The sequence below is a fragment of the Arthrobacter sp. efr-133-TYG-118 genome (assembly GCF_030209755.1).
Taxonomy (GTDB): domain Bacteria; phylum Actinomycetota; class Actinomycetes; order Actinomycetales; family Micrococcaceae; genus Arthrobacter.
The window spans coordinates 1-55,796 of record NZ_JARVRH010000012.1; the positions used below are offsets into that span (position 1 = coordinate 1).

A 55,796-nucleotide genomic window follows, 5' to 3' on the forward strand; every position below is an offset into this window, starting at 1 on the left:
TGGCCAGGAAGTCCTGGTCGTTTTCCGCCGCGGTGCGGGCCAGGGCGTGTTCCATTTCCGCGGCCTTCTCCGGGCCGCACAGCGGACGCACCTTCGTCACGGCCATCGTGATGATCCCGGCCGAAGCGGATCCGATCATCCCGGAGGCCAGCGCCGCGGCGGTTTCCCCGTGCCGGGCAGGGACCGTTTGCCCGCTGAGGCCGCGGCCCGGCAGCAGCTCGCTCGCCATGGCGAGCCGGCGCCTGGCGTCGGCGGCACTGATGCGCAGCAAGGACCGCAGATGCTCGGCCGTGGACCGGAACTCCCCGCCCCGCGCGCTCCCCTGCACCGCGCCGGAGCCTGTGTCCGCACCTGACTCACTCCCCGCGTCGGCGGCCCAGCCGGTGGTCCAGCCCGGCGGGCTCGCGGGTTCATCGTTCCGGGCCGTGTCCAGCCCGGCTGCGGCGAGCAGCTGGAGATAATCCAGGGTCCGGGAAAGTTCCTCCACCCCGGACGCGAACGCGACAACCTCCTGGAAACCCGGCCGCCCGAGGTCGTCGGCCGCCTTGTCGGCCAGCGACCTCAGCGCCGCCACGGCCCCGTCCAACACGGCCTGCCGGCCGCCCCGATCCCCCGGCTCCACCAACGCCAGCCCGCCCGGAACCCCGGCAAGATGCGGAACACGGGCATGACGGGACACTCCGGAAAGCCCGCGGGACGCAAAGCCCTGCCGGGTGTCGAAGTATCCGATCGCTTCCATGGAAACACTCTGCCAGGAGGCTCTGACATTTAACCGACCTCAGACCGGCGGTCCGGCGTTCGACTTCAGGTTCTTCATCACCAACGTCGAATTGAGGCGCTCGACAGCGGGAAGTGCCGAGAGTTGGTCGTCGTAGAAGCGTTGGTAGGCCGGGAGATCGGCGGCGATCACGCGGAGGAGGTAGTCCGGGGAACCGAAGAGCCGCTGGGCCTCGACGATGTTCGGAATGGCCGCCACGCGATCTTCGAACTCCGACATCGTGGCGCGGTCAGCCTGCCGCAGGGTCACAAAGACTATCGCCTCGAATCCCAAGCCAATCGCACCCGGATCGATGTCTGCCCTGTACCCCCGAATGACACCGGAAGCCTCGAGGTCCCGCAGCCTGCGATGGCAAGGAGCCACGGTCAACCCCACCTTGGCTGCGAGAGCGGTGGCAGTCATTCGACCATCCTCTTTGAGGTGGCGCAAAATAGTTCTATCTATTCCATCAATCACGCAAATATCTTACCGAAAGAGCGGCAAGCCTGGCTAAAAATGCGAACACTTATGGGCAGATTTTCCATAAAGTTCATAGTGTAACCACCAGCCAGGAGCCACCATGAATCCCCAGCTTTTCATCGCGTTCGTCATTGTCGCCGTCACCTTGGCGTGCACCCCGGGCGTCGATTGGGCGTATTCGATTGCCGCTGGCCTGCGGCAGCGCAGCTTCCTCCCCGCCGTGGTCGGCCTGTGCAGCGGCTATGTACTGCACACGGCCCTTCTAGTGGCCGGACTCGCGGCCCTCTTGACAGGAGTTCCGGGGCTTCTTGGCTGGCTGACGATCGCGGGCGCAGCCTACTTGCTCTGGCTCGGCGTGAGCACCATACGCTCGTGGCGAGGCGCAAGCTTCAGTGCGGATGACGCCGTCGGGCAGTCCCGAAACCAGTTGCGCACCTTCCTGCAAGGCATGGGCACAAGCGGCATCAACCCCAAGGGCCTGCTGTTCTTCCTGGCGCTTGTTCCGCAATTCGTGAGCCCCGAGGCGTCTTTGCCGGTACCGGTGCAATCAGGCGTGCTGGGTCTCACGTTCGTCTTGTTCGCGGGCATCATTTACACGGCAGTGGCGCTGACCTCGCGAAAGCTGCTGCAGTCCCGGCCTTCCGCCGCACGCGTAGTGACCCTTGCGAGCGGCATCATCATGGTGGGGCTCGGGGCTGTTCTGTTGGGCGAACAGTTGCTTCCGCTGCTCCGGTGACGCGGCCGTCGGGTGAGATCGCTCTGGTGTTCTTCGGCGAGGCGGCCTATCGTCGGCTTCATGTCCGATGACTTTTCAGCTCTCGTGGAGGCCTTCAAGAAGGTCGGTGTATCGAGGGCGTACGGCCCTCCCATGCAGATCGGCGGAGAAGAACTGATCCCGGTCGCCCTGGTGTCCTTTGGATTCGGAGGAGGCAGCGATGGAGGCAATGCGGCCGGCGGTGGTGGGGGCGGTTTCGTGCTCCCTGTCGGGGTCTATGGCCGCAACGCCAGCGGTCGCGTGACATTCCAGCCGAACACCGTGGTTGTCCTGGCGATGCTGCTCCCACTGGTCGGCGCCGTGATGGTCTCCATTCGGGGAATGGTTCGCGCGCTTCGGGCCTAGCCGCCCGGCTCGCCGAAGTCCTTGTTCCACATCCGGCGCACCTCGGCGTCCTTACGGATCCCATCGACGGCCTCAAGCTCAGTCCCCTCCGGTTTGCCGCGCGGAACCCGCTTAGCAACAAGAAGCCGCGGGTTGGCCCGCCGCCTGACCTCAAGCATCGACAGCGCCCGGTCCGTGACCGCGTCGTTGCGCAAGGCAAGGTTGGTCTTCTTCCTCCGGAGTACTTCCACGAGAGCGGCCTGTGCCGCCTCCCGCTCCCCCAACACCCTGAGCGACTGGGCTCGTATCAGCAGCAGTGCCGCCGAGAGGTCATCCGTGTTGCGCAGCCCCTCAGTCCAGGCGACGACGTCGGCGTGCCGCTCAAGCGCCGCCGCCGCGGTGCAGCGGGCCAAGGCGGAGGGCAACGACGGCGGCAAGCTGGCCAGGATGTCCAGGGCATCCGGCGTCTGGCCCGTCTCCCGGAAGCAATGCGAAAGGGCAAGGTACACGGATTCCTCGCTGAAGAGGACGGGAACGTCAATCCGCTCCGCCACCTCGACCCGCGTGACCACCCTGCGAAGGTAGCTTGAGGAGAACTGGCTGGCGGCGTCGTCGATCCGTATGGACAGGCCCCGTTGCAGCAGTTCCGACGCCCGGAGATATCCGCCGTGTTTGTACACAAGCAGCCCGGCGATCACGTAGCACAGGCCCGCCCAGCCGGGGTAGGTGCGTGCCAAGGTGATGAGGCGGTCCGGGTCCGTGCTGGTGAAGACGGCGTCGTACACCGATTTGGCGGTCTTGCCGGCCAGCCGTTTGAGTCTGGGAGCATCCCCGGCGACGTCGATCCGGCCAGCGGTTTTTCCTTTCAGGACGCCCCAAAACGCACCGCTCAAGCCCTCAGCCAGTCCACCCACCGATGTGCGGACATGTCCGTTCCGGAATGGCGTGATGTCCCTGGTGTCCCCGAAAATCGCTCCGCGGACTCCGGGAACCGATGGCTCACTCACGGTTGCCTTGGCATCGCAGGACAAAGCGTCGCAGAATTGGGCATCACAGAACCATGCTAGCTCCGCTTGTCCCAGCCTTTCCCCTCTATTTCCGGGGTTTTCGGGAGTAAGATATCCACGTCGGCAGGGTTCCGACTCCTTGCCGCGATACGGCCCTCCATTTGAAGGGCCGATGGAATCGTGATCGGGAGGAGCTATGACTACTGCTTCACACCCCGCGCAGCACCACCACGTGATGGGGCTGACGCTGCACAACACAGCACTGGTTTTGGGCTGGGTTTTCCTGGCTGTTGGCGTCTTGGGATTTATCCCGGGCATCACCAGCAATTACGGCGCCATGACCTTCGCAGGACATGACTCGGGCGCCATGCTTCTTGGAGTTTTCCAAGTATCCGTCCTGCATAACATTGTCCACCTGCTATTCGGCGCCGCAGGCCTGTACTTCGCGAGGACTGGAAGGATGGCGCGCGGTTACCTCATCGGTGGCGGCGCAATCTACCTCGTCTTGTGGATCTACGGTCTCATCACTTTGTCGAACATGAGCGCTGACTTCGTGCCCATGAACGCCGCGGACGACTGGCTGCACCTTGTTCTCGGTGTTGTCATGGTTGCCCTTGGCGTGTGGCTCGGACGCGACGCAAGGGAGGAGTCGAAGGGCCGCGCCATGTAGCGCACCCTGACTCTGCAGAACTCTGCAGTTGCACGACGGCGGCCGTCCCTTTCGGGGCGGTCGTCGCCTTTGCGTCCTGGATGCCTAGCCGTTCCGGGGCGCCTAGCCGAGAAGCCTGCGTTCGTAGGCGAACGCCACCAGCTGAAGCCTGGTGCGCAGCCCGAGTTTGCTGAGCACACTGCGCAGGTGGGATTTCACTGTGGCCTCGGAGACAAACAGGCTTTGCGCCATCTCGGCATTCCCCAAGCCTTTGGCCGCCAGGAGGAACACATCCCGCTCGCGTGGAGACAGCTCGTCCATCACGGCGAGGTCCGGCCCGGCGACCGGCACCGTCCTCGCCGCATGCTGGAAGAGTTCGTGAACCGAACCGGGCGCGATCACCGAGTACCCCGAATATACGGTCCGGATGGCGGCCAAAAGGAATTCCGGCTCGGCGCTCTTGAGGAGGTAGCCGCTGGCGCCCGCCTGCACGGCTTCAACCACGGCCTGGTCCCTGTTGAAGGTGGTCAGGGCAATAATCTTTGGCTTGTCCACTCCCGCCGCATCGGCTTCCTCCGTGATGCGACGTGTGGCCTCGACTCCGTCCAGCACGGGCATTCGAAGGTCCATCAGCATGACGTCCGGCCGCTGCTTGGCCGCGAGCGCCACGGCTTGTTCGCCGTCGTCGGCCTCCCAGGCCATGTCCATGTCGGCTTGGCTCTGCACCAGCATGCGGATGCCGGAGCGGAACAATGGTTGGTCGTCCACCAAGGCAACCGTGATGGGTGTTTCAGCCACGTCCGACGCTTTCCCGCTCAGTTCCCGACAACGACGAGGCACCCTCGAGGGCCAGCGCCGGCTCCCGTTCCGGTTCCGTGCCGGACATCCCGTCCTCCTGTTCCGCTGCGCTTTCCGTTCGGTCTTCCGGAAGGAGGGACGCCGGGCGAGAGCCATAAGGGATGAAGACCGTCACACGGAACTGCTCGCCGTCCGGCCCGGAACTGAGCCAGCCGCCGGCAAGGTGCGCACGCTCGCGCATTCCGGGGATGCCGCGGCCCACGCGCCCGGCGGCACCGCCGTCGTCCGTCCCCCCAATCGAAACGGACGCCGGCAATTCCGAAGCAACGTGCATGGTCAGCCCTGGGCCGCTCCAGTCGAAGTGAAGGCGCACGGCCGTGCCGCGTCCGCCGTGCTTGAGAGCGTTTGTGAGGCACTCCTGCACAATCCGGAATACTGCGAGTTGCTGGCCCGCGCCAAGCTCGACCGGGGTTCCGGTTTCGCTCTGCTGGACCTTGAGGCTCCCCTGGCGCATCCGCTCGACAAGGGGCCCGACGTCGGTGAGTCGGGGCTGCGGGGCCACCAGACCGTCGTCGCGCACTCCCTCAATGACCCGCTGGGCGTCCACCAATGCGTGGCGGGCCGATACCGCGATGTTCTCCAAGGCGTCGAGCACTGCCTTGGGTTGGTCCTGGCTGAGATAACGGGTGCCGTCGGCTTGCGCGGCGATCACTGCAAGCGAGTGTGCCAAGACATCGTGGAGGTCGCGGGCGATCCGCGTGCGCTCCTGCTCCACGACCAGCTCAACCTCGGTTTCCTTGAGGTTCGCCTGGACAAGGACCTTGGACTGGAATAGCTTGCCTCGGTCCTCATAGAGAGCCAAGGCGATGCCGACGGCCGCACAGCCGGCGGCGATCAAAATCAGGGTGGAAAAGAGCTGCGCGCCGTAGTAGTTGAAATTGAAGCGGTCACCGAAGGGCATCCGCGGGAACCAACCAACGCCCCAGCCGTATCGCCATGACACGATCAAAACAGTCATGCCGGCAGCGAATGCAAGATTGGCTGCTCCAGCAATGACTCGTTGCCTGCCGGATCCGGTCCACAGTATGAATGCCAGCGCAATGAATGAACCGATGTAAATTGCCCAATAATCGTCCCAAGGCGGAGGGATGACATGGGTCAATTGCCCGAGCAAAAGGGTGGCCGTAAACCCGAGTGACGCATAAGGCCTCCACGCCGCGACTCCAATGGCCAAGGTCATTAGGACTATCATCCAGGTTCCGGGCCAATAGCTGAGCCACCACGTCCCGATCCTTCCAGCCTCGCCCACGCACCACAGCGCGAAGAAAATGACGGCCGCCACGGGGGCGCCCCATTGCCGTGCAACTTTCAGTGTCTGTTCCATGTCAGCCACCCTATCCACGGCCAAGGACGCGGCGACGCCGATTCTGCCCTCCAGCGTCCGATCTCCACCCGGAAGCCAGTGGATTCATCCTTGGAGCCAACGCGGGAGGTGAGCGAGCGTTTGTCGGAAGGGCGTTAAAGGTGAGCGAGCGTCGGCCCAAATGCCACCAGAGGTGAGCGAGCGTTTGTCGGCCCCAACGCCCGCTCACATATCCGGCCCAAATCCCCAACGCTCCATCACATATCCCGCTTACGGCCAATGAGTACAGCGCTCGATGTCATGTCACTTCGGCGTTCACGCGCCCAATCTATGCGGCTCAAAGATGTTACGTGCGAAACAATGGGCCGAGCTCGTCTGTCCGGGGCGGGTTGGCGCCCTGCCGGGAGCAGGTGATCGCTGCGGCGCGGTTGGCGTAGGCGGCTAGGGAGTGTAGTTGGTCCTGGGACAGGTTCTGCAGTCGTTCTCTGCCCTCCGCCCCGAGCGCTTGAAGTTGCGCGAGCCCGGAGATGAGCCCTGCCATGAACGAGTCGCCCGCGCCCACGGTATCGGCGACGACGATGGCTTCGGCCGCCATTTCCACCCGCGCGTTGCCGGACAGGACCACCGGTCCAGAGGGGCCGCGGGTCAGGGCAACGACCGCCGGGCCAAGTGCCAGCCAAGACTCGAGGGTTTCGTCCGGCGTCCGGTCCGGGTACAGCCAACGGAGGTCTTCATCGCTGGCTTTGACGATGTCGCTGGCAGCCACGAAAACTTCCGATTGCTGCCGGGCCACGGCCGCATCGAAGCCGATCCCTGGCCGGCAGTTGGGGTCGAAACTGATAGTGGCGTGATCCCGGGCGGATTCCACGAGTGCCAAGGTCGCGAGATCGCCCGGAGGGAGCACGGTAGCGATCGAACCTGTGTGGACGTGGGTTGAACCCTCGACCGTGGCGAGGGCGGCGAGGAATGCCCCGTTGATGTCCCAAGTGATGGAGAAAATGTACTCGGCGCCACCATCGGGCCCCAGGGTGGCGAGGGCCGTCGACGTCGGAGTGGCCCCGCCGTTGATGACGCGCACACCGTTGGACTGCAAGTGCTCGTCGATCATGAGCCCGTAATGGTCATCGGAGTAGTGCGTCACGAGGTTCGTCCTCAGGTCCAGCCGGGCGGCCCCGACGGCTACGTTGAGCGGACTTCCACCCGCATGGGCCCGGCTGTCGCCCCTCCCGCGAGGATCGCTAATGACATCGACGAGGGATTCGCCGATGACAGTCACCGTGGTTTCATCTGCCATGTTTGTCAGCGGCCCGGGTAGACAACGGCCTTGAGCTGTCCGGGCTGCTTACCGGGCTTGAGTGCTTCTTCTGCCTCGGCCAGGGCGAACCGGCCCGTGACCAAGACATCAAGGTCCACCTTGCCGTCGGCGATCAGCTGGATGGCCAAGGGCCACGTGTTGGTGTAGCGGAACACGCCGGAGAGCCAGATCTCGCGGTTCTGGATGTACGAGACGGGGAGTTCGACGTCGTCGGCCCCGAGCCCCACAAGGATCACCCTGCCCGCCGGTCCCACGGCTTTTATCCCTGAACGGACCGCCTGCGGTGCGCCGGAAGCGTCAATGAAGGCATCGACGTCGAGCCCTTCCACGCTGTCCGTCTTGGCGTTGAGCGCATGCGTCGCGCCGTGTTCCAGGGCGAAGGCCAGGCGGTCTACGGCGATGTCCGTGATGTAGATGTCGGTGGCACCGAAGGCCCGGGCGGCCTGGGCGGCGATGATGCCGATGGGGCCCGCACCGGCGATCAGGACCCGGCTGCCGGGCTTGATGTCGGCGCGTTCGCAGGCCCAGAGGCCGACGGAGAGGGGTTCGATGAGGGCTGCTGCCTCGTCGCTGACGTTATCGGGGATGTCGTAGGCGAAGTCGGCCTGGATGGTGACGTATTCGGCGAAGGCTCCGTCGATCGGCGGGGTGGCGTAGAACTCGATGTCCGGGCATAGGTTGTACCGACCGGCTTTGCACTGCTTGCACTTGCGGCACGGCCGCTGGGGCTCGACGGCGACGCGGTTGCCTATGCGGGCAGGGTCCACGGCGCTTCCGACGGCGGCGATCCGACCGGAAAGTTCGTGGCCCAGGACCAGGGGGTGGTCCACCACGTAGTCGCCGATCCGGCCGTGCTCGTAGTAGTGGACGTCGCTGCCGCAGACGCCGACGGCGGCGACCTGGACCAGGACCTGGTCGGGTTCGAGCTCCGGGACCGAAAGGGTTTCCATGGTCATCTCGCCCTGGCGCTTCAGGACGGAGGCGCGCATGGTGGCCGGCAGTTCGGGCTGTACGAGTGCGTGGGGCTGCGCGGGCGTGTGGGAGTGTGCGGTTGGTGTTGTCATCGGAGTAATCCTTGGGAAATCGAAGAGGGAGGGCGGTCTATTTGACGGCGCCGTTACTTGACGGCGCCGAGGGAAAGACCCTGGACGAGTTTGTCCTGGGCGGCGAAGCCGGCGAAGAGCACGGGCAGGGAGATCACGACGGCGGCCGCGCAGACTTTCGCGAGGAACAGGCCTTGGCTGGAGACGAAGCCGGTGAGGAAGACGGGGGCGGTGCCGGCGACGACGCCGGTGAGGACCCGGGCCAGGAGCAGTTCGTTCCAGCTGAAGATGAAGCAGATCAGTGCGGTGGCGGCAATGCCGGGCATCGCCACGGGGGCGATGATCTTCCGGAGGGTCAGCAGGAGGCCTGCGCCGTCGATCTGTGCCGCTTCGAGCATTTCCACCGGGACTTCAGCAAGGAAGGAGCGCATCATCCAGACCGCGATGGGCATGTTCATGGAGGTGTACATCAGGATCAGGAACCAAATGTTGTCCAGCGCGCCGACGGTCTTGGCGAACAGGTATAGCGGCAGGATCGCGGCGACAACCGGCATCATCTTGGTGGAGAGGAAGAAGAACATGACGTCGGTCCACTTCTTCACCGGCCTGATGGACAGCGCGTACGCGGCCGGGATGGCCAAGACGAGGACGAGCACGGTGGAAAAGATCGACGCCGTGGCCGAGTTGATCATCGGCGGCCACGGGCTCACGCCGGAGGTCGCCCCGAAGAATTCCTGGTAGGCGTCCAGGGTGAGGTTCGCCGCGATGGACGGCGGGTTGGTGGCCGCGTCCGTTTCCGAGTGGAAGGACGTCAGGATCATCCACAGAACAGGGGATGCGAACAGCAGCGCCAGCAGCCAGGCGGCGAGTCCGGCTGCGGTGTTGTTCCGGGTGGGGTCCATGCGGGACTTGGCCCCGCCGAACTTTCCGAACCGCCGGCGGGATCCGCCGTCGAAAGCTGTGCGGTTGGCTGTTGTGTTGCGGCGCGCGGAAGGGGTGAGGGTGCTCATCGTGCTGCCTCCTTCTTGAAGAGCGAAAAGACGGTGCGGAGGGCGAAGGTGGCCACGATGATGGTGCCGATGACCACCACGACCCCGGCGGCGGACGCCAGGCCGTACTCGTTGGCGAAGTAGAAGGTCTGGTAGATGGCGTAGGGCAGGTTGGCGGTTCCCAGGCCTCCGGAGGTGAGGGTAAAGACGGCGTCGAAGTTCTGCACGATGTAGATCGCGCCCAGGAGTCCGCCCAGTTCCATATATTGGCGCAGGTGCGGGAGCGTGAGGTGGCGGAAGATGTCCCAGCTGCTGGCCCCGTCCATCTGGGCCGCTTCCACGGTGTCCATGGGCCGGGACTGCAGGCCGGCGAGGAGGATGAGCATCATGAACGGGGTCCACTGCCAGACCAATGACAGGACGACGGCGGCCAGTGGTGCCTGGGAGAGCAGGTCCGGCTGGGGTGGGGTGTTGCTTCCGAAGAGTGACCAGATCCAGGTCAGGGTTCCGTTGATCAGCCCGTACGTGGGGTTGAGCAGGGCATGCTTCCAGATGAGGGCCGCAGCCACGGGGACCACCAGGAAGGGTGCGATGAGCAGGGTCCGGGCCAGGCCGCGGCCGATGAACTTCTTGTCCAGCAACAGCGCGAGGCCGAGTCCGATCAGGAGGCTCGCCAGGACCACCGAAACGGTGAGGATGATGGTGGTGAAAATCGCCTGGCGCAGGTCCGGGTCGGTGAGGACCTGGACGTAGTTAGTGAATCCGGCGAATCCGGTCTGGTCGGGGCGGAGGCTGTTCCAGTTCAGGAACGAAATGATCAGGGTCACCACGAACGGGAGCTGGGTGACGATGATCAGGAAGATCAGGGCTGGCAGCAGCGGCGCACGCCGGGCCCAGGCCAGGGCGCGTTCACGCGTTCTGGCATTCGCGGAAGGTTTGGGGGCGCTGTGCCCGGAACGGGAGATGCGCGCTGTTGCGGTAGTCATGAGGGTCTCCTGCGGTTCCGTGGCCAGCACTTGGCGGGCCACGGAACCGGTTGGTAGGTTTGGTGCTTCTTGTACTGGTTACTTCTTGTACTTGTCGCCGATTTTTTGTGCGGCGTCCTGGCCCTTGGCCAGCGCGTCGGAAACGGAGCCCTGGCCGGCGATGGCGGAACTGACACCCTGTGAGACAGTGGTGCCCAGGTCGGCGAACTCGGGAATGCCTACGAACTGGATGCCCACCACCGGGCGCGGCTGCACGCCTGGGTTCTTCGGATCGGCGTTTTCGATGGCGGTGCGTTCAGCCTGAAAGAATGGCGCGGCCTTCTGGAAGTCGGCATTCTCATAAGTTGAGATGCGTTTTCCGGACGGAACCTTGGCCCAGCCCAGCTTCGCCGCCACCAGATCTTCGTACTTTTTCGAGCTGGCCCAGGAAATGAACTTGCCGGCGGCGTCCTGCTTTTTCGAAGCGGCCTGCACGCCCCAGGACCAGGTCCACAGCCAGCCCGAGGATTTGGTTTCCTTTACGGGCGCCTGGACGTAGCCGATCTTGCCCTTTACCGGCGAGTCCGCAGCTTCCAATGAACCTGCCGCGGAGGTGGCGTCGTACCACATGGCCGTCTTGCTCTGGCTCATGTTGTTCAGGCATTCGGTGAATCCGGCCTGCGCGGCCCCGGCTTCACCATGGGCCCGGACCAAGTCGACGTAGAACTGGGTGGCCGCGGTGAATTCGGGGGCGTTGACCTTGGCGTTCCAGTCCTTATCGAACCAGGTGCCGCCGAAGGTGTTGACGACGGTGGTCAGCGGGGCGAAGACCTGGCCCCAGCCGGGCTGGCCGCGGAGGCAGATGCCCTTCATGCCCTGGGCCGCACCATCAACCTTGGCGGCAAGATCGGCCACCTGGTCCCAGGTCGGATTCGCCGGCATGGCCAGGCCCTTGGCCGCGAAAATATCCTTGCGGTACATCAGGAAGGAAGACTCACCGTAGAACGGTTCGCCGTACAGCTTGCCGTCCTTGCCCGTAAGGGAAGCGGTATAGGCCGGCAGAATGTCTGACTGATTGAACGACGCATCCTTCGCCACGTTGTCCAGCGGAGCCAGCCAGCCGTTCGCCGAGTAGAAGGGGATCTCGTAGTTGGACAAGGACGCTACGTCGTACTGCCCTGCCTGGCTGGAGAACTCCTGGCTGATCTTCGCCCGGACGTCGTTTTCGGGAAGCACGGTGTAGTTGACCTTGATGCCCGTTTCCTTGGTGAAGTTGTCCGCGGTGAGCTTCTGCAGGTCCTCCATCTGGGGGTTGTTGACCATCAGGACATTGATGCTGTTCTGATCTCCTGCAGCGGTGCTGCCGCCGGCGCCGGAACAGGCCGAAGCGGAAAGTGCGATGCACAGGGCGCCGGCAGCCAGTGAGGCAGCGCGTATTTTCGGGCGCATTGAGGACTCCTTTGTTCTTCAAGGGGGTACGCAGTCTCTGCACCTCGACTGCTGCGTCGATGTACTGGACTGGAGCGCGGCCTAAGATCGGGAATCCGATCTGCCGCGCTTGGTCCCTCAAGATTAGGCGTGTGGGATAGGGCACAACTAGCGCCCGCGTTGCCAATTTCTGATACTAATTTTCCCCTTGGCTTGCCAGGTAGGCGCTAATGTAGGGGAAGAGGCCGAGGGATGCTGTCCAGATTTCATAAAAGTCGAACGCATGGAGAAACGCTATGAGCGCGGTGGTCCCGAGCGAGGGCGCGGCGGCGAGGCTCGCCGAACGGCTCCTAGGCATGCGTGCAAACAGGGAGGTCATCCCGGCCGACCCAAACCAATCAGTCCGGTGGCACCAGCACGACTATCCCAGCCCGTTGGCACGCTGGAACTACCACCCCGAATACGAGATCCACCTGATCCGGAAAGGCACCGGCAAATTCATCGTCGGAGACCACATCGGCACATTCGAGGCCGGGCACGTGTCCCTGGTGGGATCAGGCCTCCCGCACGATTGGGTGAGCGACCTCAAGCCCGGAGAAGTGCTGGAGGGGCGGGACGCGGTGATCCAGTTCGACGGGAAATGGGTCCAAGAAGCAGCCGCCAAGATTCCTGAAATGGCCGAGGTAGTTCCCCTGTTGGAACGGTCCGCACGCGGGATCGAATTCCTGGGCCGCTCGGCCACAACCGCCGCCGTGGCCATCGAGGCCATGGGGACTTCCACGGGATTGGAGCGCCTACACCACCTCTTTGAAGTATTTACGGTCCTTGCGCGTGCGCCCCGGGAGGAACGCCGCTACCTCGCCGACGAATGGTTCAGACCGCAACTGGACGGCCAGGCCGCAGCCGTGGTCGACATCGTCCTTGAGTACGTGTTCAGCAATCACGCCGGCAGCGTCAAGATGTCCGAGGCTGCCGCACTTGTGGGAATGTCCGAACCGACATTCTCCAAATACTTCAAACGCTCCACCGGCCAGAACTTCAGCGACCTCGTACGCAAACTCCGGCTGGCCCACGCACGCCGCTTGCTGGAACGCAGCGACAAACCCATTTCCGATATTTGTTACGAAGTGGGCTTCTCGAACCTGTCCAATTTCAATCGGCATTTCCTCAACGACGCCGGGGAAACTCCCCGGAGCTACCGCCGGCGATTACAAAACTGAGAGTCCCCAGGCTGCCGCCCGGAGCGAGCTAAGCAAAAACGACGGCGACGCTCCCCAGCACGGGAGCGTCGCCGTCGTCGGCTATTCGGGTTGAACGCGCGCGGGGCTTATTCAGCCGCCGCGGCAACCGCCGCAGTGACCGCAGGGGCGACACGGGGATCCAGCGGGCTCGGCACGATGTAGTCCGCAGAGAGTCCTTCCTCGGCCAGCGCTGCGATGGCGCGGGCCGCGGCGATCTTCATGGCCGGGGTGATGCGGCGTGCGCCGGCGTCCAAGGCTCCGCGGAAAATCCCAGGGAAGGCCAGCACGTTGTTGATCTGGTTCGGGAAGTCGCTGCGGCCCGTGGCCACGACAGCGGCGTACTTGACGGCGACCTCGGGCAGAACTTCCGGGTCCGGGTTGGACAGGGCGAACACGATCGAGTCCTGGTTCATGAGCTTCAAGTGATCCTCGGCCAACTTGGACGAGGAAACGCCGATGAACACGTCGGCGCCCTGCAGTGCTTCTGCGGGCCCACCGGAGAGGGCGCGGGGGTTGGTGCGCTGGGCGAAGCGGGCCTTAACGCTGCCCGAATCAGCCACCAGGTCGGCGCGCTCGGCGTTGATGATGCCCTTGGAATCCAGAAGGACGACGTCCTGGACGCCCGCAGTCAGCAGGATCTCGGAGACGGCAATCCCCGCGGCGCCCGCACCGGAGACCACAACTTTCAGTCCCTCTAGTTCACGGCCGGTCACCTTGGCGGCGTTCGTCAACGCTGCGAGAACCACGACGGCGGTGCCGTGTTGGTCATCGTGCATGACGGGGCAGTCGAGGGCTTCGATGAGACGCTCTTCGAGTTCGAAGCAGCGGGGCGCGGAGATGTCTTCGAGGTTCACGGCACCGAAGCTCGGACGCAGGCGGACCAGGGTTTCGATGATTTCGTCCACGTTGGTGGTGTTGAGGACCAAGGGGATGGAGTCGAGATCGCCGAAGGCCTTGAAGAGCGCGGATTTTCCTTCCATGACAGGGAGGGAGGCGCTGGGTCCGATGTTGCCAAGGCCCAGGACCGCGGTGCCATCACTGACAACCACCACGAGGCGCTCGGCCCAGGTGTACGTGCGTGCAAGCTCCGGGTTGGCGTGGATCGCGCGGCTCACCTCGGCGACGCCGGGGGTGTAGGCGATGGAAAGGTCCCGCTTGTTCAAAAGCGGCACGGTGCTGGAAACGGAGAGCTTGCCGCCTTTGTGGGCGGTGAAGATTTCCTCTTCGCTCAGCGCCAGTGCGGTCAGATTCTGTTCAGGGGTGATGGTCTCGACGGACACGTCTTTGTCTCCTCAGGCTAGCCGTGAACCCACGGCACAATTCGGGCAGGTGTAGAGGCTTCGGTGCCGGACCATGGGTGGCTGGTCCGTGCTGTGAAACTCCTGCGGATATGGGCTGCTAGCCGCTTGGGTCCTGTCTTCGTAGACAGGGGCTTGATAGGAAGACTAGAGACATCCAGCCATAAACTCATACTTTTGGTCGTAGTGGTCTAGACCAATTACGTCGATTCCCGGAAAAGCTACGCGTCGGCAATCAACTTGCAAGCGTTCTTGAGGTCCTTCTCCGCGTCGAAAAGTGAGATCCGGCGGCAGTTAACGGACTGGACCAGACCACTGACGACGTGGAGCAGAATCCGGGCCCTCCCGGCGTCGCCGATCGCAGCCGCGACCATCTCGGCCGAGAGCGCTTCGATATCGCGCAAGAGTACGGGGATGTCACCATCGCGGGTATCCCACGTGCGGGACAGACAGTGTTCTACGGCGGGTTGCATGACCCGCATGTGGAAAATCTCCATCCCGAGACCGGCGAGTTCCTGCTGGCTGCACCTCGAAGATGCCGGCCTGGAGTCGTTGAGTTCCCGGAGTTGCTGCCGGTAGACCGCAAGCATCAGATGGACCGTGGACGGAAAGTATCGGTAGAGCGTCCCCAGCGGAACGTGGGCCCTGGTGGATACGTCAGAAAGGCTCACGGTATCGAACTGCCGCTGGGCGAATCCCGCGGCGGTCTTCAGTATCCGGGCGTAGCGCAATAGCTGTCTCGGTGTGGTGGGAGCAGCCGCCATTTGGGGCAACCCCGCGGCCAGATCCAGCGAATACGGTTCCAAGGAGTTCGGTTCGGACATTTCCGGCGTTCTGTTGGTTTGGGCTTCGTTCGGGGAGATTGCGCGGCCCCCCATAGACCGAGCGCGTCCTGACAATGATACGGCAGCAAGTTGTCAGTTCCCTGAGAACGGATTCGCAGGGCTACGCGACGCCCTTGATCTTCACCACGAATACCGCCCCCAGCAGACCGATGACAGCTGCGGCCACGTACAGCGAGACGTAGCCACCCCAGAACGCCACAAAGGGGTAAGCAATAAGCGGCGCGATCACCTGCGGCAAAGAGTTGGCCACGTTGATAACCCCAAGGTCCCTGCCCCGGTCCAGCGCGGTGGGCAGCACCTGGGTAATAAGGGCGAAGTCGACCGCCAGGTACGCACCAAAGCCGATACCGAGCACCGCCGCGCCGGCAATGGCCCCCGTCCACGTAGGTTCGAACCCGAGGATCAGGGCAGCTATCGAAATGACGACGGACGAGACAATGACGAGAGGCTTGCGTTTGCCCATGCGGTCGCTGATGGCCCCGCCCACTACGCTGGTGATGATCACCATGACGGCGTACAGACCCGTCAGGATGAGGACGCCGAACTCCGGCTTGAGGCCTTGGGTCTCCTCGAGGTGCACGGCATCCTTGAGGAAGAACAGCAAGTACAACGTGACCATGTGGTTGCCGACATTGACCAGGAACCTCGTCAGCCAGGCCCATGCGAAGTCCGGGTACCTGGCGGGCGAGATCCAGAATCTTTTGACAAATGTCCAGAGTTTGAACGGTGGCCTCGCCTCCGGAACGAGGGGGACGTCCTCGTTCTTGAAAAGATAGAGCACGACGCCGGCCAGCAACGCGGCAGCGCACACAACGTAGCCGAGGGCAAAGTTCCCCGAAACGGCCGACGCGATCACCGCGCCCGCGAGAATGCCCACGGTCTGACCCATGGCCGCAAGGCCGCCGACCGCGCCGCGCTGCGGCACTGGAACCCGATCCGGAATAGCTGCTGTGATGGCGGCATAGGCTCCATTGCAACCGGCCTGGACCAGGCACCACAGAATGGCCATGACCGCCACGTTGGGAGCACCTGCGAGGGCCACCAACGCTACGGCGCCCAGGATGGCGCCGAAGAGCACCCAAGGTACCCGCCGCCCGAAGCGGGACGTGGTGCGATCGCTGAACGCACCGAAGAGGGGGTTCGCCACAAGGGACACCGCGGCGCCGCATCCCGTGACAAGCGCAAGGATGGCTTCCTTCTGGCCTTCGTCAAAGTGGATGGCCTGCTGCCCGAGCAAAACCTGGATAGGGCCGAAGAAGGCGGCGTTGATGCCCACATTGACCAGTACCACTCCGGTGACCCACAGCGAGCGGACGCGTTCCACGGGCTCGGCGAGCGCCGTCGTCGGGCCTGCCTGCATCCCCATAGGATCCGTCACCGGTCTTTCAGGCAGTGAACCGGGCAGATCGGACAGGCTCATGACGGTGCTCCCCTAGCGTCTGGACGTGTGAATTCAGCCTAGCGCCGTGGGAGTCTCTCCGGCTGTCATGAAGGTGCGTATGTGGACAACTGCCCCATCCGGGAGCCGCTAAGGCACGTCCGCACGCGTTAGGGTAGCTCCAACGGACCGAGGAGGATCAACGATGAACAGCCCAGCGAACCCCATCAACACAGCCGATCTCTATGACGAGCGTGCCGAGGAGGTTGAGTCGATATCACTGCAGTTCCAGGACCTCGGCGGCGTCTCGCACTTCAGCGGCCCCGTTCGCACCATCAAGTGCTTTGAGGACAATGCCCTGGTGAAGACGATTCTGGCAACCCCCGGCGAAGGCGCTGTGCTGGTGGTGGACGGCTACGGCTCGCTGCGCACAGCCCTCATGGGGGACATGATCGCCGAGAGCGCCGTTGCGAACGGCTGGGCCGGCGTCGTGATCAACGGGGCCATCCGCGATCGCGTGGCGATCGCGAAGCTGCCTTTGGGCGTCAAGGCTCTCGGGAGCAATCCCAAGAAGAGCTCCAAAGTGGGCCGTGGCGAAGTGGACATCCCTTTGGTGATTGACGGAGTGCACATCGAGCCGGGCAACCTCATCTACTGCGATCCTGACGGGATTCTCGTGGAGCGGTGACATTTTTCTCGCCAATCGGGTAGGACAGGGAATAGGGGAGCGATTAGGATAGTTACTGAAAGCAACTATCCTGCTTAGTCCCCTTTTCATCCACCTTTGGAGAAGCAATGTCCAACGCCACGCCTGTGCGGGCCGCCGGAGAGGTCCTGACACACCGTCAGACGCTCACCGTCATGGTGGGCCTCATGCTCGGCATGTTCCTGTCCTCCCTGGACCAGACCATCGTGTCCACGTCCATTTACACCATCGCCAACGACTTGGACGGCCTGTCCCTGCAGGCGTGGGCCACTACGGCCTACCTCATCACCTCCACGGTGACCACCCCGCTGTACGGCAAGCTCAGCGACATCTTCGGCCGCCGCCCGCTGTACCTGGCCGCGATCCTTATCTTCCTCGCCGGCTCCCTGTACGCCGGTTCGGTGCACTCCATGACCGAGCTCGCCATCGCCCGAGGTATCCAGGGTATGGGCGCCGGCGGTCTGCTGGCCCTCGCGCTGACCATCATCGGCGACATCGTTGCCCTGAAGGATCGTGCCAAGTACCAGGGCTACTTCATGTCCGTCTTTGGCGTTTCCTCGGTCCTCGGCCCGGTGGTCGGCGGCGCGTTCGCCGGCTCGGCAAACATCCTCGGATTCGACGGCTGGCGCTGGGTCTTCTTCATCAACCTGCCCATAGGCCTCGCCGCACTCGCCGTAGTGTTCTTCTTCCTGCACCTGCCCGCGAAGCACGTCAAGCAGAAGATCGACTACTGGGGCGCAGGAGCCATTACGCTGGCAATCGTTCCGCTGCTGCTCGTGGCCGAACAAGGCCGCAGCTGGGGCTGGACCTCCGTCAACTCGTGGATCTGCTACGGACTTGGCGTCATCGGCATCATCGCGTTCCTGCTGGTTGAGCGACGTGCCGGCGACTACGCGCTGATCCCCCTGCGGCTCTTCAGGAACATCACCTTCGGACTGTCCTCCCTGCTGAACTTCATCATCGGTATCGGCATGTTCGGTGCCATCGCGATGCTCCCGATGTACCTGCAGCTGGTCAAGGGCCTCACCCCTACTGAGGCAGGCCTCATGATGATCACCTTCACGGTGGGCATCCTCTTCGGTTCCATTACAGCGGGACGGACCATCTCGGCGTCGGGCGTTTTCCGGATCTTCCCGATCCTCGGTACGGGCATCCTGACCGCCGCGGCCATCGTCATGGGCCTGTCCCTCGGGGTCGACACCGGCCTCTGGGTTCCCGGTCTGATCGCCGTATTCTTCGGCATGGGCCTGGGCTTCTGCATGCAGCCGCTCACTCTGGCCATGCAGGTCTCCGTGCCGCCGAAGGACATGGGTGTAGGCACGTCCACCGCGGCGTTCTTCCGTTCCATGGGCGGCGCCGTGGGAACCGCGGTGTTCATCTCGATGCTCTTCAGCCTGGCCGCCGACAAGATCGCCTCGGGCATGAAGGACGCCATGGGCAGCGCCGACTATCTTAAGGTGCTCAAGGATCCTGCGGTTGCCGCGGATCCCGCCAACGCCAAGCTGTACGACTTCTTCAAGAACGGCGCCACGAACGATTCGCTGAACGACACCAGCTGGCTGCACCACGCCAACCCGGCGCTCACCCGGCCCATTGTTGAAGGCTTCGCGCAGTCGATCGACACCGTGATGCTGACCGCCGCGGCACTGACCGGCCTCGCGTTCCTCATCAGCTTCGCCTTGCCCAACAAGAAACTGACTGATCCGACGGCGGCAGCGAAGGAATCCGTTTCCGCGCACTAGGTTCCGTCTCTTCGACCGCGTCACGGCAGGCAGTCTTTTGGACTGCCTGCCGTTGTCGTTTCCAGTGTTCGCGCTGTGGAGTGCCCGACGGCGGCGCGAAAGTTTGCGTGGCGTGACACGTCCGGTGTGGCAGGCCGCGTTGACTGGAAGTCCCGCTGCCAGCGTGCCACACTGTGTAGCGCGAGTGCCCCGGCGTCCCCGTCGGAACCAGCTGCCGATGACGACCGCGCCGCACAATCCACTAATTTTCCTCAAGGGAGAGCCATGCCCAATTCCAGCTCCGACAGCCGTTCCGGCGTCCCACGCAAGGTAATTGGCCTGGCCGTTGCCGGAGCTGTGGGCGGTTTCCTCTTCGGCTTCGATTCCTCCGTGGTCAACGGCGCCGTGGATGCGATGAAGGACGAATTCATGCTGAGCGAAGCCGTCACGGGCTTCGCTGTGGCAGTCGCGCTGCTCGGCTGCGCAGCAGGGGCGTATCTTGCGGGCAAGGTGGCCGACCGCTACGGCCGCATCCCCGCGATGAAGCTTGGTGCCGCCCTCTTCCTGGTCAGCTCCATCGGGACTGGCTTGGCCTTCAGCGTCTGGGACCTGGTTTTCTGGCGGCTGGTTGGCGGCCTGGGCATCGGCCTCGCGTCGGTGATCGCGCCGGCCTACATCTCTGAAATCTCGCCGCGCCAGGTCCGCGGCCGGCTCGCGTCGCTGCAGCAGTTGGCGATCACCACCGGTATTTTCGCGGCCCTGCTATCCGACGCCGTCCTGGCGACTTCGGCGGGAAGCGCACACCACGCGCTGTGGCTCGGAATTGAGGCCTGGCGCTGGATGTTCATCGCGTGCGCCGTGCCTGCAGCGATATACGGCCTGATCGCCTTCCGGCTGCCTGAGTCGCCGCACTTCCTGGTCCTCAACGGCAAGGAAGACACCGCGCGCCAGATCTTCGACGCACTGATGCCGGGCGACGATACCGAACGCCATATCCGTGAAATCCGAGACTCCATCAAGCAGGACGAACTCTCCACGAAAAAGGGCTCGCTACGTGGCAAGGCCTTTGGCCTGCAGCCCGTCGTGTGGATCGGCATCATCCTGTCGGTGCTGCAGCAATTCGTCGGCATCAACGTGATCTTCTACTACTCCACCACCCTGTGGAAAGCAGTCGGCTTCCACGAGCAAGACTCCCTGGCCATCTCCGTGGCAACGTCCGTCACCAACATCCTGGTCACGCTCGTGGCGATCGCCCTCGTAGACCGCATCGGCCGACGGCCCATCCTGCTGACGGGGTCCATCGGCATGGCCGCGTCCCTAGGAGCCATGGCACTGGCTTTCGCTTCGGCCACGGGGACAGGATCTTCGGTGTCGTTGACAGGTGCGTGGGGTCCGGTGGCCCTGGTGGCCGCCAACGTGTTCGTGGTGAGCTTCGGCGCTTCGTGGGGACCGTTAGTGTGGGTGCTCCTGGGCGAGATCTTCCCCTCACGCATCCGTGCCCGCGCGCTCGGCCTGGCCGCCGCGGCCCAGTGGATCGCCAACTTCGCCATCACCTTGAGCTTCCCCATTATGGCGGCCGGTTCGCTGCCGCTGACTTACGGCATGTACGCACTGTTCGCCGCGGCGTCGTTCTTCTTCGTCATGTTCAAAGTGCCCGAGACCAACGGCATGTCCCTCGAGCAGGCGGACACTTTGTTCGTCCCGAAGGGCTCCAAGCCCGCAGAGCTCGCGATCACACCCAAGTAGCTCGCATTTGTTGTCGTTATGAGCCCTCATAACGACAACAAATGCGAGCCAGTTGGGGCCCCTACACGAGGTGCGGTTCGTGCGACTTCAGGTAGCGGCGGCCGCCGACGGCCACGAGGATTGCGAACGCGAGCGCAAGGGCCGCGGCGAAGAACGGGACCTGCGGTCCGAAGTGCTCACCCAACTGTGCCGCGACAAACGGAGCCAGCGCACCGCCCATCCACCGTACGAAGTTGTAACCGGCCGAAGCCACGGGACGCGGTGAATCGGAAACTTCCATGGCCAGCTCGGTGTAGAGCGTGTTGTTGATCCCCAGCAGGGCGCCCGCCACAATGACAAGCACGACGACGACAGTCACCGAGTGCCCCGCGGCAAGTCCCAGCCCGACGAGGTCCAGCAAAAGGGCCCCGAGGGTGCCGACCAGGACGTTGGTGGTGCCGAAGCGACGCTGCAGCACGGGTGCCACGAAGACCGAGAACACGGCCACGGCAACGCCCCAACCAAAGAACACGGAGCCGATACCGTAGGCGTCCATCCCGAGAATGAAGGGCGTGAAGGCCAGGATCGTGAAGAAGCCGTAGTTGTAGAACAGGGCGCTGGCCGCGGTAGTGCGAAGGCCTTTGTGGCCCAGGGCAAGGAGCGGGTCACGCAAACGGGCCTTCGTGGCCGGCATCGCGGTCTTGGGCAGCAGGGCCAGCAAGGCGATGAAGGAAATGGCCATGAGGACCGCGGTGCCGAAGAACGGTGCGCGCCATTGCCAGCCGCCGAGAAGCGCGCCGAGCAACGGGCCGAGGGAAATGCCCAGGCCAAGGGCGGCTTCGTACAGGATGATCGCGGTTCCCGTTCCGCCGCTCGCGACGCCGACAATCACGGCAAGCGCGGTGGCCACGAAGAGGGCGTTGCCCAGTCCCCAACCGGCGCGGAATCCGACCAGCTCACCCACGCTTCCGGACAGGCCCGACAGCGAGGCGAACACGACAATCAGCGCCAGGCCGATCATGAGCGTCTTTTTGCCACCGATCCGCGAAGAGACGAACCCGGTCACGAGCATCGCGACGGCTGTCACCAGGAAATAGCTCGTGAAGAGCAACGACACTTGGCTGGGGCTGGCCTGGAGGTTCTTGGCGATGGCCGGCAGGATCGGGTCCACCAGGCCGATACCCATGAAGGCGAAGACGGCGGCAATCGCCGTGGCCCACACGGCTTTGGGCTGCTTGAGGAACGAGGCCTTTTCGGCCTCGAGTGTTTCTTCCGCTGGCTGCAGTTGCTCTGCGAGCTGGCCTTTCATGGACTGCTCTCCTAGTTTTTTGGGTCGTTCAGTTCTTGGTTTTGTTCAGCTCTGGACTGAATGGTTGATCTTGTCGAACACCGGAAGGGCGGCTTGGACGGCGTCGCGTTCCGCCGGGCTCAGGGTTCCGAGGATCCCGGCGATGAATTCGTTGCGGCGACGGTCCGCATTCTCGACGGCGGCACGTCCCGCCGCGGTTGCGGCGACACGGACGGCGCGGGAGTCGTCCGGGTCTGCTTCGCGTTTGACCAGGCCTGCGCGCTCAAGCTTGATGATCTGCTCCGTGGCGCTTGGGACTTTGACCCCAAGGTTCCGGGCGATCCCCCCGACGCGGGCACCGCCGTCGAGCGCCATCTTGAGGACGCCAAGCTGGGCCGAGCTGAGTTGCTCCTCGGAATCGAGGCGGCGCATCACGTACACGCTTTGCCGCAAGGCTTCCCGGAATGATTGGGCGAGGGCGAGGAGCGCGTCGTCAGCTTGATTGGTGTTCATATTTAGGTATCCTAACAGTTAGGTTGCCTAAATATCAAGGGGCGCACGGTCCCGGATCCGCCGGGAGCCTCGGGTTACAGCGCCAGCTTCATCCCCTCGTGACTCGCGACGAAACCCAGCCGCTCATAGAAGCGATGGGCGTCCTTGCGGGACTTGTCGCTGGTGAGCTGGACCAGGGTGCAGCCCCGGTTCCGCGCCTCTTCGATGGCCCATTGCATCATTGCCGCACCGACGCCATGATCCCGCAACTCCGCGGCGACGCGCACGGCCTCGATCTGGCAGCGCAACGAGCCCTTCCGGGCCAGCCCCGGGATGAAACTCAACTGAAAAGTGGCGACGCAAGCGCCGTTCAGGTGGCCTACCACCAACAGTTGGGCCGGGTCCTCGTTGATCTGCTGAAACGCCTGCAGATAAGGTCCGACGTCCTCGGCGTTTTCACGGGAACTGCCCAACTGATCCGCGGCGAGCAATCTCAGAATGGCGGGCAAGTCCTCCCAGTGGGCCCGGCGGAGCGTGAAGACTCCTTCGTCCAGAACCATGCTCAACAGCGGCTTCACGCCTGGATTTGTGTGACTCATAGCACCAGCCTGACACAAGCTGGGGGCTTCGTTTTACGAGCGTTCATGAATTCTGGGTGAAACGTTCAATCACAAATTCTTGGATGGTTCGAGTTAGTTTGGACTAGCAGATTTGTTAGCCACGTCACCATTGCGGCGAATCACCCGAAGGATGCAGATATGTCTCACCAGACAACAACGGGGCAACGCACTGCCTCAAGCAAAGACAGCGAGCCGCATCTGGCGCGCTCATTGAGCAACCGCCACATCCAGTTGCTTGCCATCGGCGGCGCCATCGGCACTGGCCTGTTCATGGGCTCCGGAAAGACCATCTCCGTCGCCGGTCCGTCCGTGATCTTCGTGTACATGATCATCGGCTTCATGCTGTTCTTCGTCATGCGCGCCATGGGCCAGCTCCTGCTCTCCAACCTGAACTACAAGTCCTTCAGCGACTTCGCGGGCGACCTCCTTGGTCCCTGGGCAGGCTTCTTCACCGGCTGGACCTACTGGTTCTGCTGGGTAGTAACAGGGGTGGCCGATGTCATCGCCATCGCGGGCTACGCCAATGAGCTCTGGCCGGGTGTGCCGCTCTGGATTCCGGGCCTCGCGACCATCGCCATCCTGCTGTTGCTCAACCTCCCCACGGTGAAGGCCTTCGGCGAGACTGAGTTCTGGTTCGCCCTCATCAAGATCGTCGCCATTGCCGCTTTGATCATCGTGGGTATCGTGATGATCTCCACCGGCTTCACGTCAGACGCCGGAGCCGCGAGTTTGACCAATCTCTGGAGCCACGGCGGCTTCTTCCCCAAGGAATTCATGGGCTTCGTTGCCGGCTTCCAGATCGCGGTCTTCGCGTTCGTGGGCATCGAACTGGTGGGCACCGCCGCGGCCGAGACCAAGAACCCGGAGCACAACCTGCCCCGCGCCATCAACGCCATTCCCGTCCGCGTGATGCTGTTCTACGTCGGAGCGCTCATCATCCTGATGTCCGTCATTCCTTGGACCGAGTTCAAGGCCGGCCACAGCCCGTTCATCGCCATGTTCTCGCTGGCCGGACTGGGCATCGCGGCAACCGTGGTGAACCTCGTGGTCCTGACCTCCGCCATGTCCTCGGCCAACTCCGGTATCTACTCGACGTCGCGCATGGTGTTCGGCCTGGCGAACGACGGCGATGCCCCCAAGATGTTCGGCCGCCTGTCCAGCCGCAAAGTCCCTCAGAACGCCCTGTTCCTGTCCTGCGTGCTGCTGCTGGGCGGCGTCGCACTGCTCTATGCGGGCAAGGACATCGGAGCAGCCTTCGACATGGTCACCACCGTGTCCGCCGTTTGCTTCATGTTCGTCTGGTCCATCATCCTGGCCAGCTACCTTGTGTTCCGGAAGCGCCGGCCCCACCTGCACGAGGCATCGACGTTCAAGATGCCCGGCGGGATCGTGATGGTGTGGGTGGTCTTCGCCTTCTTCGGCTTCCTGGTCTGGGCCCTGACGACGCAGCCGGACACCCTCACTGCCTTGCTCGTAACCCCGATCTGGTTCGCCATCCTCGCCGTGGCCTACGCCTTGGTCCGGAAGTCGCCGCTGCATCAGGCCCGCGTGGCCGAGTGGAAAGCCATGGCCGAAACCGAGACGACCGCGGTCGAAACCGCCGCCCGCTAGGACGCCCGCTCACCTATGAGCCTTCTCGACGTGACGCCCGCTCACCTATAGGCGCACAACCCGAAACTCTCCTTCACATCATCACGTGAAGGAGAGTTTCGTACATTCCCACCAAAGGTGAACGAGCGTTTGGGTGCAGGGACTTATGCCGGCGCCTGCTGCAAACTCCGACGGCGGATCGGTTGCTGCACGGCGGCGACTGACAAAGCCCCGAAGGCCGCTAATGCAGCGAAGGTTCGTACGGCGTGGCCCAACTGCCAACGGTCACGTATGTCCGCCCAGTCCGCTGGCGGGTTCATGACGTTCCATCCGCCTTCGGCCACGTTGATAGGAACGTTGACTACAAGGGTGGTGATCAAGGCCGCGAGCAGCAGCGCAAGCGCACCGGCCACCAACCAGAAACCGCGATCCTTTGTCTTGAACTCCATCACTACCAGGGCCACTGTGGCAATTAGCGCTGGAAACAGTAGGACTGAGGCCAGGAGAGGCAGCCCGACGAGGGCCGCCTGCTGGAGCTGGGCGTAAACCGCGCTGCTGAATTGCCGCAAGGACAATTCCAAGACGAGTATCCCCGTGAGGAACCCAGCGAACAGGCCAACAAAAACAAGCCCAGCAATACGTACCGCGGACTGGATGGCATGGCGGTTCATGACCGGTTACCCTCGGGGACGCTATCTGGCGCCGCCTTCTTGCTGCTGGCCTCCCGGAGAAGTAGCTGAATGAGGCTCGGCTTCTGCGAAAAGGTTGCAACTGCTACGTTTTTGCGCACGAACTCGTCCGAGGTGAGTTGCCTCAGCATAGAGTCCGCAAGGTCGGCCCGCGACGTGAAAGTTCCATTCATGTAGTCAACGGCCACCTTGTAGTCGGTCACGGACTCGGTCTCGAAAAGACCGGAGGGTCGCATGATCGTCCAGTCCAGGCCGCTGGCGGCGACGGCGAATTCCATCCGCCGCATGTCCTCGTACAGGGTCTTCCCGAGCAGCTTGGTAACGAGGGGCTGCAGCACCTTGTCGAAGAGGAACCCGCCATGCGGGCCGGCGGTGATGTCGGTGGCGCTGGAGCTCACGCAGACCAGTCGGCGGACGCCGTGGTTGCCCATTGCCCGCATGATGTTGCCTGTGCCCACTGAATAGACCGTGATCGGCTGGCGGCTGTATGGAACACCGAGGGCTGAGAGAACGGCATCCTTTCCTTCGACGACGGCACTTACGTCCTCGAAGTTGTACACATCGGCGCCGACCACGCTGAGGGCGGGGGCGGAAAACGGGAATTCGTGCGGCCTGCGCGTTACAGCGGTGACGACGTGTCCGGCGTCGAGCGCTTGTGCCGTGAGAATCCTTCCGGTGGGGCCATTTGCCCCGAATACTGCGATCTTCATGTGATGCGGCCTCCAGTATTCTTATCCTAGGAAAACCATACAATACAGAAACGATATCATATGAGTTCCATATCAAATCAAGAAGGCGCGACTCCTCGCCTTCGGCGACGTGCTGTTGCTGAGCTCAAAGCCGAGCTTCGCAGCGTCCGCGTTCAACTATCAGTGCTCAATCACCAGGTCGGCACCCAGGCCGAGCTGAAGGACGTTGACCTTGATTGTCTTGACCTGATCTCGAGCCGGGGGCCGCTCAGCCCGAGCATGTTGGCCAAACACGCCGGCCTGCACCCAGCCACCATGACCGGGATCCTCGACCGGCTTGAACGCGGAGGCTGGATTGTCCGGGATCGCGATCCGTCCGACCGGCGCGCCGTTGTGATCCGGGTTCTTCCCGACAGAAACGCCGAGATGTTCCGCCTCTACTCAGGAATGAACAGCCTCATGGACACCATCTGTGCAGATTACGACGACGCTGAAGTCGCCGTCATTACCGACTTCCTGCGGCGCGTCCAGGCTGCCGGACGAACGGCGTCGGAAGAACTCGCCAATTAATTGACGCTCGCCCACTTTTAGGGCCGAAAGCACTCACCCTCCTCCACATCAAGTGAAGGAGGGTGAGTGAGCGTTCGGGAAAAGGCCCTCATATGTGAGCGAGCGTTCGGGGGGGCTAGGCCTCGGCCTTCCGGTCTTCGATCAGCTTCCGCACCTGCGGGAACAACGGATGCGACGGCGGCAGGTCCGTGATGCGCTCGACCGCCTCGGCGGCGTCCATCTCGGCGAGCATGCGGGCGAGTTCCACTGCTTCGTCATCTGCCCCGTCGTCGAAACGCAGGGCAGCGGACATCGCGTCGAGCAAGGCAACGGGAGTGACTCCGCGCTCGGCGAGCTCCGCGGCCGGGCCGATGAACCGCTCGTGCCTGCCCAGCTTGCGGAGCGGCGCACGGCCCACCCGGGTCACGGTGTCCGGGAGGTACGGGTTGGTGAAGCGGGACAGGATCTTCTGCACGTACGCTTCCTGCTCAGCTTCGACGAAACCGTGTTTGGCCACGAGAAGCTGCTTGGTCTCCTCCAACACTGCCCGCACCCGGGCGGCCACGGAAGCGTCGGCCATGGCGTCGGAAATCTTCTCCAAACCGGCGCCATAGCCGAAGTACGCTGCCGAGGCGTGTCCCGTGTTGACGGTGAAAAGCTTCCGTTCGATATACGGACCGAGCTCGTCCACGAAGGTCGCGCCGGGGATCACCGGCACCTCCCCCGCGAACGGCGTCCGGTCGATGACCCACTCGTAAAAGGTTTCCACGGTGACGTCCAGGCCTTGGCCCGACGCCTGGTTGGGGACAATCCTGTCCACCGCGGTATTCGCGAACACCGCCGCAGAGGAAAGGTCACCCGCGGCACCGTCCCAAGCGGCTTCCACTTCGGAGTGCAGGAGGTCCGTGGCATTGATTGCGTTCTCGCAAGCCATAACCTGCAGCGGAGCCAACGACGGCGAGCGGCCGGCGATGCCCCGCGCGATCACCGGGGCCACGAACTTGAGGATGTGCGGCCCCACCGCCGTGGTGACGAGGTCCGCCGTCGCGATTTCCTCGACGACGGCAGCCTCTTCGGTGCCCGAATTCAGGGCCCGGAAACCGGACACGGTCTTGACCGCCGCATTTTCGCCGACCTCGTGGACCTCGTAGGAGGACGCGGAGGCGAGCTGGCTGATCAAGGCATCCGCGACATCGGCGAAGACCACCTCATATCCGGCCTCGTGCAGCAGCAAGCCGACGAATCCCCGTCCGATGTTTCCTGCCCCAAAATGGACTGCCTTCACTATGCGTTGACCTTTCCGAACAGATCCAACACTTCCTGCACCGACGTGGCTTGCTCAAGCTGGGCCACTTGCGCCTTGTCCGTGAAGATCTTGGCGATGGATGACAGGATGTGGAGGTGCTCGTTGTTGATGCCGGCGACGCCGACGACGAACTTGACCTGCTTGCCACCCCAGTCGATGCCCTCGGGGTAGCGGACGATCGACACACCGGAGTGCAGGATGTGGTCCTTGGCAGCGTTGGTTCCGTGCGGGATGGCCAGGAAGCTGCCCATGTAGGTGGATACGGATTCCTCGCGCTCATGCATGGCGTGAATGTAGCCCATGTCCACGGAACCGCGGTCCAGCAGGAGCTTGCCTGCCTCGTCGATTGCCGAGTCACGGTCCGTGGCGGTGCCGTTGAGGATCACGCTTTCGGCGAGCAGGACTTCTTTGCCCCCGACGGCGGCGGCCGGCTGGGCGGCGTGGGCGCCGGCGGCCGGTTCGGCGACCGCCGTCGAGCCCTCAGCGCCGGATCCGGCGTTGCTGCTCTTGACCAGTTCCACGATCTCCTCGTACCGGGGACTGTTCATGAAGTTGTCCACGGAGACGTGCACGGCGCTGGAGGTGACCGGCCGGGCGCGTTCTGTCAGGTCCTGGTGCGTCACCACGACGTCGTAGGTATCGCTGAGGTTGGCAATGGCGGAATTCGTGACCTTGACGTCCGGGAAACCGGCCGCCTTGATCTTGTTGCGCAGTACCGAGGCACCCATGGCACTGGAACCCATCCCGGCGTCGCATGCGAACACGATGTTCTGGATGGGCTTGGTCAGGACAGCAGTGCTGCCTGAGCCCACGAGAGCCGAAGCTACGGAGCTCTTCTTGCCCTTCATTTCCTCCATCTTGGAGGTGGCTTCGCCAAGGTCGACCTCATCGCTGTGGTGCGTGGTCCGGAGAATCAACGAGGAGACGAGGAACGAAACCGTTGCTGCCAGGATGACCGATAGGATGACGCCCACATAGCTGTCGCGGGATGTCTGCGCAATGACGGCGAAGATGGATCCCGGGGCTGCGGGAGCCACGAGGCCGGAGTTGGTGATTGCAAGAGTCGCAATGCCTGTCATGCCACCAGCGATGGTTCCGAGGATCAGCAGCGGACGCATGAGGACGTATGGGAAGTAGATCTCGTGGATCCCGCCGAGGAACTGGATGATGAGGGCGCCGGGTGCCGAGGCCTTGGCCGTGCCGCGTCCAAAGAAAATGTAGGCGAGGAGAAGTCCGGCACCCGGACCGGGGTTGGCTTCAAGCAGGAACAGGATGGACTTGCCTTGGTCGAGCGACTGCTGGATCCCCAGGGGCGTCAGCACCCCATGGTTGATTGCGTTGTTCAGGAACAGGACCTTCGCGGGTTCGATGAAGATGCTGGTGAGCGGAAGGAGTCCGTTGTGCACCAGGAACTGGACGAAGTTGCCCGCAGCCGTGCTGAAGGACTGCACCACGGGCGAAATGCCGAAGAATCCGAACAGGGCCAAAATAGCGCCCCAAATACCGGCGGAGAAGTTGTTCACGAGCATTTCAAAGCCCGCGCGGATCTTTCCGTGCCAGATTGCGTCGATCTTCTTCATGGTCCAGCCACCGAGCGGGCCCATGATCATCGCGCCAATGAACATCGGGATGCCGGCGCCGACAATCACGCCCATGGTACCGATGGCACCGACGACGCCACCGCGGACGTCGTAGACCTTCTTTCCGCCGGTGTAGGCAATCAGAAGCGGAAGCAGGTAGGTGATCATGGGGCCGACAAGGCCCACATTTGGCGTACCGGCGGCGTTGTTGCCGAAGCCACCGAGTTCGGGGACGGGCAGCCAGCCGGTCTTGATGAACAAGGCGGTGATGATGCCCCATGCAATGAAGGCCCCGATATTGGGCATGATCATGCCGGACAGGAACGTTCCGAACTTTTGGACACCAACGCGCACGCTGGTGCGCTGTTTCGCAACTGACGCTGTTGCCATTATGTGAATTCCTAACGTGAGCCCCGCATCAATGCGGGATCAGTCGATAACTATCGAAGGAGGACAGCTTTAGGAGCTGGAGGAGATTCGGTGAAGCCATTCAAGGAAAAGCTTCAGCTCCGAACTGGATAGCTGGTCTGAATGCGAGGCTTGGAGTGCCGCATTCAGCGCGATTGCCGCAACAACAACCGACGACTTGCCGGAGTCGTCTGCTGCGGCGCCACGGGCTGTTTCCGTGGACACGGCGAAAATCATGGAATCCCGGGTCATGGTGGAGAGCTCGAGGTTCCGGTCTTCCAAAGGCTCGGCAATGAGCATGAGCGTAACGCCAACGTTGGCCGCCAGGATGCTTCTGGCCGCCTCACGCGGGGGTACGTTGATCTGCCCGGCGATGGCTGCCTTGCTCAGCATTTCCTCCAGGAGCGACTCGGCATCAGCCACGATGGCCGGCCTGCTTTCCGGACGGATGTTGCCGAACATCACCAAGTAAAGGTGCGGTTGGGTGAGTCCGAACTGGACGTGGTTGTCCCACATCCGCCGGACGTCCTCCAGGGGTTCCCCAGAGGGTGCGAAGTCCCGCTCTCCCGCCACGTACTCCTCGAAGCCGGCTGCAACGACGGCGTCGAACAGCCCCTCCTTGTCGCCGAAGTGGTGGTAAAGCGTGGGCGCCGTGACGCCGGCAAGTTTGGTGATTTGGCGCGTAGAGACCGGTGACCCGTCCGAATTCGCCAGCAACTCGGCAGCTGCACGGAGCAGCCGAGTTTTGGGCGGAAGCTGGTCATCGAAACTCATAGCCGCTACCCTAGCACCTATAGCAACGCTATATGAAGTGAGTCACAGGAGATTTTTTCGGACCCCGAGGCGCCGCAGCCGGTGGGTCCGATCCGAGAGCAGGAACAGAGGATTTCAGTGCAGAATTTCCAAGGAGTAGGCGTCAGCCCGGGCCGCGTCATTGGCACTATCCGTCAGATGCCCAAACCAGTCAGCGAGCCGCCGTCGGGTGAGCAGCTAGCGGCTTCCACCACTGCGGAAGACGCCGTCGCGGGCCTGAAAGCGGCGGCCCAGTCGGTCCACGACGAACTCAAAGCACGCGCGGACAAGGCCAGCGGAGATGGCAAGGCCGTGCTGGAAGCCACCGCGCTCATGGCCAAGGACACCATGCTCCTGAAGTCGGCCACCAAGCTCATCAACAACAACGGCAGCTCCGCCGAACGCGCCATCTGGGAAGCCGGCGCTTCCGTGTCCGAAATGCTCCACAACCTGGGTGGATACATGGCCGAACGCGCCACCGACGTCTTGGACGTCCGCGCGCGGATCGTCGCCGAACTTCGCGGGGTCCCCGCCCCGGGGATCCCGGCGTCGGACAGTCCGTTCATCCTGGTGGCCGAAGACCTCGCGCCCGCCGACACCGCAACGCTGGACCCCGCCATCGTGACAGCACTGGTCACCTCGGGCGGCGGTCCGCAGTCCCACACGGCGATCATCGCCCGCTCGCTCGGCCTCCCCGCCGTCGTCGCGGCCCGCGGAGTGGACGAAATTCCCGACGGCGCCGAAGTCTTTGTGGACGGCGCAGCCGGCTCACTCTCCCTCGAACCCACCGAAGAGCAGCGCGCGGCCGCCCTCGCGTGGGTCGAAAATGCCGCCACCCTGGCGGTTTTTGACGGAAACGGCACGACGGCGGACGGCCACTTGGTGCCCCTCCTCGCCAACGTCGGCGGAGCCAAGGACGCTGCCGCGGCCGCTGCGTTGGGCGCCCAGGGCGTGGGCCTTTTCCGCACCGAATTCTGCTTCCTGGAACGCGACACCGAACCGACTGTGCTGGAACAGGCCGCCGCGTACAGGGGCGTGTTCGACGCCTTCCCGGGCAAGAAAGTGGTGCTCCGGACCCTCGACGCCGGCGCCGACAAACCCCTTCCCTTCCTCACCGACGCCACCGAACCCAACCCGGCCCTCGGTGTGCGCGGCTACCGCACCGACTTCACCACGCCCGGCGTTTTGGAACGCCAGCTTGAGGCCATCGCCATCGCGACCGACGAGTCGGAAGCCGAAGTTTGGGTCATGGCGCCCATGATCTCGACTGCGGCCGAGGCTGCCCGTTTCGCGTCGCTGTGTGGCGCCGCGGGAATCAAGACGCCCGGCGTGATGGTGGAAGTTCCCTCGGCGGCATTGACCTCGGCGTCGGTCCTGCGCCACGTGGGCTTCGCTTCGCTCGGCACCAACGACCTCACGCAGTACGCCATGGCGGCCGACCGTCAACTCGGCCCTCTCGCCGAACTCAACACCCCATGGCAGCCCGCCGTTCTGCGCCTCGTGCAGCTGACTGTCGCGGGCTCGGCCGAAGAGGGCAACGGCAAACCCGTTGGCGTCTGCGGTGAAGCTGCCGCGGACCCGGCCCTCGCCGTCGTGCTCGTTGGCCTGGGCGTGTCCACACTGTCCATGACCGCCCGCTCGCTGGCCGCCGTCGGAACCGTGCTCAAAACGGTGACGTTGGAACAGGCGCAAGAGCTGGCCCGGCTCGCGCTCAGCGCACCCGACGCGCTTGACGCAAAGGCCTGGGTCCGCGCCAAACTGCCGATTCTTGAGGAACTCGGGCTCTGAGCCCGGCAGTACTGTCCTACCTGAACACAAGGAGAAACCATGCCCGAACGCACCGCCACCATCGCCAGCCGCTCCGGATTGCACGCCCGCCCCGCGGCGATTTTTGCCGAAGCCGCGGGAGAATCCCCGGTTGAAGTGACCATCGCGATGGCCGGATCGGCAGCCGATGACGCGCTCGACGCCGCCAGCATCCTTTCGCTCATGACGCTTGGGGCGGCAAAGGGCGACGTCGTGGTGCTTCGGGCGGACGGCGACGGCGCCGACGCTGCCCTGGATTCCCTCGTGACGCTGCTGGAAACAGACCTCGACGCGGAGTAGGTGTCTCCCGCCCGACGCTCGCTCACATATAGCCGCCTTCCATCCGACGCTCGCTCGTGAACAACACGAGCGTTCGGTCGATTGGGTTCATATTTGAGCGAGCGTCTCGGGGGGTGCCGCTTAGGCGAAGGCGGAGATGCCCGTAATCGAGCGTCCGATAATCAACGCCTGGACAGTCTCCGTGCCTTCATATGTGTGGATGCCCTCTATATCGGCGAAGTGCCGGGCCACGCGGTTGCCCAACAAGATCCCGTTGCCTCCGAGCAAGTCGCGCGCGTTCGAGGCGATGCCCCGGGCAGTGCGTGTGCACGTGAACTTCGCGAGCGCCGCCTGCGCGGGCGTCAGCACACCCTCCTCGTCCAGTCGGGTCATCTGCATGACCATGAGCTGCATGGTGGCGAGCTCGGAGTGCATGCGCGCGAGACGCTCCTGCACAATCTGCGAAGCGGCCAGCGGGCGGCCGAACTGCCGGCGTTGGGCAGCGTACTGCACCGCGGTTTCGTAGCAGGCAGTGGCATGCCCGACGGCGGACCAGGCCACTCCCAGCCTGGTCGCCAAGAGCACCCGGGCCGTGTCCTTGAAACTCCGGGCACCCGGGAGCACGTTTTCCGCCGGGACGAAGACCTTTTCGAGTCGGACGTGTGCCTGCCAGATGGCCCGGAGTGACAGCTTGCCCTCGATGGTCGTGGCGGAGTATCCGGGCGAATCCTGCGGGACAAGGTATCCGTGAACCTGCCCGTCGTCACCACGAGCCCAGACGACGGTCAGGCCGCCGATCGAGCCGTTGCCGATCCATTTCTTTTCACCGTTGAGCACATAACCACCATCGACGGGCGTCGCAGTCGTCTCGAGTCCCACCGAATCGGAGCCGTGCGCCGGCTCGGTCAAGGCGAAAGCACCGTATTCCTCGGCTCGGGAAAGCGCGGGGAGCCAGCGGGCCTGCTGCTCCGGGGAACCACATTCAGCCACGGACCGCAGAGCCAAACCGCCCTGGACCGCGACAACCGTGCCGATGGAGCCGTCCCCGCGGCTCAGTTCCATTGTGACCAGCCCGGCGGCGGTCTTACTCATGGCCGGGAATCCGTCGATGTTGATTCCGTCGCGAAGCAGATCAAGTTCGCCCAGGCGCTTCACCAGGTGCAGCGGGTACTCGGCGCGCTCCCAGTATCCCGTGATGACCGGGAGCACTTCGTCCTGGACAAAGGTCCGCGCGCGGTCCCAGTAAGCGCGGTCTTCGCGGCTGATGTCCTTGAAGACGGAGGCCGGGTCCGGGTCCAGGGATTCGTTCAGGACATACTCGGGCTCCATAGTTCCGGCCGGGAAAACAGCATCCAGTTCTTCGGAAGTGCTGTCGGACGTCGTCGTCATGGGGGAATCCTCGCTCTGGGGTTGCGATCTGCGACTCCTAGCATGCGCTGACACTCAGTTTCATGTCAAGGAACTCGATGTCAGAGGGATTCTGCTGGAACAACCGTTAAGCCAGGGCGTCCCGGACCGCTTGGAGGATCCGTTCCGTGCCCGCTGCCGGATCCAGAACAGCAACCACGACGGCGGGACGGCCGCTTTCCGGACGAGGCGCACCGGCCGCCTGGCTACCCGCCTCGCCGGCTGAAACCCGGGCGAACGTGTCGGCGAGAGTACCCAACTCACGCCCGAGCCGGGCGGCCAGCTCTCGGGCTTCAGCCTCCCGCGCCTCGCGTTCGATACCCTCGACTCCCTCGACGTCTTCGCCAGCTGCGATAGCCCGCAGCCATTGGCGCAGGACGCTGTTGTGCACCGCAACAACCGATGCAGCAAAGGCCACGGCAGTGAGTTCCCGGTTTTCGCCCTCGGGAAGAGCGGAAAGAAGATGATTCCGGAAGGCCCGCTGATAACGATGTGTCATGACCAGTTCACGATCACGAAGGGCAGGCACTTGATGCAGAAGTTCGTAGCGGGCGAGGGAGGTTTTCCTGTTGCCCACGTGGTGGCCGAAAACCAAGAGCGCCGCCTCCAAGACGGCACGTAACGGATCCGCCGTCGTTCCCGCAAGGAGCTCGTGAACCCGCGCCAGAATACGGTCGTGATCGGCGAAAACGATGTCCTCTTTGGATCCGAACTTGCGGAAAAAAGTGCTTCGGCTGATCCCGGCAGCATCGGCGAGGTCGTCCACGGAGGTCGAGTCGTATCCTTGCCGCACCAATAGCTCGATTACCGCGGCCACGGCAGGGCCTGGATCCGGATTCGCAGGGTAGTTGACCATAGGCGTGAATCTAACACGGCAGCGTAACCGCACAGCCTTGAGCGCGGCTAGGCTTCTGCCATGGCATTGATAGCTCCCCGCGTGACGCCTGGCTTGCCCGCGGACGACGCCCGGAACCTGGCTCGCTCGCTCCAGGACAGCAACGACATCACCGTCTTCGTGGACGGCACGGTCCACCGACTGCCGGATGAGGCGAGGGACGCCGTCGTCGACCTCCTTGGCAGGCTGGGCCGAGGCGAAGCGGTGACCGTGAGCAGCGTCGAGGAAATGCTCACGACGTCGAGGGCGGCCGAACTCGCGGGAATCTCGCACACCTACCTGCGGAACATGACCGACCGTGGCGAAATCCCGGTGGAATACCGCGGCACACACCGCCGCATCAGGCTCGCTGACATCATGGCATGGCTGGAAAACCAGAAGAAGACGTCCGCGAGCAACGAGGAAACCACCAGCGAGTAGCGGCAGGCTAGGCGAGGGCCGCCTTGAGCGCCGCGTGGACCCAATCCCGGTAGCGCTCCAGTCCCCAGGCGAAATCCAGCACGAGTGACCGGTAGGTGTCCGGGTGACCCACCGACCAGATCACGGCAGCAGCTTGCTCGTCGCTCATACCGGAAGTCAGTGCCCCACGCCGCCTGAGCGCAGCCGCTGCTTCCGCATAGTTCCGCAGCCGGATTTCGGCCCGGTCCCGCTCCACTTTTGCCGCTTCGGCGTCGACGGCGGAGGCCTGCCTCATGACACTGAACAATTGGCTGCTTCGCGGATGTACCTCGGCGAACCAGTCGGCCAACAACGCTAGGACCGCCGCGGCGTCGGCGGCTGCGGCAGTCCGCTCGCGCATAGTCTCCGGCACCGAGCGGGGAGCATCCGGGCCCGCAGCCGTCGCGTCAACCACGGCCGAGAGCAGCGCAGCCTTGTTACCCACGGAGTTGTAGATGGTCTGGATAGCCACGCCTGCTTGCTCCGCAACGGCCCCGATGGTCGTGGCCACGTATCCCCTGCTCAGAAACAGCTGCCGAGCGGCCTCCACGACGGCGGCCTTGGTCGCGACAGCTTGAGCTAACCGCCTGTCATTGTGTCGGATTTCCACGCGAAAAGAATAGCATTCTAGTGACTAGAATGCTATTCTAATGCCCTCGAACACCTCAGGAGGCTTCGCGATGGACAGCAATGAGCCAGTGGACACCGTAGTTGTGGGCGCCGGGCAGGCAGGGCTCGCCACCGGATTCCACCTCAAGAAGCACCGGCAAGACTTCCTCATCCTGGACTCGCAGGCCCGCGTCGGCGACGTGTGGCGGAACCGGTGGGATTCCTTGCGGCTCTTCACTCCGGCGCAGCACGATTCCCTTCCCGGCATGCCGTTTCCCGCCGCCCGAGGCAGCTTTCCCGGCAAAGACGCCATGGCCGAATACCTCGAGGAGTACGCCAGGAGCTGGGAACTCCCGGTACGTCATGGTGCCCACGTCGTCGGCATCGAGCGGGAGGACGGCCGGTTCCGAGTACAGTCGAGCTCCGGGTCGATCCTGGTCAAGAACGTCGTTGTTGCCACCGGCCCGAACGCACAGCCAAGGATTCCGGCGTTCGCACAGGAGCTGGATCCCGGCATCCACCAACTTCACGGAGCCGAATACACCAACCCGGACTCGGTTCCGCCCGGAGATGTCCTGGTGGTCGGCTCCGGCACCTCCGGCGTCGAAATCGCCCTGGAGCTCGCGCCCACCCACCGCACTTACATTGCCGGAACCCCTCCGTTCCACGTTCCGGCCCCAGTGACGCGATACGCTGGCGGGCTTTGGTGGCTCTTCATCCACAAGGTGCTCAACAGATCTACCCCTGTCGGCCGTAAAGTCGCGGTCGGGTTCACCAAGCACGGCGCGCCCCTGATCCGCGCCTCCATCCGAGAGCTCGACGCCGCGGGAGTCACCCGCCTGCCACGGCTGACGGGGACCCGCGAGGGCCAACCCCTGACTGACGAAGGCCACGCGATTCCGGTGTCCACGGTGATCTGGGCTACCGGCTACCGGCCGGACTTTGGCTGGATCCGAGGACTTCCCGCGGACGAGGACGGCTGGCCCCTCACCTGTCGGGGCGCCGTGGAACAACTGCCGGGACTATTCTTCGTGGGTATGCCGTTCCAATACGGCCTGACTTCGGCCCTCGTGGGCGGAGTCGGCCGCGACGCCGAACACGTCGCAGGACTCATCGCCGGGCAGAATGGAGGGAAACCGGTCATCCCGTCCGTTATTCAAATGTGACTTTGCATGCCGGCTGTTGTACCGTCGAGGTGCGACCCAATCCCCAACTGGGCCGCTTCCGGGTTGACGCCGAGCTCTGCCGCAATCCGGAATCCGCCCGACCCGCGGCAGAGACGGGGGACCCAGAGTCTCCGGGCCTACTTCTCCACAGGCCCTTGGGGTGAAGCCGCCACGTGCGGCCGGACGGCCTCGTCCGAACCCGACAGCTAACCTCGAAGGCGTTGAGAGGCAATCACCATGTCCCCAACCATGGATCAGCCTCGCCGTGCCCAAGTGGCGCGCGAGCGCATCAAACCAACCGGACGTCGTCGGGCCAAAGACAACGAACCGTTCATTGCTGCACCGGCTTCTGAACCTTTGATTTCGACGGCGGCCGCCGCCACCACGGCAACCCCGACGACGGCGGCGCCCACCACGCGCGCGGCCGCCCGCGCAGCCGAACGGAAGAGAGCTTCCCAAGCCAGGGAAACCGCGTCCATTCCGACAGTGGCTACTCCGACGGTGGCTGCCGAGACGGCAGAGCCAGCGACCACCGCCATTCCGACCGTGACTGCTCCGACAGTGGCCCCCGCGACAGCAGAGCGGGCCAACACCGAGGAGGCAGCCACAACGGCACTCCCGCCGGCACCCCGTGCCGCCGTTGGTCCGGCGTCGTTCACCGGCTCATCGTTCAGCCGCGAACCGCACGCCGTCCTTAAGAAGGCTGCCGCCGTCCGGACGATGAGCAACCGAATGGCCGTGGTGACGGGTGCCGTAGGCATCTTGTTGGCGGCGGCTTCGGTTAGCCAGGCTCTTGAGTTGCCCTTCTTTGGCCAGGAAACACAGACGCAGGACGCTACTAGCGCGGATAGCCAAGACTCCACGCAATCCGGTGCTCCTTCCACGACGGCAAGCATTTCACCCAGCCCCGCAGCATCACCTTCGGCAGCTACCCCAAGCGCCAAGTCCGGCCAGACCGCAGCGGACCCGGCGCAACATTCGCCGCAAGGACCCGCCGCCGTCGGACCGTCGAGTGTCTCGGCGCCGTCGATCTCCGTCCAGGTTCCTGCCGTCCCGTCAGCACTGCCCCCAAGCCTCACCCCGGTGCCTGTTCCGTCCAATCCGGTTCCGGCCCAGCCGGTGCCAGCCCCCAGCCCCGGTCCGACCGGACCAACGAGCCCCACCCCGACGCCGGATCCGACGGACCCAGCGTCTCCGACGCCCGCGCCCACTGGTTCTTGGAAGCCGCGGAACCCACCGAGCCCTACTCCCACGCCACAGCCCACGCAGTCGGGCGTTGATCTTGGGTCGATTTTGGACGCAGCAACCAAGGCCCTGCAGTGAGGATGGGACAGCATCGAACACTTGCCGTTGAGTGGCACGGGCGGTGCTGCGGGCACACCCGGACGCAGATCGTTCAGCACCGCCCGGACCGCTGGCGCTGCAGCCTTCAGCTGAGGCAATTCAACAAGTAGGCCAGCGCGCGGCTTCCGGTACCAGCGGCTTCAAATCCGCGGGCGGCCCGCCCAGCGGCGTGCTTTGAGCGTTGCATGGAGTTCGAGCCGCGTTGCGCCATTCAACGGATCTGCGCCGATGAGCTGGCGGACCCTGGCGAGCCGGTTGTAGATGCTGCTGCGGTGCAGGTGGAGCTTCGCGGCCACGTCCTGCACCGAGCCGTCGCTGTCGTAAAGCAATTCGAGCACGGGCAGCAGCTCGCCGTTGCGGTCCGCATCCTCGATCTCTTGGAAATGTGCCGAGATCGAATCGTCCCAGCCACCGGGCGCCTGTAGTCGTTCGAACAACTGGTAGATCCCGGCCGAGCGGCTGTCCACGAGCTCGCCGAGTGGAGGATCGACGGCGGCAGCCTGGGCCGCGAGCTTCGACTGTCGGTAGGCCCGGCCCAGCTGGCGGATGACTGAAAACGGCTCGCTGATGCCGAGTATGACCCGGTCCACCTTCCGGCCGGCGCGCTTGGCGAGTTCCAGCTGATAATGAACCAGGACTTGGGCATGCACTGCCCGTCCGCCCGTTTCGCGGAACAACAGGACCGAGTGCGTCTCGGTGCCAGCGCTGAAAAGCACGGAATCGACCCCGATAGTTGCCTGCAGCGCGGCGGAGCGGTGCGTCAGGGTCGCCGCTATCGGATCCGAGACGCCGCCACTGTCCTCCGCGTCGAGCACGGTAACCAGCTGCCACGGTCCTCGGCCTTGGATCTCCTTCCAGCCTGCCACGGCCGCCACCGCATTGGACTCGCCCTGGCAGGCAGCCAGGAATTCCTGCTCACGACGGCGCCGGAACTCCGATTCGGCAGTATTGGAATCGAGCAGCAACCCCGCGAGCAGGTCCAGCTCGTCCCGGACGCCCGGCAACTCGGCGAGTATCGCCGTCGCGGTCTGCTCGTCAAGGTCTTGCTGGACCCAGAGGTACCCCACACGGAATCCGCGCACCAGCAGGGGGACGCAGACGCGTCCCACCATCCCGAGTTCTTCATTGGCGGGCACGACGACGGGACGCACCGCGGTGGAGATGCCGTGCGAGAGCTGCCACGCACTGACGTCCACCGGGACCCGTTTGCTCAGGAGGAAATTCACGCGCACACGGTCGGCGTGGGACTGGTTGGAACTGTAGGCAAGCAGCACGCCGTCGAGGTCTTCCAGCGAGAGTCCGCGGCCCAATTTGAGTGCGACGTCCTCGACGATTTTCTCCACGTCTTGCTGCATGGAGAAAACACTACTTGCCCCACGAACATCAGGCGACACCTGACGCTCCCTGGCTCGACAAATGTCGAGTCGAGCAAGGTGAAAACCCCGGAATTCCGGGGAAGTCAGCCACGGCGGCAATCACCTTTCCTGTCGCCTGGCTCACAGCGGATTTATTCTGGAAGCACAGTCCCCCGCAGAAAAAAGGCCGTTGAAGCCTTTCGAACATGGAGCCCAAAATGATCATCGGTGTCCCCAAAGAGATCAAGAACAACGAATTCCGCGTTGCCATCACAGCCGCGGGCGTTCACGAGTTCCGCACCCACGGCCACACTGTGTTGGTGGAACGAGGCGCAGGCCTGGGCTCCGGTATCACGGACGAGGAATACGCGGTTGCCGGTGCGGAGATCGTGGCCGAAGCCGACGACGTCTGGGCACGCGCTGACATGGTCATGAAGGTCAAGGAACCCATCAAGGCCGAGTACCACCGCTTCCGCAAGGGCCTGATCCTCTTCACCTACCTGCACCTGGCCGCCGAGGCCGAGCTGACCCAGGAACTCATCAACTCCGGCGTCACGGCCATCGCCTACGAAACCGTCCAGGACGGCCGCGCTCTGCCCCTCCTGGCGCCGATGTCCGAGGTCGCCGGCCGCCTGTCGGTCGTCGTCGGCGCTTCCTCCCTCATGGCTCCCGCCGGTGGCAAGGGTGTGCTGCTGGGCGGCGTCCCGGGTGTCCGCCCGGCCAAGGTCGTTGTCCTCGGCGCCGGTGTTGCCGGTACCAACGCCGCCGCCATGGCCCTTGGCCTGGGCGCCGATGTCACCATCATGGACATCAACATCAACCGCCTCCGCGAACTGGATGCCCTCTACCAGGGCCGCCTGAAGACGGTCGCTTCCAACGCGTACGAGATCGAGAAGTCCGTGGTCGACGCCGACCTCGTCATCGGTTCCGTGTTGATCCCGGGCGCCAAGGCCCCCAAGCTTGTCACCAACGAGCTGGTTTCCCGCATGAAGCCCGGCTCCGTGCTGGTGGACATCGCCGTGGACCAGGGCGGCTGCTTCGAGGACACGCACCCCACCACGCACCAGGAACCCACGTACAAGGTCCACAACACGATCTTCTACTGCGTCGCGAACATGCCGGGCGCCGTTCCGAACACCTCCACCTACGCTCTGACCAACGTCACGCTGCGCTACGCGGTGTCACTGGCCAACCTGGGGGTCAAGGCCGCATTCGACCGCGACCCTGCCCTGGCCGCCGGCCTCAACATCGCCGCAGGCAAGGTCACGCACCGCTCGGTCTCCGAGGCGCACAACCTGCCCCTCGTCGCCGACTGGCACAACCTGGTTTCGGCTTAGTTTCACTCGGCCGCTGACGGGCGCGGCTTAGCGACCCCGACGGCGGGGTGCGGCTTCCATGGAAGCGGCACCCCGCCGTCGTAGGCACTCTTGGGTACGGGACGGGCCGCACTCTCCCCGCCTGAGCTCCGGTCCGCTGTTGGCGGACAGGGGTTCCTCCGAGGGACCCGGGAAGGAATACGCTCCTTGAAACCTCCACCGCCCGCATAACGTCCCCCTGCGCATAACCGCTTAACTGCGGCTCCACATAATTGGGTGCAGTTCATTGTCAATGGCCTGTCCTATGTAGTTCTTCAAACTTTTTTAAGTTCTTTCGATTGGACGGGTCTCTTCGGCCTAATAATGTCGTAGGTCCCTGAAATGCTTGGTTTATGGCCGGCATTCGGGGAACACAGCTGATAGGAGCGGGCGCGCCGTCCGGCGGCGCGGTCCCGGATGCTGTCCCCGGTGTCGTTGTCCCGCGCGTTCGGGTGCAGGACCTGATCGATGTCGTGAAGTCGCTTCGCCCGGCCGCTGCCTTTGAACTGGCGGGCGGCACTGAACTGATCAACCAGTTGCGTGCACTGGAGGACCTGAAGTCCGCGGCCGCGGCCGCGGCCGCGCAGGCGAGGATCGCCGTCGCGTTCGATGCCGCCCAGCGCAGCGCCGAGACGGCGGCGGGTGTTCCGGCCGAGGAGCGGGGACGCGGGGTCGCCGCACAGGTGGCCCTGGCCCGGCGGGAATCCCCCGCCCGCGGATCCCGGCTCCACGGACTCGCCAAAGCCCTCGTGAGCGAAATGCCGCACACCCTCGCCGCCCTCGAGTCAGGACACCTCAACGAATGGCGCGCCACCCTGCTCGTGAAGGAAACAGCCTGCCTGGCCGCCGAAGAACGCTGCGCCGTGGACGAGGAACTGGCCGCCGACGCTGGGACGTTCGACGGTATGGGAGACAAGGCCATCATCGCCGCGGCCCGGACCGCGGCCTACCGCCGGGACCCACGCTCGGTCACCCGGCGGGCCAGCCACGCCGCCACGGAACGGCACGTCAGCCTGCGCCCGGCACCGGACACCATGACCTACCTCACCGCCCTGCTCCCCGTCGCCCAGGCGTGGCCGTGCACGCGGCCCTGTCCCGGCACGCCGACACCCTCCGCTCCGCCGGGGAGACCCGGTCCCGGGGCCAGATCATGGCCGACGCCCTCATCGAACGGACCACCGGCACCCCCGCCGGGATCAGCGGGGTGGAGGTGCAGCTCGTCATGACCGACCGGACCCTGTTCCAGGGCGATGCCGAGCCGGCCCGCCTGCCTGGCTACGGGATCGTCCCCGCCGCCTGGGCCAGGACACTCCTCACCGGGAACGAGCACGTCGAACCCGGCCAGCGCGGAGACAAACAGCCTGGCCACGGGCTTCGGCAGGACCAAGCCGGGCAGGATCAGGACCTGAAGGTTTGGCTCCGGCGCCTCTTCACCGCCCCCGGGACCGGGGAGCTTGTCGGCGTCGATTCGCGGGCGCGGCTTTTCCCGGCAGGCTTGCGGCGCTTCATCCAGGCCCGCGACGACTCCTGCCGCCCCCCCTACTGCGACGCACCGATCCGGCACTTCGACCACATCGTCCCGTGGCACAACGGGGGACCCACCAGCCTGGCCAACGGCGCGTGCCTGTTCGAAGCCTGCAACCACACCAAAGAACTCACCGGCTGGATGGCACGAACCCCGACAGCAAAAACCGGCCCCGGGACACGGCACGTCCTCGACATCCGCACCCCCACCGGACACCACTACCGATCAACAGCCCCACCCCTGCCAGGCACCCACGAGCCAGAAGATAAGCCTCCGCGTTCCAGACACCAGCGACGCAAGCTACGACACCACGCCAAGGCGCTGAAATACGCCCGCGTCACCGAATTACACACCGCCGCGTGAGCAGCTCAGTCGAGCACGACGCCGGCTATGGCTTGACCGGGTTGCCCGGGAGGATCTCGGAGGGAACGGGCTGGGGCAACGGGAGCGTGGGCGTTGGGACCGCCGGCGTCGGGATCGTGATAGCTCCGGGGCGGCCCTTGGTGATGTCATGCAATCCATTACGCGGATCCGACTCGGACCCGGGCGCGGTAGCGCTGGGAGTGGCATGCGGCGATGGATGTGTGTTGTTGTTTTGGGCGTCGGGGTTGGAGGACTCCGGCGAAGGCGACGCGGGAATGCTTGTTCCCGTGGTGACCATGGGACCAGGCTCCGGACGTGTCCCTTGTTGCGGAGCTTTGCCGCCCGATCCAGGGCTTAGCTGGGAAACTACCGATCCCACCACGGCGCCCAAGTGTTCAATCGTTCCGGGAATGCCGCCGTCGGACGCGGCCGCAGCGGTAGCTCCGGCGGCAAGGGAAGCCGCAACGGCAACAGCGGCGAAGGTCAAACGGCCCTTTTTACGGCGACGGGCGGCCAGTTCGTCAAGAGGTGCAGCCGCGGCACGGGAAGCCGCCCCAACTGGCGCAACAGTCTCCACGGCGGTAACAGCTTCAACCGGCGCAAGAGCTTCAACCGGCGCGGCCGTGACGCGGGCAGGTGCCATCAAGGCTTGCACTGCCGCCGATGGCTGCGGCCGGCTGCTCGCAAGGTCGCGCAGTTCCAGCAACTCGGTCCGGATCTCGTACGCTTCGTCGAGCCCGGCTTCATCAAGCAGGCGGTCAATGCCTTGCTCGCCGAAAGATGCGGATTTTTCGCTCATGATGTGCCATTCCTTAGTAGTGCACGTTCTCTCAGTGCACTCAATGCCCTGCGCTGCAACTGCTTCACGGCTCCTTGGGACTTGCCCATGATGGCCGCTGTTTCTTCCAACGACAGGTCCGCCACGACCCGTAGGGCCAGGACCTCCCGGTAGTCGGGGTTGAGGTCGGCCAGTAGCTCGGTTACGGCCAGGCCTTCCCCATGCCCGAATGCCTGGTCCTCGGCCGAAGGCGCGCGCCGCGAATCCAGATCGGATTCATAGGGCGCGGAATCAGGGGTGCGTTCCCGCTTGCGATAGTGATCCACCATTCGCGCGTGCGCTATGGAGAAGAGCAGGGTCTTCGCCCCCTGGAGACCTCCTCGGAGGGTATCCAGTTTGGGATAGAGAGCCAGGAACACGTCCTGGGTAACTGCTTCCGGATCGTCTACGCCGCGGGCGCGAAGGTATCCAAACACCGGTCCGGAAAACTCGTTGTAGGCAGCCGTGAAGAGCAGTGCGGGATCTTCCTCGTCCGCCTGCAAATATTCATCAGCCAAAGGGTCCAGCACCCGCGACCCCTCCATCCCACGCAGCGCGGTCATCGTCCCTGGCCTGGGAAATGACCGCTGCTGCAGTCTGTTGCGTCGCGGGGCCCCTTGTCATTTAGCCAAGGAGCCCCGCCGTTCAAGCGTAGCCGCAGTGTTACGGGCTGACGGAATCGGACGGCACGTGCACAGGTGCGGTCGGCACGTGGGACGGCACAGCCGGCACGGCAGGAACAGCAGGGACGGCCGGTGCGGACGGCACTGCGGGAACAGCCGGCACGGCGGCGGTTCCGTCGGCGTCTGCCTTGGCGGAAGCGGATCCGTCAGCGTTCAAGCCGGCAGCCTTGCCTTCGGACACTACAGTTGCGCAGTGTGCGTTGACGTTGGCCTCGCCGCCGGCGGCGACAACCAGTGAGGAGTAGCCGGGCACCTTGGCGTCAGCCTTGAGGCCGCCGTTGAGGAGTGCGGTGCAGAGGCCGAACGCTTCCGGTGAGGTGGCCTTGGCCGATGCGGCTGCTGCGGCGGCCTTGGACTTTGCGTCGTCGACGGCGTCAGTCGCCTTGGACTTTGCGTCGGCAGCGGCGTCAGTGGCCTTGGACGTGGCCATCTGGGACTCCTCAGCCGTCTTGGACTGTGCGGACTCGGCTGCTTTGGAAGCGACCGGAGCCGGGGCTCCGAGCAGCTCGTGGGCGCTCTTCTGCATTTCGTTGGGAAGTGCTCCATTGAAGGCTGCGACGCCGGTTCCGCCAACCGCTACAGCTCCGGCGGCAAGGACGCCGGCGGCGATTTTGCTGGTGGCAAGGACAGTGAACAAGGACATGAAACCCTCCGACAAACGTTTTGGGACTGCTCCAGCAGCGGCTTTGTCGCTACTGGATGATCAGTGCGGACGTTGTCCACACTCCCCTTACATCGCTGGGGGTCCCGGCGAGGTTACGCCCGAGCCAAAAAACTTTCAGGCGAACTGGCAGTAGATGACCTTTCCCAAGCGTTTTGGGGTCATTTGATGCCAGTTCGCGCCGGTCAGGCGAGCGCCCTGGCCTGCTCAATCAGCTTGAGTACCTCGACCGGTCCGGCCGGATCCACGGGGAGCGGCAAGGCGGAGGCGGCACCGCCGTCGGCGATCTTCTCCCCAAGGATCCGGTAGAACTCCTGGTAGGCGCCGCGCTCAGTGGGCACCGGGGTCCGCACGCCATCGATTTCCAGGGTGCCGTAGTACTGCGGATCATCGACGCCGTAGCCGCCATCTGTGGGCAGCCCGCCCGCCAGGATGAAGGGCTCCTGTGGATCGATTCCGAACTTCACGAAGCCGCCCTTGCTGCCCAGGATGCGGAAGCGCGGAGCGTGAAGCTGGCTGTTGACGTTCATGGCGACGTGGCTCGTCACACCGGAAGCGTGCTTCAGGACCAGGAATACGTCGTCATCGGCTTTTTCTTGTGGCCGTCGCGCCAGGATTTCAGCATGGAGGACTTCGGCGGGACCGAACATTTGGATAGCCAGGTCCAGCAGGTGGGTTCCCAGATCGAAGAGCAGCCCACCGCCGTCGTCCGCCGTGGCGCTTGCCTTCCACGCCTTGCTGATTTCGGGCGCCCACCGCTCCATTGACGCTTCGCAACGCATGACATCGCCTAGCGTCCCGGCGTCGAGCAGCTTCTTCACCGTGAGGGCATCGCCGTCCCAGCGGCGGTTCTGGTAGACGGTAAGCACGCGGCCCAACCTCGCGGCCCGCTCGATCAGCTCCTGCCCCTGCGCGCTGCTCACGGCGAAAGGCTTGTCCACGACGACGTCGAGCCCGGCTTCCAGCGCGGCCTTCGCGAGCGGGTGATGGGTTGCGGGCGGCGTGCCGAGCACCACGAGGTCCAGTTCCCCGGCAAGGGCCAAGACGTCTTCCGGGCTGTCCACGATCCTCGTGCCGGGATACCGTTCCTGCGCTTGGGCCTTGCGGCCCGCGTCCGAAGTAGCGATGACGTCGAGGGAATACGCAGGATTGGCTGCGATAAACGGCGCGTGAAAGACGCTGCCGGAAAGGCCATAGCCGACGACGGCGGTGCGGATCGGTGTGTGGGTCATGCCGCTACGCTACCGGGCCAAGGCAGCCCGGCGAAGGTTTTGTCAGCAGTCTTTCAGCAGGCGCGTAACGAGCTCGCGCCACGATGCTGAGAGGCGCTCAGGCGGGACTCCGTGAACGCGAAGGGAATGGAGCATGCGCTCGGGATCCAGGGTGGCGCCGAGGGAAAGAGCCAGGAGCCAAGGATCGCGGTCCAGGCCCGCTTCCCGCAGCAGCATCTCGATGTGCCGGTGCCACAACACGACCGGCGGGGCGTCGTGCCGGTTTTGCGGGGAATGTTCCGCCGCGGCACGGGCCAGCTCGCCGTATTCTTCGACATATTTGATGCGGGCTTCGCCGAACGCAATGAGGCGTTCACGTGGGGGCGCTCCTGGGCCGAGCGGCGGCGGACCGAAGATGAACTCACGCTGGAATTCCGCTTCGGCGTCGCTTAGGAGGGTCATCATAAGTCCTGCCCTGCTGCCGAAACGGCGGAAAACCGTTCCTTTCCCGACGTCGGCCCTGCAGGCGAGCATGTCCATGGTGACGGCGTCGACGCCATGTTCGGCCACGAGATCCCTGGCAGCTTGAAGGAGCCGTTCGCGGTTACGCGCGGCGTCGCTGCGCTCCGGCTGCGCCCCGAAAGGCGATCCGGGCCGGATGGGGATGAGGCTCACAAAAACATTCTAGCCTTGGGAATATTAAGCGGACCGCAGTCCGTTTAGAATCTACGAAGGCAGCAAAAGCCTCCAAAACCGAACGCCTGCGGCACTGTCCGCGGCCAGACCCAAGGAGTTCCCATGTCCAAGAACACCGTTCTCGCCCTTGTTGGCAGCCTCCGCGCCGATTCCCACAACCGCAAGCTCGCCGAAGCCATCCAGCTGAACGCCCCGGAAAACGTCGAAGTACTGATCCACGGCTCCCTCGGCAACATCCCGTTCTACAACGAAGACATCGACGTCGAAGGCCAGGTTCCGGCCGAAGCCGCGGCTTTGCGTGCAGCAGCAGCCGAAGCTGACACCCTCCTGTTTGTCACGCCCGAACACAACGGCACCCTGACCGCTTCCCTCAAGAACGCCATCGACTGGCTGTCCCGCCCCTACGGCGCCGGCGCCCTCGCAGGCAAGCCGACCGCCGTCGTCGGCACCGCTTTCGGCCAGTTCGGTGGCGTCTGGGCGCAGGACGAAGCCCGCAAGGCAGCCGGTATCGCCGGCGCCAAGGTCCTCGACGACGTCAAGCTCGCCGTTCCAGGCTCCATGATCCGCTTCGCCGAACTGCACCCCAAGGACGACGCCGAAGTTGTCGAGCAGATCAAGGGCATCTTTGAGCCCCTGACCGCTGTCCAGGAAGAAGAAGCAGCCGCCTAGTTCCCCGGTTCGCCCCGCGTGCAGCCAAAATGCCCCCGTCCCGCCATTGAGGCGTGGGCGGGGGCATTCTTTGTCGATACGATGGCGGCATGGCCGACTACAACCGCCACCCTGAAGTCGATGCCTACCTCGAGGCCCTCCCGGACTGGCAACGCTCCATCGCCGAGCAACTACGCGACCTCATCCACGAAGCCGAGCCCGAAATCGTCGAAACCATCAAGCGCCGCACACGGCCTTATTTCGTCCTCGACGGCAACGTTTGCGCGCTGCTCGCAGCCAAGGACCACGTCAACCTGTTCCTTTACGACGGCGCAATTGTCCCTGACCCGGACAACATCATCACATCGGGGCACGGCAACAAGACCGCCCGCATGATCACCTTCCACGAGCACGACAAGATTCCGCGTGCACCGCTCACCACCATGTTGCGGCAGATCGCGGCGAACAACCGCGTCGGCGGCTGGCGGAAGATCAAGGGAACGGACTAGCCCCAACGCCCCTTCGGAGCGGAAGCAAGCCGTCACCGCACCGCTACCATTCCGTGACTGAGCTGAGGCCGAACCGTCATGGACGGAGCGGCCCACACCCGTGCGGCCAGCCGTAACGTTGAGATACAGGCACCAAGGGTGATCAGGGCAGGAGCGGGGGCTGTCATGCGGGTCGGACGCGGCATGGAATGCACGACGGCGGCGGTCGCCGCGCTATGTCTATCCCTCGCGCTCTGCGTGGCTGGCTGCGCCTCCCCCGGCGGCGGCGATCCGGGCGGGTCACGCTCCGCGCAACCGACTTCACCTGACTCCGTGCAGGCGACGCAGGAGCCGGTAGCCGGGCCGATTCCCATGCCCCTCCCGGCACCTCCCCCGTATATCAACCCCCCACCCGCGGCATCGCTCCCAACCACGGCGAGCCCGAAAGCGCCCGTAGCCGCGCCGGTTCCCTTGCCCCTCCCAACCGCCGGCGAATCGACTGGAACCACTGTGTATTTCGTGGCAATCGGCGACGGCGGCAGCCGCGGTGTGCGGTTCGGCTGTGACGACAGCCTCGTGGCTGTCCACATCACGGCCCCTCCGGGCAGCGACCCGCTGGCCGTGGCGATAGCGCAGCTGCTGGCGCCCGATGGAACCGCGTCCCGGGAAGGTTTGTACAACGCGCTCTCTGGTTCCGCGCTGCGATACGTTTCGGGCTACCTCGACGGCACCACCGCCGTCGTGAACCTGAGCGGGTCCCTTCGCCCTGGAGGCGTGTGCGACCACCCGCGGATCGAAACTCAGCTGGCGCAGACCGCGGTGGCGGCTACGGGAGCATCCCAGGCCGCGATCTACATCGACGGGAACATCCTGGCGGACGTCTTGAGTTTGCGCTGAGGTGGCCGGCTACTCGAATAGCGCGTCCATATCTGCGTAGCTCCGGGTCCCGGCGAGGCCGGACCAGTTTCCATCGCCGAGAACTTCCATTGCCAGCCTCGAGACCTTCGCGTAGGCGGCCCGGGCCGTGCTGCCGCCAATGCTGATTCGCCGCACGCCGACGTCGTGCAATTCTCCGGGCGACGGCGAACCCAAGCCAGCCAGTGCATTGAGCGGTGCACTGATCCGCCGGGAAAGTTCGTGCAGAATGTGGAGGTCCGTCAACCCCGGCACGAATATTCCGTCAGCCCCGGCCCGCTGATAGGCATCCGCACGGCGCAGCGTTTCCTCGTATGCGCTGTCCGGAAACTTTCCAGACCAATAAGTGTCCGTACGCGCATTGATGAACAGTCCGACTCCCGCGTCCTCGGCCGTCTGTCTGATCAGGGCGATTCGTCGGGACTGTTCGGCGATCTCGCTCAGCGGCTGGTCCGCTGAGTCCTCGATATTGATCCCGACGGCACCCGCGTCCAGCACAGCTCGAACCGTGGCCTGGAGTTCTTCGTCCGTACGCCCGTACCCGGTCTCGATATCCGCAGTCACGGGCAAGCTGGTGGCCTTTGCGATCCGCGACAGTGCTTCCATCGCGAGTTGCCGCGGAAGGTGGTCCCCGTCCCGGTACCCCAGGCTCCAGGAGACTGCCGAGCTGGAGGTCGCCACCGCCGTCGCTCCCGCTTCCTCGACCATCCGCGCAGATGCCGCATCCCACGCATTCACCAGCACCAACGGCGCATGCGGCGCGGCATGGAGCTCGCGGAAACGGAGGGCCTTGGATTCGAGTTCGGGATGCATCGTCATGGCTCTATTCCAGCCCTCCTCCGTCAGTACGTAAAGCGCTTCGCACCGCGAATACCAAAATTAGGATGAAACATCCGTTGCTCAGTTGGCAACTCCGGGGAGTATCCTTTCAATGTGACCCACGAAACATTGGATGCCGGGCCCGAGTTGCCCGCGGAAGCAATCGACGCAATAGAGCGAGCAGCAACTGCCGCCCACCGCCACGAGGAACTTTTCTCGGAGCGCGCCGCCAACATCAAGCAATCCGCCGTGCGTGACGTCTTCGACATTTCAATGCGGCCGGGACTCGTCTCCCTCGCCGGCGGAAATCCTTATCTGCAGTCCCTGCCCCTCGAGAAACTCGGCCAAACCGCGGCTCGGATCATCGCGGAAGAAGGCATGACGGCGCTGCAGTATGGCGGCGGCCAAGGCACCGAGGAACTGCGCACCCAGATTTGCGAGATCATGGCCGCGGAGGGCATCCTGGACGCCCGGCCGGAGAACGTGGTGATCACCGCGGGTTCCCAGTCGGCCCAGGACGTGGCCACGAAGGTCTTCTGCAACCCTGGTGACGTCGTCCTCGTGGAAAACCCCACCTACGTGGGCGCACTGAACACTTTCGAGGCGTACCAGGTCCAGGTCGAGACAGTGGACATGGACGACGACGGCTTGGTCCCGGAGCTCCTCGAAGCCAAGATCGCGGCGCTTCAGGCCGAGGGCAAGACCATCAAGTTCCTCTACACGATCCCCAACTTCAACAACCCCTCCGGCATCACACTCGCTCCGGCGAGGCGTCAGCGAATCGTCGATATATGCCGCAATGCGAATATCCTGGTTCTGGAGGACAACCCCTACGGCCTTTTGCGCTTCGACGGCAACCCGCTGGAACCAATGCGGGCCGCGAACGAGCATGACGTCATCTACATGGGCTCGTTCTCCAAGATCTTTGCCCCTGGACTGCGAATCGGATGGGCACTAGTACCCGAGCACTTGCAGCGGCGCTTCTACCTGGCCTCTGAAGCCGTGACACTGTGCCCTCCCACCCTGAACCAGATGATCATCTCGGCATATCTTCGGGACTACGACTGGCGCGGGCAGATTGACACTTACCGGGCCCTGTACGAGGAACGCTGCAACGCTCTGCTGGTGGCGTTGGAAGAGCACATGCCTTCCGGCCTCAGCTGGACCAGGCCCGAGGGCGGCTTCTTCGTCTGGGTCACCCTGCCCGACGGCGTCGACACCTATCCGCTGCTCAAGAAGGCGATCGAGGCAGGGGTCGTGTTCATCCCCGGCGCGGCGTTCACGCACTCTGACGAACCATCCAACAAACTGAGGTTGGCTTTCAGCGCAGTGCCACCGGAGTCCATCGCCGAAGGCGTCCGCCGATTGGCGCCGGTTTTGCAAGAAGCCATTGAAGTCATCAGCAAAGGAGCAGATATATGAGCGGAATAGTCCTCGTCGGAGTCGACGGCAGCGCAACAGCAAGGCGGGCCGCCGATTCGGCAAAGAATTTGGCGACCGCACTGGGCGCGGAACTGCGCGTCATCACCGCTTTTGAAGGCGCCCACGTGGAGGTCGTCGAAAGCGGAGGCGACAAGTGGATTCTCTCCGACGCCGACGCCGCGGAGAAGGTGGCCAGCAAGGTGGCTGCGGAACTCGCCTCCGATCAGTTGACCACAAGCTATGGAGCTGTCTTCGGCAAAGCCGGAGAGGCCCTCGTCAAGGAAGCCGAACGTGTGGGTGCCCAAGTGATCGTAGTCGGCAACCGCCGCATGCAGGGACTGGCCAGGGTTCTCGGCAGCGTTGCCAACACGGTGGCGCACAATGCGCCGTGCGACGTCTACATCGCCAAGACGGACGAACCTTAAGCGACTCCCCGGCCCCGGGCTTTGACGGGGATCACGCGTTGTGGTGGGCGGTCTCACCCCGATTTTGGCCGTGCGGCTAGGACGCCGCCGGTAAAATTGAAGTGGCCCCCAAGGGCGCGAGCCGCCCATCACAACAACCCGTAGGGGATCCCTTTTGCTTACTCTGCAGCCGCGCCAACGCGTCGGACACGACATCCTGCTTGCCCGCCATGGCAACCACATCAGCTCCATGCGCTTCGACCGGGCAAATGACCGCATCGTGGCACTTCTTGACGACGGCTCGGTAGACAGCGCTCCGAACATGATCTCCCCGCTGCTCCAGATGCCGGAGACGTTCCGCAGCATCCTTCGTTCCGACTGGAAATTGTTGCTCGTGGTTGCTTCGGCGATGCTCGCCGTCGGAGCCCTGGCCATGGTCCTGTCATTTGGCATGATCGGCAGCATGAGCGACCAGCAACTGCGCGACCTTGCGCTCAGCTACACGTCCTACTAGCCCAGCCAACCGCGCAGGACCCACCAAAGTCCCGCGATGACCACCCCGCCGAACAACGAGCCGGCGATGACCTGGCCGCGAGTATGGTCCCGTAGGACGACGCGGGACCAGCCGACGGCCGGAACCAGAAGCAGTAGCGGCAACCACGCCGGCCCGAACATGAGGGCCGCGATGACTGCAGCCGCGGAAATTGCCGAGGCATGACCGCTGATCTTCCACACGAGGCTGACTGCGGCCAACACCGTGATGCCGCCAATCAGGGCAAGGATCATCACTGAAACGCTCGTCGGGGCGTGGATCAGATTGAGAACCACCAGCCCCACGACCACCGACACGAGGGCTAGCATCAGCAAGGGCGCACGCTCCTTGCGATCGCTGACGTGGTGGTCGCTGAGTTTGCCGAGCCTCACCAAGAGCAGGACGTAGGCCAGCGGCAGCACGCACACAAAGAGCGCCCCCAGGACACCGAACCATATTGTCCCCGGGAAACCCGGCTGCACCGCAGGGCTGATGAGCAGCAAGACGGACACGACGGCGGGCGGCTGGAAGACTTCCGTCAGGACCCGGGCAACACGGTGCCGGGCCCCAACGCCGCTCCGCCGTCCCCCAATGCCGCTCTGCCGTCCCCCAATGCCGCTCCGCTCAGTCAAGCAGCAGAGCCGGCTCTTCAAGGATGGACGCCACGTCGGCCATGAAGCGTGCAGAGAGGTCCCCGTCCACCACCCGGTGATCGAACGAACCGCCGAGCGTTGTGATCCAGCGGGGGATGACCTCGCCGTCGAGCACCCAGGGCTTTTGCTTGATGGTGCCGAACGCGACGATCGCCACCTCGCCCGGGTTGATGATGGGCGTTCCGGTGTCGATGCCGAGGGCGCCAACGTTCGTGATGGTCAGTGAGCCGCCCTGCATCTGCGCGGGCTGGGTCTTCCCCGCGCGTGCCGTACTGGCCAGCTCGTTAAGCGCGAGGGCCAGTTCCTTGAGGGAAAGGTCCTGGGCATCCTTGATGTTCGGCACCATGAGCCCGCGCGGGGTTGCTGCGGCAATACCGAGGTTCATGTAGTGCTTGACGTGGATTTCCGCTCCGCCTTTGCCGTCGGCGTTCTCTACCCAGGTCGCATTAACGCTCGGATTGCGGGCGGCCGCCCAAATCACGGCCTTCGAGAGGATCAGCAGCGGCGATACCTTGATGCCCTCAAAGTCCCTGGAGGCCTTGAGCCGCTTGACGAATTCCATCGTGCGGCTGGCGTCGACGTCCACGAAAATACTCACATGCGGGGCCGTGAAGGCGGACTCCACCATCGCCTTGGCGGTGGCCTTGCGGACGCCCTTGACAGGGATCCGTTCCACTCGCTGATCCTGCGGCTTCTTGGACGCACCCCAGAACTTGTCTGCTTGGTCCACCTCGGCATCGCGCTGCGACTGGTAGCTGACCAAGTCCTCCCGGGTCACTTCGCCGCGGGCACCCGTGGGAACGACGTCGGCCAGGTCAATCCCAAGTTCGCGGGCGATCTTGCGCACCGGAGGCTTGGCCAACACGCGGTTGACGAGGCCGCTGACCGTTGCGCCAAGGCCGGTGAGACCCGGCGCCTGGCTTGCAGATCCGGGGTTTGCGGCTCCCTGGCTTGTGGCCGCTGGCTGCTGTTCGGCAACCGGGGGCACGGCCGGAGCAGCAGGCTCGACGACTGGTTCGACGACGGCGGGTGCCGTGCCCGGCGCGGCCACGGTTGCAGCGGCGGCGCCTTCCGGGCGCTTACGCGGGCGGCGCTTGACGGCGTCGGCCTTCGGACCGGAGCCAACCAGCGGACCGCCGGCGGGACCGCCGTCGGACGTTCCGGCGTCGTCGGGCAACTTGCCGTACATCAGGGTCTCGACGAGCTGTTCGGCGGCAGGCTCAGCGGAGGGTGCCGGTACGGCCAAGGGCGAAGCCGGCGCCGGGGCGGGCTCTGGTTCTCCCGGCGCATTGTCGGAAATGCCGATAATCGCGGTTCCGACTTCAACCGTGATGCCTTCGGCGACCAGCAATTCCGCCACGGTGCCGGCATACGGGGACGGCAATTCCACGAGGGACTTCGCGGTCTCGATCTCGCAGATGACGTCGTTGATGGCCACGGTATCGCCGGGCTTGACCTTCCAGGAGACGATTTCCGCCTCGGTCAGGCCTTCGCCGACATCCGGCAGGTTGAATTTCTTAACAGTCACTTAGGTCCTCGATCTCGGCTGGCCCGTCCGCTGGGCGGCGGGTGCAATCAGGGGCGGCTAGTAGGCCAGGGAACGGTCCAGGGCTTCGAGGATCTTGTCGATGTCCGGCAAGTAGTCCTCTTCCACCTTCGCCACGGGATACGGCATGTGGAAGCCGCCCACGCGGATAACCGGAGCCTCAAGGTGCAGGAAGGCACGCTCACTGATCCGCGCAGCAATCTCGCCGCCTATCCCCCCGAATGTCGGGGCCTCGTGCGCGACGATCAAGCGGCCGGTCTTCTTCACAGAAGCCGTGACGGTATCGAAGTCGATGGGGGAAATCGAGCGGAGGTCGATCACTTCGATGCTGCGCCCGTCCTCTTCCGCCGCCGCTGCGGCGGCCAGCGCGACCGGTACCAGCGGCCCGTAGGCCACGATGGTGGCGTCCGAGCCTTCGCGCAGGACGTGCGCCTGGAAGGGGTCCGACGCCGGTCCTGGGTTTTCGGTGTCAACCTCGCCCTTGAGCCAGTAGCGGCGTTTGGGCTCGAAGAAGATGACCGGGTCCGTGCAGTCAACAGCCTGCTGGATCATCCAGTAGGCATCGTGGGCATTGGACGGGGTGATGATCCGCAGGCCGGCCGTGTGGGCGAACAGCGCTTCCGGCGACTCCGAGTGATGTTCGATCGAGCCGATGCCGCCACCATAGGGAATGCGGATGACCACGGGAACCGTCAGCTTGCCGCCGCTGCGCGAGTGCATCTTGGCCAGCTGCGTAGTGATCTGGTTGAAGCCGGGGAACACAAAACCATCGAACTGGATTTCGCAGATGGGACGGTAGCCGCGCAAGGCCAGGCCTATGGCAGTGCCGACGATGCCGGACTCAGCCAACGGGGTATCAACTACCCGGTCTGCACCGAACTCCCTGATGAGTCCATCGGTCACGCGATAGACGCCACCCAGCGGCCCGATGTCTTCTCCCATGAGCAAG

55 protein-coding genes, 1 pseudogene and 1 riboswitch (1 of these 57 running past the window's edge) are annotated in these 55,796 nt (G+C 64.2%); of the genes and pseudogenes, 21 read left to right on the plus strand and 35 right to left on the minus strand.

The window, feature by feature from the left end; genetic code table 11:
- Positions 1-739 (minus strand): DUF222 domain-containing protein (locus QRN59_RS10870; protein WP_284982540.1); only part of this gene is annotated, 739 nt, incomplete at its 3' end.
- 39 nt (positions 740-778) lie between these two features.
- On the minus strand, positions 779-1,234 hold the full coding sequence (locus QRN59_RS10875; RefSeq protein WP_078107280.1) for an Lrp/AsnC family transcriptional regulator: 456 nt from the start codon (positions 1,232-1,234) through the stop codon (positions 779-781).
- Between the two features lie 103 nt (positions 1,235-1,337).
- Between QRN59_RS10875 and QRN59_RS10880 the strand changes: the two genes are divergently transcribed.
- Together QRN59_RS10880 and QRN59_RS10885 are read left to right on the plus strand one after the other, a co-directional pair.
- Positions 1,338-1,973, plus strand: coding sequence for a LysE family translocator (locus QRN59_RS10880; RefSeq protein ID WP_284982541.1), 636 nt, complete (start codon positions 1,338-1,340; stop codon positions 1,971-1,973).
- 60 nt (positions 1,974-2,033) lie between these two features.
- Positions 2,034-2,357: a hypothetical protein gene (locus QRN59_RS10885; RefSeq protein WP_284982542.1), complete on the plus strand. Its 324-nt coding sequence runs from the start codon at positions 2,034-2,036 to the stop codon at positions 2,355-2,357.
- Here the strand turns inward: QRN59_RS10885 and QRN59_RS10890 are convergent.
- Entirely contained in the window at positions 2,354-3,343 is a 990-nt protein-coding gene (locus tag QRN59_RS10890) for a hypothetical protein (RefSeq protein WP_284982543.1), read from the minus strand. The two genes, QRN59_RS10885 and QRN59_RS10890, sit on opposite strands and share 4 nt — an antisense overlap.
- 196 nt (positions 3,344-3,539) lie before the next feature.
- On the opposite strand from QRN59_RS10890, the gene QRN59_RS10895 reads away from it, so the two are divergent.
- Positions 3,540-4,013 carry a DUF4383 domain-containing protein gene (locus QRN59_RS10895; protein WP_284982544.1) on the plus strand — a complete coding sequence of 158 codons (474 nt, stop codon included), beginning with the start codon at positions 3,540-3,542 and terminating at the stop codon, positions 4,011-4,013.
- 102 nt (positions 4,014-4,115) lie between these two features.
- On the opposite strand, the gene QRN59_RS10900 is transcribed toward QRN59_RS10895, so the two are convergent.
- The 7 genes from QRN59_RS10900 to QRN59_RS10930 all read right to left on the minus strand — a co-directional run bounded on the left by QRN59_RS10900 (position 4,116) and on the right by QRN59_RS10930 (position 11,914).
- Positions 4,116-4,790 (minus strand): response regulator, encoded by a 675-nt coding sequence (locus tag QRN59_RS10900; RefSeq protein ID WP_284982545.1) that lies wholly within the window; start codon positions 4,788-4,790, stop codon positions 4,116-4,118.
- Entirely contained in the window at positions 4,783-6,174 is a 1,392-nt protein-coding gene (locus QRN59_RS10905) for a sensor histidine kinase (protein WP_284982546.1), read from the minus strand. The genes QRN59_RS10900 and QRN59_RS10905 overlap by 8 nt, the downstream gene beginning before the upstream one ends.
- A gap of 325 nt (positions 6,175-6,499) precedes the next feature.
- Entirely contained in the window at positions 6,500-7,447 is a 948-nt protein-coding gene (locus QRN59_RS10910) for a carbohydrate kinase family protein (protein ID WP_284982547.1), read from the minus strand.
- Positions 7,448-7,452: 5 nt separating this feature from the next.
- The gene (locus tag QRN59_RS10915) at positions 7,453-8,532 is read right to left on the minus strand and encodes an NAD(P)-dependent alcohol dehydrogenase (protein ID WP_284982548.1); all 1,080 of its coding nucleotides are present in this window, start codon (positions 8,530-8,532) and stop codon (positions 7,453-7,455) included.
- 53 nt (positions 8,533-8,585) lie between these two features.
- The gene (locus QRN59_RS10920) at positions 8,586-9,521 is read right to left on the minus strand and encodes a carbohydrate ABC transporter permease (protein ID WP_284982549.1); all 936 of its coding nucleotides are present in this window, start codon (positions 9,519-9,521) and stop codon (positions 8,586-8,588) included.
- A complete protein-coding gene (locus QRN59_RS10925) occupies positions 9,518-10,486 on the minus strand; it encodes a carbohydrate ABC transporter permease (RefSeq protein ID WP_284982550.1) in 969 nt (322 codons plus the stop codon). Before QRN59_RS10925 ends, QRN59_RS10920 begins: the two co-directional genes overlap by 4 nt.
- Before the next feature lie 78 nt (positions 10,487-10,564).
- A complete protein-coding gene (locus tag QRN59_RS10930; RefSeq protein ID WP_284982551.1) occupies positions 10,565-11,914 on the minus strand; it encodes an ABC transporter substrate-binding protein in 1,350 nt (449 codons plus the stop codon).
- 275 nt (positions 11,915-12,189) lie between these two features.
- Here QRN59_RS10930 and QRN59_RS10935 point away from each other — a divergent pair, with 275 nt between their 5' ends.
- Positions 12,190-13,113: an AraC family transcriptional regulator gene (locus QRN59_RS10935; RefSeq protein WP_284982552.1), complete on the plus strand. Its 924-nt coding sequence runs from the start codon at positions 12,190-12,192 to the stop codon at positions 13,111-13,113.
- Positions 13,114-13,220: 107 nt separating this feature from the next.
- Here the strand turns inward: QRN59_RS10935 and QRN59_RS10940 are convergent, their stop codons facing one another.
- The 3 genes from QRN59_RS10940 to QRN59_RS10950 form a co-directional block, all read right to left on the minus strand.
- A complete protein-coding gene (locus QRN59_RS10940) occupies positions 13,221-14,414 on the minus strand; it encodes an NAD(P)-dependent malic enzyme (RefSeq protein ID WP_284982553.1) in 1,194 nt (397 codons plus the stop codon).
- Positions 14,415-14,653: 239 nt separating this feature from the next.
- A complete protein-coding gene (locus QRN59_RS10945; RefSeq protein WP_284982554.1) occupies positions 14,654-15,256 on the minus strand; it encodes a TetR/AcrR family transcriptional regulator in 603 nt (200 codons plus the stop codon).
- Positions 15,257-15,377: 121 nt separating this feature from the next.
- Positions 15,378-16,697 (minus strand): MFS transporter, encoded by a 1,320-nt coding sequence (locus QRN59_RS10950; RefSeq protein ID WP_284982555.1) that lies wholly within the window; start codon positions 16,695-16,697, stop codon positions 15,378-15,380.
- 163 nt (positions 16,698-16,860) lie between these two features.
- On the opposite strand from QRN59_RS10950, the gene rraA reads away from it, so the two are divergent.
- The 3 genes from rraA to QRN59_RS10965 all read left to right on the plus strand — a co-directional run bounded on the left by rraA (position 16,861) and on the right by QRN59_RS10965 (position 20,828).
- Positions 16,861-17,343, plus strand: coding sequence for a ribonuclease E activity regulator RraA (rraA, locus tag QRN59_RS10955; RefSeq protein ID WP_284982556.1), 483 nt, complete (start codon positions 16,861-16,863; stop codon positions 17,341-17,343).
- 107 nt (positions 17,344-17,450) lie between these two features.
- Complete coding sequence (locus tag QRN59_RS10960; protein WP_284982557.1) at positions 17,451-19,103, plus strand: MDR family MFS transporter; 1,653 nt, start codon at positions 17,451-17,453, stop codon at positions 19,101-19,103.
- A gap of 264 nt (positions 19,104-19,367) precedes the next feature.
- Entirely contained in the window at positions 19,368-20,828 is a 1,461-nt protein-coding gene (locus QRN59_RS10965) for a sugar porter family MFS transporter (protein ID WP_284982558.1), read from the plus strand.
- Positions 20,829-20,889: 61 nt separating this feature from the next.
- On the opposite strand, the gene QRN59_RS10970 is transcribed toward QRN59_RS10965, so the two are convergent.
- The 3 genes from QRN59_RS10970 to QRN59_RS10980 form a co-directional block, all read right to left on the minus strand.
- Positions 20,890-22,116, minus strand: a complete 1,227-nt coding sequence (locus tag QRN59_RS10970; protein ID WP_284982559.1) for an MFS transporter — start codon at positions 22,114-22,116, stop codon at positions 20,890-20,892.
- Between the two features lie 45 nt (positions 22,117-22,161).
- Positions 22,162-22,608 carry a MarR family winged helix-turn-helix transcriptional regulator gene (locus tag QRN59_RS10975; RefSeq protein ID WP_284982560.1) on the minus strand — a complete coding sequence of 149 codons (447 nt, stop codon included), beginning with the start codon at positions 22,606-22,608 and terminating at the stop codon, positions 22,162-22,164.
- Positions 22,609-22,682: 74 nt separating this feature from the next.
- Complete coding sequence (locus tag QRN59_RS10980; protein WP_284982561.1) at positions 22,683-23,186, minus strand: GNAT family N-acetyltransferase; 504 nt, start codon at positions 23,184-23,186, stop codon at positions 22,683-22,685.
- Between the two features lie 159 nt (positions 23,187-23,345).
- Here QRN59_RS10980 and QRN59_RS10985 point away from each other — a divergent pair, with 159 nt between their 5' ends.
- Positions 23,346-24,818 (plus strand): amino acid permease, encoded by a 1,473-nt coding sequence (locus QRN59_RS10985; RefSeq protein WP_284982562.1) that lies wholly within the window; start codon positions 23,346-23,348, stop codon positions 24,816-24,818.
- 143 nt (positions 24,819-24,961) lie between these two features.
- Here the strand turns inward: QRN59_RS10985 and QRN59_RS10990 are convergent, their stop codons facing one another.
- Both QRN59_RS10990 and QRN59_RS10995 read right to left on the minus strand, forming a co-directional pair.
- Complete coding sequence (locus QRN59_RS10990; RefSeq protein ID WP_284982563.1) at positions 24,962-25,468, minus strand: anthrone oxygenase family protein; 507 nt, start codon at positions 25,466-25,468, stop codon at positions 24,962-24,964.
- A complete protein-coding gene (locus QRN59_RS10995; RefSeq protein WP_284982564.1) occupies positions 25,465-26,196 on the minus strand; it encodes an NAD(P)-dependent oxidoreductase in 732 nt (243 codons plus the stop codon). The genes QRN59_RS10990 and QRN59_RS10995 overlap by 4 nt, the downstream gene beginning before the upstream one ends.
- A gap of 60 nt (positions 26,197-26,256) precedes the next feature.
- Here QRN59_RS10995 and QRN59_RS11000 point away from each other — a divergent pair, with 60 nt between their 5' ends.
- Positions 26,257-26,745 carry a MarR family winged helix-turn-helix transcriptional regulator gene (locus QRN59_RS11000; RefSeq protein ID WP_284982565.1) on the plus strand — a complete coding sequence of 163 codons (489 nt, stop codon included), beginning with the start codon at positions 26,257-26,259 and terminating at the stop codon, positions 26,743-26,745.
- Between the two features lie 115 nt (positions 26,746-26,860).
- Here QRN59_RS11000 and QRN59_RS11005 read toward each other — a convergent pair whose 3' ends face one another.
- The 3 genes from QRN59_RS11005 to QRN59_RS11015 all read right to left on the minus strand — a co-directional run bounded on the left by QRN59_RS11005 (position 26,861) and on the right by QRN59_RS11015 (position 30,792).
- Entirely contained in the window at positions 26,861-28,009 is a 1,149-nt protein-coding gene (locus tag QRN59_RS11005; RefSeq protein WP_284982566.1) for a mannitol-1-phosphate 5-dehydrogenase, read from the minus strand.
- Entirely contained in the window at positions 28,009-30,000 is a 1,992-nt protein-coding gene (locus tag QRN59_RS11010) for a PTS mannitol transporter subunit IICBA (RefSeq protein ID WP_284982567.1), read from the minus strand. Before QRN59_RS11010 ends, QRN59_RS11005 begins: the two co-directional genes overlap by 1 nt.
- A 69-nt stretch (positions 30,001-30,069) precedes the next feature.
- Positions 30,070-30,792 (minus strand): TetR/AcrR family transcriptional regulator, encoded by a 723-nt coding sequence (locus QRN59_RS11015; RefSeq protein ID WP_234751842.1) that lies wholly within the window; start codon positions 30,790-30,792, stop codon positions 30,070-30,072.
- Positions 30,793-30,909: 117 nt separating this feature from the next.
- On the opposite strand from QRN59_RS11015, the gene ptsP reads away from it, so the two are divergent.
- On the plus strand, positions 30,910-32,598 hold the full coding sequence (gene ptsP / locus QRN59_RS11020; RefSeq protein WP_284982568.1) for a phosphoenolpyruvate--protein phosphotransferase: 1,689 nt from the start codon (positions 30,910-30,912) through the stop codon (positions 32,596-32,598).
- Positions 32,599-32,637: 39 nt separating this feature from the next.
- On the plus strand, positions 32,638-32,916 hold the full coding sequence (locus QRN59_RS11025; protein ID WP_284982570.1) for an HPr family phosphocarrier protein: 279 nt from the start codon (positions 32,638-32,640) through the stop codon (positions 32,914-32,916).
- 120 nt (positions 32,917-33,036) lie between these two features.
- On the opposite strand, the gene QRN59_RS11030 is transcribed toward QRN59_RS11025, so the two are convergent.
- Complete coding sequence (locus QRN59_RS11030) at positions 33,037-34,284, minus strand: acyl-CoA dehydrogenase family protein (protein WP_284982571.1); 1,248 nt, start codon at positions 34,282-34,284, stop codon at positions 33,037-33,039.
- A 106-nt stretch (positions 34,285-34,390) separates the two neighbouring features.
- Positions 34,391-35,158 carry a TetR/AcrR family transcriptional regulator gene (locus tag QRN59_RS11035; protein ID WP_284982572.1) on the minus strand — a complete coding sequence of 256 codons (768 nt, stop codon included), beginning with the start codon at positions 35,156-35,158 and terminating at the stop codon, positions 34,391-34,393.
- A 60-nt stretch (positions 35,159-35,218) separates the two neighbouring features.
- Between QRN59_RS11035 and QRN59_RS11040 the strand changes: the two genes are divergently transcribed.
- A complete protein-coding gene (locus QRN59_RS11040; protein ID WP_284982573.1) occupies positions 35,219-35,617 on the plus strand; it encodes a helix-turn-helix domain-containing protein in 399 nt (132 codons plus the stop codon).
- 7 nt (positions 35,618-35,624) lie between these two features.
- Here QRN59_RS11040 and QRN59_RS11045 read toward each other — a convergent pair whose 3' ends face one another.
- Entirely contained in the window at positions 35,625-36,245 is a 621-nt protein-coding gene (locus QRN59_RS11045) for a TetR/AcrR family transcriptional regulator (protein WP_284982574.1), read from the minus strand.
- Between the two features lie 40 nt (positions 36,246-36,285).
- On the opposite strand from QRN59_RS11045, the gene QRN59_RS11050 reads away from it, so the two are divergent.
- Entirely contained in the window at positions 36,286-37,410 is a 1,125-nt protein-coding gene (locus QRN59_RS11050) for a flavin-containing monooxygenase (protein WP_284982575.1), read from the plus strand.
- An 84-nt stretch (positions 37,411-37,494) separates the two neighbouring features.
- Positions 37,495-37,645: riboswitch (cyclic di-AMP (ydaO/yuaA leader) on the plus strand.
- Positions 37,646-37,664: 19 nt separating this feature from the next.
- On the opposite strand, the gene QRN59_RS11055 is transcribed toward QRN59_RS11050, so the two are convergent.
- Both QRN59_RS11055 and QRN59_RS11060 read right to left on the minus strand, forming a co-directional pair.
- Positions 37,665-38,621 (minus strand): hypothetical protein, encoded by a 957-nt coding sequence (locus tag QRN59_RS11055; RefSeq protein WP_284982576.1) that lies wholly within the window; start codon positions 38,619-38,621, stop codon positions 37,665-37,667.
- Positions 38,622-38,894: 273 nt separating this feature from the next.
- Positions 38,895-40,109 (minus strand): PucR family transcriptional regulator, encoded by a 1,215-nt coding sequence (locus QRN59_RS11060; RefSeq protein ID WP_284982577.1) that lies wholly within the window; start codon positions 40,107-40,109, stop codon positions 38,895-38,897.
- Positions 40,110-40,327: 218 nt separating this feature from the next.
- Between QRN59_RS11060 and ald the strand changes: the two genes are divergently transcribed.
- A complete protein-coding gene (ald, locus tag QRN59_RS11065; protein WP_284982838.1) occupies positions 40,328-41,446 on the plus strand; it encodes an alanine dehydrogenase in 1,119 nt (372 codons plus the stop codon).
- Positions 41,447-41,817: 371 nt separating this feature from the next.
- Positions 41,818-43,352, plus strand: a pseudogene (locus QRN59_RS11070) (HNH endonuclease).
- A gap of 25 nt (positions 43,353-43,377) precedes the next feature.
- Here QRN59_RS11070 and QRN59_RS11075 read toward each other — a convergent pair.
- The 5 genes from QRN59_RS11075 to QRN59_RS11095 all read right to left on the minus strand — a co-directional run bounded on the left by QRN59_RS11075 (position 43,378) and on the right by QRN59_RS11095 (position 47,399).
- Positions 43,378-44,151, minus strand: coding sequence for a hypothetical protein (locus QRN59_RS11075; RefSeq protein WP_284982578.1), 774 nt, complete (start codon positions 44,149-44,151; stop codon positions 43,378-43,380).
- Positions 44,148-44,699, minus strand: coding sequence for an RNA polymerase sigma factor (locus QRN59_RS11080; protein ID WP_284982839.1), 552 nt, complete (start codon positions 44,697-44,699; stop codon positions 44,148-44,150). Before QRN59_RS11080 ends, QRN59_RS11075 begins: the two co-directional genes overlap by 4 nt.
- 133 nt (positions 44,700-44,832) lie before the next feature.
- Positions 44,833-45,495, minus strand: a complete 663-nt coding sequence (locus QRN59_RS11085) for a hypothetical protein (RefSeq protein WP_284982579.1) — start codon at positions 45,493-45,495, stop codon at positions 44,833-44,835.
- Positions 45,496-45,698: 203 nt separating this feature from the next.
- Entirely contained in the window at positions 45,699-46,745 is a 1,047-nt protein-coding gene (locus QRN59_RS11090; protein WP_284982580.1) for a Gfo/Idh/MocA family protein, read from the minus strand.
- Positions 46,746-46,787: 42 nt separating this feature from the next.
- Positions 46,788-47,399, minus strand: coding sequence for a TetR/AcrR family transcriptional regulator (locus QRN59_RS11095; RefSeq protein ID WP_284982581.1), 612 nt, complete (start codon positions 47,397-47,399; stop codon positions 46,788-46,790).
- A 123-nt stretch (positions 47,400-47,522) separates the two neighbouring features.
- Here QRN59_RS11095 and QRN59_RS11100 point away from each other — a divergent pair, with 123 nt between their 5' ends.
- The 3 genes from QRN59_RS11100 (at position 47,523) to QRN59_RS11110 (ending at position 49,453) form a co-directional block, all read left to right on the plus strand.
- Positions 47,523-48,089, plus strand: coding sequence for an NAD(P)H-dependent oxidoreductase (locus QRN59_RS11100; protein WP_284982582.1), 567 nt, complete (start codon positions 47,523-47,525; stop codon positions 48,087-48,089).
- A gap of 89 nt (positions 48,090-48,178) precedes the next feature.
- A complete protein-coding gene (locus tag QRN59_RS11105; RefSeq protein ID WP_284982583.1) occupies positions 48,179-48,577 on the plus strand; it encodes a DUF1801 domain-containing protein in 399 nt (132 codons plus the stop codon).
- Positions 48,578-48,742: 165 nt separating this feature from the next.
- Positions 48,743-49,453 carry a GerMN domain-containing protein gene (locus QRN59_RS11110; RefSeq protein ID WP_284982584.1) on the plus strand — a complete coding sequence of 237 codons (711 nt, stop codon included), beginning with the start codon at positions 48,743-48,745 and terminating at the stop codon, positions 49,451-49,453.
- 9 nt (positions 49,454-49,462) lie between these two features.
- On the opposite strand, the gene QRN59_RS11115 is transcribed toward QRN59_RS11110, so the two are convergent.
- Positions 49,463-50,290 carry an isocitrate lyase/PEP mutase family protein gene (locus QRN59_RS11115; RefSeq protein ID WP_284982585.1) on the minus strand — a complete coding sequence of 276 codons (828 nt, stop codon included), beginning with the start codon at positions 50,288-50,290 and terminating at the stop codon, positions 49,463-49,465.
- Positions 50,291-50,404: 114 nt separating this feature from the next.
- On the opposite strand from QRN59_RS11115, the gene QRN59_RS11120 reads away from it, so the two are divergent.
- The 3 genes from QRN59_RS11120 (at position 50,405) to QRN59_RS11130 (ending at position 52,630) form a co-directional block, all read left to right on the plus strand.
- Positions 50,405-51,712, plus strand: coding sequence for an aminotransferase-like domain-containing protein (locus QRN59_RS11120; RefSeq protein WP_284982586.1), 1,308 nt, complete (start codon positions 50,405-50,407; stop codon positions 51,710-51,712).
- Entirely contained in the window at positions 51,709-52,137 is a 429-nt protein-coding gene (locus QRN59_RS11125; protein ID WP_284982587.1) for a universal stress protein, read from the plus strand. Before QRN59_RS11120 ends, QRN59_RS11125 begins: the two co-directional genes overlap by 4 nt.
- Before the next feature lie 154 nt (positions 52,138-52,291).
- The gene (locus tag QRN59_RS11130) at positions 52,292-52,630 is read left to right on the plus strand and encodes a hypothetical protein (protein WP_113990649.1); all 339 of its coding nucleotides are present in this window, start codon (positions 52,292-52,294) and stop codon (positions 52,628-52,630) included.
- Here QRN59_RS11130 and QRN59_RS11135 read toward each other — a convergent pair.
- The 3 genes in view from QRN59_RS11135 to QRN59_RS11145 are tightly spaced (at most 57 nt apart) and all read right to left on the minus strand, a layout consistent with a single transcriptional unit that may run on beyond the window.
- Positions 52,627-53,241, minus strand: coding sequence for a phosphatase PAP2 family protein (locus QRN59_RS11135; RefSeq protein WP_284982840.1), 615 nt, complete (start codon positions 53,239-53,241; stop codon positions 52,627-52,629). The genes QRN59_RS11130 and QRN59_RS11135 overlap by 4 nt on opposite strands.
- 31 nt (positions 53,242-53,272) lie before the next feature.
- Positions 53,273-54,829 carry a dihydrolipoamide acetyltransferase family protein gene (locus QRN59_RS11140; RefSeq protein ID WP_284982588.1) on the minus strand — a complete coding sequence of 519 codons (1,557 nt, stop codon included), beginning with the start codon at positions 54,827-54,829 and terminating at the stop codon, positions 53,273-53,275.
- Positions 54,830-54,886: 57 nt separating this feature from the next.
- Positions 54,887-55,796, minus strand: the 3' portion of a protein-coding gene (locus QRN59_RS11145) for an alpha-ketoacid dehydrogenase subunit beta (protein ID WP_284982589.1). Its footprint extends 71 nt past the window's final position; 910 of the gene's 981 nt are visible here — the last part of the coding sequence; its start codon lies beyond the right edge, outside the window; the stop codon is at positions 54,887-54,889.

Excerpts from the sequence above, each read along its gene's own strand:
- QRN59_RS10880 (WP_284982541.1), top strand. The coding sequence starts at position 1,338 with ATGAATCCCCAGCTTTTCATCGCGTTCGTCATTGTCGCCGTCACCTTG.
- QRN59_RS10885 (WP_284982542.1), top strand. The coding sequence starts at position 2,034 with ATGTCCGATGACTTTTCAGCTCTCGTGGAGGCCTTCAAGAAGGTCGGT.
- QRN59_RS10895 (WP_284982544.1), top strand. The coding sequence starts at position 3,540 with ATGACTACTGCTTCACACCCCGCGCAGCACCACCACGTGATGGGGCTG.
- QRN59_RS10905 (WP_284982546.1), bottom strand. The coding sequence starts at position 6,174 with ATGGAACAGACACTGAAAGTTGCACGGCAATGGGGCGCCCCCGTGGCG.
- QRN59_RS10910 (WP_284982547.1), bottom strand. The coding sequence starts at position 7,447 with ATGGCAGATGAAACCACGGTGACTGTCATCGGCGAATCCCTCGTCGAT.
- QRN59_RS10915 (WP_284982548.1), bottom strand. The coding sequence starts at position 8,532 with ATGACAACACCAACCGCACACTCCCACACGCCCGCGCAGCCCCACGCA.
- QRN59_RS10920 (WP_284982549.1), bottom strand. The coding sequence starts at position 9,521 with ATGAGCACCCTCACCCCTTCCGCGCGCCGCAACACAACAGCCAACCGC.
- QRN59_RS10925 (WP_284982550.1), bottom strand. The coding sequence starts at position 10,486 with ATGACTACCGCAACAGCGCGCATCTCCCGTTCCGGGCACAGCGCCCCC.
- QRN59_RS10930 (WP_284982551.1), bottom strand. The coding sequence starts at position 11,914 with ATGCGCCCGAAAATACGCGCTGCCTCACTGGCTGCCGGCGCCCTGTGC.
- QRN59_RS10935 (WP_284982552.1), top strand. The coding sequence starts at position 12,190 with ATGAGCGCGGTGGTCCCGAGCGAGGGCGCGGCGGCGAGGCTCGCCGAA.
- QRN59_RS10945 (WP_284982554.1), bottom strand. The coding sequence starts at position 15,256 with ATGTCCGAACCGAACTCCTTGGAACCGTATTCGCTGGATCTGGCCGCG.
- QRN59_RS10950 (WP_284982555.1), bottom strand. The coding sequence starts at position 16,697 with ATGAGCCTGTCCGATCTGCCCGGTTCACTGCCTGAAAGACCGGTGACG.
- rraA (WP_284982556.1), top strand. The coding sequence starts at position 16,861 with ATGAACAGCCCAGCGAACCCCATCAACACAGCCGATCTCTATGACGAG.
- QRN59_RS10960 (WP_284982557.1), top strand. The coding sequence starts at position 17,451 with ATGTCCAACGCCACGCCTGTGCGGGCCGCCGGAGAGGTCCTGACACAC.
- QRN59_RS10965 (WP_284982558.1), top strand. The coding sequence starts at position 19,368 with ATGCCCAATTCCAGCTCCGACAGCCGTTCCGGCGTCCCACGCAAGGTA.
- QRN59_RS10970 (WP_284982559.1), bottom strand. The coding sequence starts at position 22,116 with ATGAAAGGCCAGCTCGCAGAGCAACTGCAGCCAGCGGAAGAAACACTC.
- QRN59_RS10975 (WP_284982560.1), bottom strand. The coding sequence starts at position 22,608 with ATGAACACCAATCAAGCTGACGACGCGCTCCTCGCCCTCGCCCAATCA.
- QRN59_RS10980 (WP_284982561.1), bottom strand. The coding sequence starts at position 23,186 with ATGAGTCACACAAATCCAGGCGTGAAGCCGCTGTTGAGCATGGTTCTG.
- QRN59_RS10985 (WP_284982562.1), top strand. The coding sequence starts at position 23,346 with ATGTCTCACCAGACAACAACGGGGCAACGCACTGCCTCAAGCAAAGAC.
- QRN59_RS10990 (WP_284982563.1), bottom strand. The coding sequence starts at position 25,468 with ATGAACCGCCATGCCATCCAGTCCGCGGTACGTATTGCTGGGCTTGTT.
- QRN59_RS10995 (WP_284982564.1), bottom strand. The coding sequence starts at position 26,196 with ATGAAGATCGCAGTATTCGGGGCAAATGGCCCCACCGGAAGGATTCTC.
- QRN59_RS11000 (WP_284982565.1), top strand. The coding sequence starts at position 26,257 with ATGAGTTCCATATCAAATCAAGAAGGCGCGACTCCTCGCCTTCGGCGA.
- QRN59_RS11010 (WP_284982567.1), bottom strand. The coding sequence starts at position 30,000 with ATGGCAACAGCGTCAGTTGCGAAACAGCGCACCAGCGTGCGCGTTGGT.
- QRN59_RS11015 (WP_234751842.1), bottom strand. The coding sequence starts at position 30,792 with ATGAGTTTCGATGACCAGCTTCCGCCCAAAACTCGGCTGCTCCGTGCA.
- QRN59_RS11025 (WP_284982570.1), top strand. The coding sequence starts at position 32,638 with ATGCCCGAACGCACCGCCACCATCGCCAGCCGCTCCGGATTGCACGCC.
- QRN59_RS11030 (WP_284982571.1), bottom strand. The coding sequence starts at position 34,284 with ATGACGACGACGTCCGACAGCACTTCCGAAGAACTGGATGCTGTTTTC.
- QRN59_RS11035 (WP_284982572.1), bottom strand. The coding sequence starts at position 35,158 with ATGGTCAACTACCCTGCGAATCCGGATCCAGGCCCTGCCGTGGCCGCG.
- QRN59_RS11040 (WP_284982573.1), top strand. The coding sequence starts at position 35,219 with ATGGCATTGATAGCTCCCCGCGTGACGCCTGGCTTGCCCGCGGACGAC.
- QRN59_RS11050 (WP_284982575.1), top strand. The coding sequence starts at position 36,286 with ATGCCCTCGAACACCTCAGGAGGCTTCGCGATGGACAGCAATGAGCCA.
- QRN59_RS11060 (WP_284982577.1), bottom strand. The coding sequence starts at position 40,109 with ATGCAGCAAGACGTGGAGAAAATCGTCGAGGACGTCGCACTCAAATTG.
- ald (WP_284982838.1), top strand. The coding sequence starts at position 40,328 with ATGATCATCGGTGTCCCCAAAGAGATCAAGAACAACGAATTCCGCGTT.
- QRN59_RS11075 (WP_284982578.1), bottom strand. The coding sequence starts at position 44,151 with ATGAGCGAAAAATCCGCATCTTTCGGCGAGCAAGGCATTGACCGCCTG.
- QRN59_RS11085 (WP_284982579.1), bottom strand. The coding sequence starts at position 45,495 with ATGTCCTTGTTCACTGTCCTTGCCACCAGCAAAATCGCCGCCGGCGTC.
- QRN59_RS11090 (WP_284982580.1), bottom strand. The coding sequence starts at position 46,745 with ATGACCCACACACCGATCCGCACCGCCGTCGTCGGCTATGGCCTTTCC.
- QRN59_RS11100 (WP_284982582.1), top strand. The coding sequence starts at position 47,523 with ATGTCCAAGAACACCGTTCTCGCCCTTGTTGGCAGCCTCCGCGCCGAT.
- QRN59_RS11105 (WP_284982583.1), top strand. The coding sequence starts at position 48,179 with ATGGCCGACTACAACCGCCACCCTGAAGTCGATGCCTACCTCGAGGCC.
- QRN59_RS11110 (WP_284982584.1), top strand. The coding sequence starts at position 48,743 with ATGCGGGTCGGACGCGGCATGGAATGCACGACGGCGGCGGTCGCCGCG.
- QRN59_RS11115 (WP_284982585.1), bottom strand. The coding sequence starts at position 50,290 with ATGACGATGCATCCCGAACTCGAATCCAAGGCCCTCCGTTTCCGCGAG.
- QRN59_RS11125 (WP_284982587.1), top strand. The coding sequence starts at position 51,709 with ATGAGCGGAATAGTCCTCGTCGGAGTCGACGGCAGCGCAACAGCAAGG.